At 69.9% G+C, this 55,360-nt stretch carries 54 protein-coding genes and 1 riboswitch (2 of these 55 running past the window's edge); of the genes, 30 read left to right on the plus strand and 24 right to left on the minus strand.

All coding sequences use genetic code 11. From position 1 onward, the window contains the following. From ABT304_RS06955 to ABT304_RS06965, 3 genes are all read left to right on the plus strand, one after another. Positions 1–379, plus strand: partial view of a DUF3375 domain-containing protein gene (locus ABT304_RS06955; protein WP_350713932.1) — the 3' portion only. The gene continues 1,133 nt to the left of window position 1, outside the view; 379 of the gene's 1,512 nt are visible here — the last part of the coding sequence; the start codon falls outside the window, past its left edge; the stop codon is at positions 377–379. 68 nt (positions 380–447) lie between these two features. Further along, the gene (locus ABT304_RS06960; protein ID WP_350713934.1) at positions 448–1,239 is read left to right on the plus strand and encodes a DUF4194 domain-containing protein; all 792 of its coding nucleotides are present in this window, start codon (positions 448–450) and stop codon (positions 1,237–1,239) included. Further along, complete coding sequence (locus ABT304_RS06965) at positions 1,236–4,601, plus strand: ATP-binding protein (RefSeq protein WP_350713935.1); 3,366 nt, start codon at positions 1,236–1,238, stop codon at positions 4,599–4,601. Before ABT304_RS06960 ends, ABT304_RS06965 begins: the two co-directional genes overlap by 4 nt. A gap of 4 nt (positions 4,602–4,605) precedes the next feature. On the opposite strand, the gene ABT304_RS06970 is transcribed toward ABT304_RS06965, so the two are convergent. Continuing rightward, positions 4,606–5,727 carry a calcium:cation antiporter gene (locus tag ABT304_RS06970; protein WP_350713937.1) on the minus strand — a complete coding sequence of 374 codons (1,122 nt, stop codon included), beginning with the start codon at positions 5,725–5,727 and terminating at the stop codon, positions 4,606–4,608. Between the two features lie 67 nt (positions 5,728–5,794). On the opposite strand from ABT304_RS06970, the gene ABT304_RS06975 reads away from it, so the two are divergent. The 3 genes from ABT304_RS06975 to ABT304_RS06985 all read left to right on the plus strand — a co-directional run bounded on the left by ABT304_RS06975 (position 5,795) and on the right by ABT304_RS06985 (position 9,729). Next, positions 5,795–7,585, plus strand: coding sequence for a gamma-glutamyltransferase family protein (locus tag ABT304_RS06975; protein ID WP_502890298.1), 1,791 nt, complete (start codon positions 5,795–5,797; stop codon positions 7,583–7,585). Positions 7,586–7,967: 382 nt separating this feature from the next. Continuing rightward, positions 7,968–9,266, plus strand: coding sequence for an HNH endonuclease (locus tag ABT304_RS06980; RefSeq protein WP_350713938.1), 1,299 nt, complete (start codon positions 7,968–7,970; stop codon positions 9,264–9,266). Positions 9,267–9,396: 130 nt separating this feature from the next. Further along, a complete protein-coding gene (locus ABT304_RS06985) occupies positions 9,397–9,729 on the plus strand; it encodes a DUF1048 domain-containing protein (RefSeq protein WP_350713940.1) in 333 nt (110 codons plus the stop codon). A gap of 164 nt (positions 9,730–9,893) precedes the next feature. Here ABT304_RS06985 and ABT304_RS06990 read toward each other — a convergent pair whose 3' ends face one another. Further along, a complete protein-coding gene (locus ABT304_RS06990; RefSeq protein WP_350714244.1) occupies positions 9,894–11,507 on the minus strand; it encodes a GMC oxidoreductase in 1,614 nt (537 codons plus the stop codon). A 288-nt stretch (positions 11,508–11,795) separates the two neighbouring features. Here ABT304_RS06990 and ABT304_RS06995 point away from each other — a divergent pair, with 288 nt between their 5' ends. From ABT304_RS06995 to ABT304_RS07040, 10 genes are all read left to right on the plus strand, one after another. Continuing rightward, positions 11,796–13,139 carry a hemolysin family protein gene (locus ABT304_RS06995; protein WP_350713941.1) on the plus strand — a complete coding sequence of 448 codons (1,344 nt, stop codon included), beginning with the start codon at positions 11,796–11,798 and terminating at the stop codon, positions 13,137–13,139. Beyond that, the gene (locus tag ABT304_RS07000; RefSeq protein WP_350713943.1) at positions 13,139–14,197 is read left to right on the plus strand and encodes a hemolysin family protein; all 1,059 of its coding nucleotides are present in this window, start codon (positions 13,139–13,141) and stop codon (positions 14,195–14,197) included. Before ABT304_RS06995 ends, ABT304_RS07000 begins: the two co-directional genes overlap by 1 nt. 90 nt (positions 14,198–14,287) lie before the next feature. After that, entirely contained in the window at positions 14,288–14,929 is a 642-nt protein-coding gene (locus tag ABT304_RS07005; protein WP_350713945.1) for a CDP-alcohol phosphatidyltransferase family protein, read from the plus strand. After that, a complete protein-coding gene (locus ABT304_RS07010) occupies positions 14,922–15,842 on the plus strand; it encodes a DUF881 domain-containing protein (RefSeq protein ID WP_350713947.1) in 921 nt (306 codons plus the stop codon). Before ABT304_RS07005 ends, ABT304_RS07010 begins: the two co-directional genes overlap by 8 nt. Then, complete coding sequence (locus ABT304_RS07015) at positions 15,839–16,171, plus strand: small basic family protein (RefSeq protein ID WP_008359542.1); 333 nt, start codon at positions 15,839–15,841, stop codon at positions 16,169–16,171. The genes ABT304_RS07010 and ABT304_RS07015 overlap by 4 nt, the downstream gene beginning before the upstream one ends. 19 nt (positions 16,172–16,190) lie before the next feature. Continuing rightward, positions 16,191–17,549 carry a DUF881 domain-containing protein gene (locus tag ABT304_RS07020; RefSeq protein WP_350713948.1) on the plus strand — a complete coding sequence of 453 codons (1,359 nt, stop codon included), beginning with the start codon at positions 16,191–16,193 and terminating at the stop codon, positions 17,547–17,549. A 92-nt stretch (positions 17,550–17,641) separates the two neighbouring features. Then, complete coding sequence (gene gcvH, locus ABT304_RS07025; RefSeq protein WP_350713950.1) at positions 17,642–18,028, plus strand: glycine cleavage system protein GcvH; 387 nt, start codon at positions 17,642–17,644, stop codon at positions 18,026–18,028. 126 nt (positions 18,029–18,154) lie between these two features. Next, the gene (locus ABT304_RS07030) at positions 18,155–18,637 is read left to right on the plus strand and encodes an FHA domain-containing protein (protein ID WP_160023650.1); all 483 of its coding nucleotides are present in this window, start codon (positions 18,155–18,157) and stop codon (positions 18,635–18,637) included. 3 nt (positions 18,638–18,640) lie between these two features. Then, complete coding sequence (ftsR, locus tag ABT304_RS07035) at positions 18,641–19,393, plus strand: transcriptional regulator FtsR (protein ID WP_350713951.1); 753 nt, start codon at positions 18,641–18,643, stop codon at positions 19,391–19,393. Between the two features lie 64 nt (positions 19,394–19,457). Then, positions 19,458–19,925: a bifunctional nuclease family protein gene (locus ABT304_RS07040; protein ID WP_091042032.1), complete on the plus strand. Its 468-nt coding sequence runs from the start codon at positions 19,458–19,460 to the stop codon at positions 19,923–19,925. Positions 19,926–19,937: 12 nt separating this feature from the next. Here the strand turns inward: ABT304_RS07040 and ABT304_RS07045 are convergent, their stop codons facing one another. After that, on the minus strand, positions 19,938–20,774 hold the full coding sequence (locus ABT304_RS07045; protein WP_350713952.1) for a helix-turn-helix transcriptional regulator: 837 nt from the start codon (positions 20,772–20,774) through the stop codon (positions 19,938–19,940). 142 nt (positions 20,775–20,916) lie between these two features. Between ABT304_RS07045 and ABT304_RS07050 the strand changes: the two genes are divergently transcribed. The 3 genes from ABT304_RS07050 (at position 20,917) to gcvP (ending at position 26,206) form a co-directional block, all read left to right on the plus strand. Beyond that, positions 20,917–22,323 (plus strand): MFS transporter, encoded by a 1,407-nt coding sequence (locus ABT304_RS07050; protein WP_350713954.1) that lies wholly within the window; start codon positions 20,917–20,919, stop codon positions 22,321–22,323. Between the two features lie 145 nt (positions 22,324–22,468). Continuing rightward, entirely contained in the window at positions 22,469–23,086 is a 618-nt protein-coding gene (locus ABT304_RS07055) for a MerR family transcriptional regulator (protein ID WP_201451022.1), read from the plus strand. Positions 23,087–23,167: 81 nt separating this feature from the next. Next, a riboswitch (glycine riboswitch) is annotated at positions 23,168–23,258 on the plus strand. Between the two features lie 59 nt (positions 23,259–23,317). Beyond that, entirely contained in the window at positions 23,318–26,206 is a 2,889-nt protein-coding gene (gene gcvP, locus ABT304_RS07060) for an aminomethyl-transferring glycine dehydrogenase (RefSeq protein ID WP_350713956.1), read from the plus strand. Positions 26,207–26,257: 51 nt separating this feature from the next. On the opposite strand, the gene ABT304_RS07065 is transcribed toward gcvP, so the two are convergent. The 4 genes from ABT304_RS07065 to pepN all read right to left on the minus strand — a co-directional run bounded on the left by ABT304_RS07065 (position 26,258) and on the right by pepN (position 34,237). Next, positions 26,258–27,481, minus strand: coding sequence for an SGNH/GDSL hydrolase family protein (locus ABT304_RS07065; RefSeq protein WP_350713958.1), 1,224 nt, complete (start codon positions 27,479–27,481; stop codon positions 26,258–26,260). A gap of 123 nt (positions 27,482–27,604) precedes the next feature. Continuing rightward, entirely contained in the window at positions 27,605–30,526 is a 2,922-nt protein-coding gene (locus tag ABT304_RS07070) for an AAA family ATPase (protein ID WP_350713959.1), read from the minus strand. Next, on the minus strand, positions 30,526–31,725 hold the full coding sequence (locus ABT304_RS07075; RefSeq protein WP_350713960.1) for an exonuclease SbcCD subunit D: 1,200 nt from the start codon (positions 31,723–31,725) through the stop codon (positions 30,526–30,528). The genes ABT304_RS07070 and ABT304_RS07075 overlap by 1 nt, the downstream gene beginning before the upstream one ends. Before the next feature lie 61 nt (positions 31,726–31,786). Next, a complete protein-coding gene (gene pepN / locus ABT304_RS07080; RefSeq protein WP_350713961.1) occupies positions 31,787–34,237 on the minus strand; it encodes an aminopeptidase N in 2,451 nt (816 codons plus the stop codon). Between the two features lie 37 nt (positions 34,238–34,274). On the opposite strand from pepN, the gene ABT304_RS07085 reads away from it, so the two are divergent. Then, on the plus strand, positions 34,275–34,712 hold the full coding sequence (locus ABT304_RS07085; RefSeq protein WP_350713963.1) for an OsmC family protein: 438 nt from the start codon (positions 34,275–34,277) through the stop codon (positions 34,710–34,712). A gap of 99 nt (positions 34,713–34,811) precedes the next feature. Here ABT304_RS07085 and ABT304_RS07090 read toward each other — a convergent pair whose 3' ends face one another. Both ABT304_RS07090 and ABT304_RS07095 read right to left on the minus strand, forming a co-directional pair. Then, positions 34,812–35,873, minus strand: coding sequence for an S-adenosylmethionine:tRNA ribosyltransferase-isomerase (locus tag ABT304_RS07090; RefSeq protein WP_350713964.1), 1,062 nt, complete (start codon positions 35,871–35,873; stop codon positions 34,812–34,814). Next, complete coding sequence (locus tag ABT304_RS07095) at positions 35,870–36,568, minus strand: SDR family NAD(P)-dependent oxidoreductase (RefSeq protein ID WP_350713966.1); 699 nt, start codon at positions 36,566–36,568, stop codon at positions 35,870–35,872. The genes ABT304_RS07090 and ABT304_RS07095 overlap by 4 nt, the downstream gene beginning before the upstream one ends. 61 nt (positions 36,569–36,629) lie before the next feature. On the opposite strand from ABT304_RS07095, the gene soxR reads away from it, so the two are divergent. Continuing rightward, a complete protein-coding gene (soxR, locus tag ABT304_RS07100; protein ID WP_350713968.1) occupies positions 36,630–37,103 on the plus strand; it encodes a redox-sensitive transcriptional activator SoxR in 474 nt (157 codons plus the stop codon). Positions 37,104–37,208: 105 nt separating this feature from the next. Here the strand turns inward: soxR and ABT304_RS07105 are convergent, their stop codons facing one another. Then, entirely contained in the window at positions 37,209–37,934 is a 726-nt protein-coding gene (locus ABT304_RS07105; protein WP_350713970.1) for a peptidylprolyl isomerase, read from the minus strand. Positions 37,935–38,119: 185 nt separating this feature from the next. On the opposite strand from ABT304_RS07105, the gene ABT304_RS07110 reads away from it, so the two are divergent. Then, complete coding sequence (locus ABT304_RS07110; protein WP_350713972.1) at positions 38,120–38,590, plus strand: GNAT family N-acetyltransferase; 471 nt, start codon at positions 38,120–38,122, stop codon at positions 38,588–38,590. Here ABT304_RS07110 and ABT304_RS07115 read toward each other — a convergent pair. From ABT304_RS07115 to ABT304_RS07145, 7 genes are all read right to left on the minus strand, one after another. After that, positions 38,545–39,072 carry a DoxX family protein gene (locus ABT304_RS07115; RefSeq protein ID WP_350713973.1) on the minus strand — a complete coding sequence of 176 codons (528 nt, stop codon included), beginning with the start codon at positions 39,070–39,072 and terminating at the stop codon, positions 38,545–38,547. The two genes, ABT304_RS07110 and ABT304_RS07115, sit on opposite strands and share 46 nt — an antisense overlap. Next, positions 39,069–39,260 carry a hypothetical protein gene (locus tag ABT304_RS07120; RefSeq protein WP_160023619.1) on the minus strand — a complete coding sequence of 64 codons (192 nt, stop codon included), beginning with the start codon at positions 39,258–39,260 and terminating at the stop codon, positions 39,069–39,071. Before ABT304_RS07120 ends, ABT304_RS07115 begins: the two co-directional genes overlap by 4 nt. Before the next feature lie 95 nt (positions 39,261–39,355). After that, entirely contained in the window at positions 39,356–40,636 is a 1,281-nt protein-coding gene (locus tag ABT304_RS07125; RefSeq protein WP_350713975.1) for a CehA/McbA family metallohydrolase, read from the minus strand. An 89-nt stretch (positions 40,637–40,725) separates the two neighbouring features. Then, the gene (locus ABT304_RS07130; RefSeq protein WP_350713977.1) at positions 40,726–41,850 is read right to left on the minus strand and encodes an endonuclease/exonuclease/phosphatase family protein; all 1,125 of its coding nucleotides are present in this window, start codon (positions 41,848–41,850) and stop codon (positions 40,726–40,728) included. 9 nt (positions 41,851–41,859) lie between these two features. Beyond that, positions 41,860–42,609, minus strand: coding sequence for a VOC family protein (locus ABT304_RS07135; protein ID WP_350713978.1), 750 nt, complete (start codon positions 42,607–42,609; stop codon positions 41,860–41,862). A gap of 96 nt (positions 42,610–42,705) precedes the next feature. Beyond that, complete coding sequence (locus tag ABT304_RS07140; RefSeq protein ID WP_160023611.1) at positions 42,706–42,981, minus strand: Fe-S cluster assembly protein HesB; 276 nt, start codon at positions 42,979–42,981, stop codon at positions 42,706–42,708. 84 nt (positions 42,982–43,065) lie between these two features. Then, positions 43,066–43,431, minus strand: a complete 366-nt coding sequence (locus ABT304_RS07145) for an MmcQ/YjbR family DNA-binding protein (protein WP_350713979.1) — start codon at positions 43,429–43,431, stop codon at positions 43,066–43,068. Positions 43,432–43,582: 151 nt separating this feature from the next. Between ABT304_RS07145 and ABT304_RS07150 the strand changes: the two genes are divergently transcribed. Next, on the plus strand, positions 43,583–44,002 hold the full coding sequence (locus ABT304_RS07150; protein ID WP_350713980.1) for an SPW repeat protein: 420 nt from the start codon (positions 43,583–43,585) through the stop codon (positions 44,000–44,002). Between the two features lie 64 nt (positions 44,003–44,066). Here ABT304_RS07150 and ABT304_RS07155 read toward each other — a convergent pair whose 3' ends face one another. Continuing rightward, positions 44,067–44,489, minus strand: coding sequence for a PPOX class F420-dependent oxidoreductase (locus ABT304_RS07155; protein ID WP_350713982.1), 423 nt, complete (start codon positions 44,487–44,489; stop codon positions 44,067–44,069). A gap of 117 nt (positions 44,490–44,606) precedes the next feature. Here ABT304_RS07155 and ABT304_RS07160 point away from each other — a divergent pair, with 117 nt between their 5' ends. From ABT304_RS07160 to ABT304_RS07170, 3 genes are all read left to right on the plus strand, one after another. After that, entirely contained in the window at positions 44,607–46,028 is a 1,422-nt protein-coding gene (locus ABT304_RS07160; protein ID WP_350713984.1) for a serine protease, read from the plus strand. Positions 46,029–46,108: 80 nt separating this feature from the next. Beyond that, on the plus strand, positions 46,109–46,987 hold the full coding sequence (locus tag ABT304_RS07165) for an LLM class F420-dependent oxidoreductase (RefSeq protein WP_350713986.1): 879 nt from the start codon (positions 46,109–46,111) through the stop codon (positions 46,985–46,987). Between the two features lie 96 nt (positions 46,988–47,083). After that, positions 47,084–47,587 (plus strand): DUF5994 family protein, encoded by a 504-nt coding sequence (locus ABT304_RS07170; protein ID WP_350713988.1) that lies wholly within the window; start codon positions 47,084–47,086, stop codon positions 47,585–47,587. Here ABT304_RS07170 and ABT304_RS07175 read toward each other — a convergent pair. After that, a complete protein-coding gene (locus tag ABT304_RS07175; protein ID WP_350713990.1) occupies positions 47,584–49,080 on the minus strand; it encodes an acyl-CoA carboxylase subunit beta in 1,497 nt (498 codons plus the stop codon). The genes ABT304_RS07170 and ABT304_RS07175 overlap by 4 nt on opposite strands. Before the next feature lie 139 nt (positions 49,081–49,219). On the opposite strand from ABT304_RS07175, the gene abmR reads away from it, so the two are divergent. Further along, the gene (gene abmR, locus ABT304_RS07180; RefSeq protein WP_350713992.1) at positions 49,220–49,732 is read left to right on the plus strand and encodes an ATP-binding transcription factor AbmR; all 513 of its coding nucleotides are present in this window, start codon (positions 49,220–49,222) and stop codon (positions 49,730–49,732) included. A gap of 21 nt (positions 49,733–49,753) precedes the next feature. Here the strand turns inward: abmR and ABT304_RS07185 are convergent, their stop codons facing one another. The 3 genes from ABT304_RS07185 to ABT304_RS07195 all read right to left on the minus strand — a co-directional run bounded on the left by ABT304_RS07185 (position 49,754) and on the right by ABT304_RS07195 (position 51,444). Next, entirely contained in the window at positions 49,754–50,257 is a 504-nt protein-coding gene (locus ABT304_RS07185; protein WP_350713994.1) for a hypothetical protein, read from the minus strand. Positions 50,258–50,427: 170 nt separating this feature from the next. Further along, on the minus strand, positions 50,428–50,877 hold the full coding sequence (locus ABT304_RS07190) for a DUF3592 domain-containing protein (RefSeq protein WP_350713996.1): 450 nt from the start codon (positions 50,875–50,877) through the stop codon (positions 50,428–50,430). A gap of 48 nt (positions 50,878–50,925) precedes the next feature. Beyond that, on the minus strand, positions 50,926–51,444 hold the full coding sequence (locus ABT304_RS07195; RefSeq protein WP_350713998.1) for a pyridoxamine 5'-phosphate oxidase family protein: 519 nt from the start codon (positions 51,442–51,444) through the stop codon (positions 50,926–50,928). A gap of 118 nt (positions 51,445–51,562) precedes the next feature. On the opposite strand from ABT304_RS07195, the gene ABT304_RS07200 reads away from it, so the two are divergent. After that, positions 51,563–51,934, plus strand: coding sequence for a hypothetical protein (locus tag ABT304_RS07200; RefSeq protein ID WP_350714000.1), 372 nt, complete (start codon positions 51,563–51,565; stop codon positions 51,932–51,934). Here the strand turns inward: ABT304_RS07200 and ABT304_RS07205 are convergent. Next, positions 51,857–52,903 (minus strand): GlxA family transcriptional regulator, encoded by a 1,047-nt coding sequence (locus ABT304_RS07205; protein ID WP_350714001.1) that lies wholly within the window; start codon positions 52,901–52,903, stop codon positions 51,857–51,859. The two genes, ABT304_RS07200 and ABT304_RS07205, sit on opposite strands and share 78 nt — an antisense overlap. Before the next feature lie 69 nt (positions 52,904–52,972). On the opposite strand from ABT304_RS07205, the gene ABT304_RS07210 reads away from it, so the two are divergent. Further along, positions 52,973–53,533: a TetR/AcrR family transcriptional regulator gene (locus tag ABT304_RS07210; protein ID WP_350714003.1), complete on the plus strand. Its 561-nt coding sequence runs from the start codon at positions 52,973–52,975 to the stop codon at positions 53,531–53,533. Positions 53,534–53,640: 107 nt separating this feature from the next. Then, entirely contained in the window at positions 53,641–54,462 is an 822-nt protein-coding gene (locus ABT304_RS07215; protein WP_350714005.1) for an alpha/beta fold hydrolase, read from the plus strand. Between the two features lie 76 nt (positions 54,463–54,538). Here ABT304_RS07215 and ABT304_RS07220 read toward each other — a convergent pair whose 3' ends face one another. Continuing rightward, on the minus strand, positions 54,539–55,360 hold the 3' portion of the coding sequence (locus ABT304_RS07220) for an FAD-binding oxidoreductase (RefSeq protein WP_350714007.1). 540 nt of this gene lie beyond the right edge of the window; only the last 822 of its 1,362 coding nucleotides appear in the window; the start codon falls outside the window, past its right edge; the stop codon is at positions 54,539–54,541.

Genomic DNA, 55,360 nt, shown 5'->3' on the forward strand with positions numbered 1-55,360 from the left:
CAGCGAGCTGCGACCGCCCGAGCCACCGGCGCCGCTCGCCGACTGGGGCGACGTGGAGAGCGCCGTCGAGGACACCAAGGCCTGGGGCGGGCCGGGCTACCGGGCGATCGAGGCCCACCTGGACGACTATCTCGCGGCCCACGGGGCGGACGAGCCGGTCGACCTGGCCGAGGTCTTCGCGGCCGCGCCGGAGGAGATCCGGCGCCCGGTCGACCTGCTCGGACTGCTCGAGATCGCGCATCGCCGCGGGATGGCCGAGACGGGGGAGATCTCCACGATCGAGGCGGTCCGGGCCGACGGGGTGCGGCGACGGTTCGCGTTCGGCGGAGTGAGGCTCAGCGCAGTGATGACGGCAGATGACGAAGGGGATGGGCGTTGAGCGAGACGGTGACACCGGCCGAGGCTGAGGCTAACCCTCAAGTTGAGGTTGAGGATGAGGCGGAGACCGTGGCCTACGGCAGCGAGCCGGAAGGCTTCATCGAGCCCGTCTCGATGGAGGACGACCCGACCGAGCTCTTCGTCGGCGACCGCGGTGTCCTCGACGCCGACATCCGCCGAGTGCTGGTCCAGCTGCTGCGCCGCCGGTTCATCACGGCCGAGAAGAACCCGCGGCAGTGGCGTACGTTGCTCGACCACCAGGCGGTGATCGAGTCCCGGCTCCACGACCTGTTCATCCGGCTCGTCGTCGACCACGACCGCGGCATCGCCTACAAGCGACAGGTGCGCTCCGAGGAGCTCGACGTGCCGGTGCTCCTCAAGGACGACGCCTACTCCCGGGCCGAGACGCTCGTGCTGGTCCATCTCCGCACCGTCTTCCAGCGCGAGCGGGGCGCGGGGGAGAACTCCGCGCGGGTGGACGCCGACGAGCTGGAGCAGACCGTGCTCACCTACTTCGACGTCGCCAGCGGCGACGCCGCCGCCCGCCGCGAGATCCGCCGGGCCGTCGACCGGCTCGCCCGCGAGGGGCTGATCGAGGAGGAGTCCGAGGACCGCTACCGGATCACCCCGCTCGTCGAGATCGTGCTGAGCGTCGAGAAGCTCGCCGAGCTCAAGGCGTGGCTGAAGGAGCAGCCCGCCGGTCGAGGGCCACTTCGTTCAGACCCTCGCGCCAGCGAGCGTGTCGAGACCAACACAGTCGAATCGAGCGCCGAGGAGGACCGTGTTGGTCTCGACACGCCTCCGCCTAGCGGCTCTGGCGGCTCGACCAGCGAGGATGACGACGAGGAGATCGAAGAATGAACATGATCGACAGCCTCTTCGGCCTCATCCCCGCCCGCTCGAACGGCCGGCAGTGGGTCGCGCGCGAGCTGCAGCTGGTCAACTGGGGCGGCTACGACGGCGCCCACCGGGTGCGCTTCTCACCGACCGCGACGCTGCTGTCCGGAGGATCCGGGTCGGGCAAGTCGACGCTGATGGACGCCTACATCGCGCTGATCATGCCCCACACCACGCCCTTCAACGGTGCCTCCAACGGTGGTGTGGTCGGCCGTCCGCGCGGGCAGGACCAGCGCAACATCCTCTCCTACGCGCGCGGCAAGATCGACGAGGCGAAGACCGCCGACGGCACCAAGATCCGGGTGCTTCGCGGCGACGGCCGCGACACCTGGTCGGCGATTGCGATGACCTGGGAGGACCAGACCGGGGCCCGCTTCACCGCGGTCCGTGCCTGGTACGTCCCCGCGTCCGCCAAGAACCTCGACGACGTGACTAAGCTCCGTGCCGTGGCCGAGGCGGGCTTCGACGTACGCGATCTGGAGCCGGTCGCGGCCCACCGGTTCACGCGCACCTCGGTCGCCGAGGTCGGGCTCACTCCGATCGACACCGACCGCGACTTCACCGCTCGGATCCACTCCGCGCTCGGGATCGGTGCCGCGGGCGACGGCGAGAAGGCCGTCAACCTGCTGGGAAGGATCCAGGCGGGGCAGCAGATCACCACGGTCGACGACCTCTACAAGAAGATGGTCCTCGAGGAGCCCGAGACCCTCGCGACCGCCGACGGCGTCGTCGCCCACTTCGACGAGCTCTCCGCGACCCGCGACCGGATGGTCACCGCGCAGCAGCAGGTGCGCGCGCTGACGCCGATCCGCGAGCACCGGGCGGCGATCGAGGACGCCGCCGCCAGGCTGGAGGTGATCGACGGGATCGGCGCCTTCGGTGACGAGACCACCCCCGCCGGGCTCTGGCGGGCCGGCAAGCGGGTCGACCTGCTCAGCGAGCTGGAGTCGGACCTGAGCTCCCGCAAGAGCGCCGCGGAGAAGACGGTCGCCGAGAAGCAGGCGCTGATCGACGCCGCCGAGTCCGAGCGCGACGGCCTCGCGGTCACCGTCGCCGCCTCCGGGGGCCGGCGCCTCGAGGAGGCCACCCGCGAGATCAGGTCCGCCGAGACCCGGGTCGACAACGTACGCCGCGCCCGCGAGACGCTCGACAAGGAGCTCGCCGTCCTCGGTGCCGTGGCCACGACTCCGGACGAGTTCGAGGCCCTCCAGGCGACCGCGCAGGAGGCGCTGGTCGACGACGATGCCCGCACCACCGCCCTCAACGCCTACGCCGCCGCCCGCTCGGCCGAGGCCGACGCGACCGGCCTGGTCGGTCGGCTCGAGAACGAGCTCGCCGATGCCGAGAAGACCAAGAGCAACATCCCCGAGCCGTTGCGCGCGGCCCGCGCGGTGCTCGCGGAGGCGGCCGGGCTGAGCCCGGCGGAGATGCCGTTCGTCGGTGAGCTCGTCGAGGTACGCACCGAGCACGAGGCCTGGCGCGAGGCGTTCAACCTGGCCCTGGGCGGGTTCGCCACCACGATGCTCGTCGACGCCGCTCATGTGGGCGCTTTCCGGGCCGCGATCGAGTCCGTACGGCAGCGCACCCGGATCCGCTACGAGGCCGTCCGCACCGGCATGAAGGACGGCGTGCACCCTCTCGACGAGGGCACTCTTCCGGGACGCCTCGACTACCGCCGGGGTGTGTTCACCGGCTGGCTCAAGCAGCGGCTGACGGAGCGACACGGCTACGTCTGCGTGCAGACGCCCGCGCTGCTCGGTCAGCACCGGATGGCGCTGACGGTGACCGGCCAGGTCTCACAGGGGACCCGCGGGGCCCACGGTGGTCACGGGGCCGGCAACGTGCTCGGCTTCACCAACACCCGGCGCGTCACCGAGCTCACTGAGCTCCTCGAGACGGCGCGCAAGGACGCGGAGACGGCGAGCATGGCGGTCGCCGAGGCCGAGCGAGCCATCAAGGACCTCGACCTGCGGCGTACGTCCTTCAAGGCGGTCACCGCGCTCACCTGGGACCAGGTCGAAACCGCCGGGGCCGAGGCCGAGCGGGACCGGTGGGCCGCGGTGATCGAGGAGGTCACCGCCGACAACCCGGAGATCGCCACGCTGCAGGCGCGGCTGAAGAGCGCCCGCGCCAAGGTCGACTCGCTGCGCGAGGGGATCGGGGCCGCCAAGAGCACCGTCAAGGAGCTCGACGTGCGGTGGAGCGACGTCGTCGAGCAGGTCGACCGGGCCAAGGACGCGCTGGAGGACGCGGCCGCCTCGGGCACCGATGTCGCGCCGGCCCAAGCCGACTATCTCGAGCAGCTCTTCAAGGCGGCCGGCGGCGAGGAGGCCGGCCGGCGCGAGGACGCGCTCGCCGAGCTCGATGCCGTCTTCGCCCGGGCGGGCGAGAGCCTCGAGACCGACCGCGCCGCCGCACAGGAGACGATCGGGGCCGCCCGCGTCCAGCTGCGGCAGACGTTCGAGGCGTTCCTCGAGCGTTGGCCCAACCCCAACCTCCACACCGACCCCGATGCCTCCTACGCCGACTTCGACCGTCTCCTCGACGAGCTGCAGACCAGTGGCCTGCACGAGCTCGAGGTCGAGTGGCGCGACTCGCTGCTCAAGCTGTCGGGCAACGACCTGACCAACCTCGACTCGACGCTGTCGCGGGCCGTGCGTGAGATCCGGGACCGGATCGACCCGATCAACCAGATCCTCGCCGAGCTGCCCTTCAACGACGACGGCCACCGCCTCCGGATCGACACCCAGGAGGGCCAGTCGGCGGTGCGTGGCCGCTTCCGCAAGGAGCTCCGCGCCGTGCGCGACCTGATCGAGAAGGCGTCGTCCAACGAGACCCGGGAGCAGGCCTACACCCGGATGTCCCGGCTCATCGACCGCATGCGCCGCACGGCCCCCGACTTCGCCGACCTGATCGACGTACGCAACCACGTCCGGGTCAGCGCCGAGAAGGTCACCGCCGACACCGGTGAGCACGTCGCCCTCTACGACCACATCGGCGAGAAGTCCGGCGGCGAGTCGCAGGAGCTGGTCGCCTTCATCGTTGGCGCGGCGCTGCGCTACCAGCTCGGTGACGCCGGCGCGGAGCGCCCGCGCTACGCGCCGGTCTTCCTCGACGAGGCGCTGATCAAGGCCGACGCCCGCTTCACCGGCCGCGCCATCGGCGCCTGGCGAGGTCTCGGTTTCCAGCTCATCATCGGCGCCCCCAACGACAAGCACAGCGCCATCGAGCCGCACGTCGAGGTGCAGTACACCGTGCTCAAGGACGCCGAGGGCCACTCGTTCCCGAAGCTGGAGGTCGGCCTCGACGAGGTTCCGGCGCGATGACCGGCTAGGGCTGCATCGAGAGGAACAGGAACGCGGCCAGCAGCACCAGGTGGACGAAACCCTGCAGGGCGTAGACGCGGCCCTGGACCACGGTGAGCCCGGTGACGAAGACCGAGATGACCAGCAGCACGATCTGGGTCGGCTCGAGGCCGAGCTCGAGGGGACCGGTGAGCCAGATCATCGCGACGGCGAGGGCGGGGATGGTGAGTCCGATCGACGCCATCGCTGAGCCGTAGGCGAGGTTGAGGCTCGTCTGGACCCGGTCCCGAGAGGCGTTGCGGACCGCGGCGATCGACTCGGGAGCGAGGACGAGGAGGGCGATCACGACGCCCACGACCGCGTAAGGGAACCCGAGGCTCTTGACGGTGCTCTCGATCGTGGGGGAGAGGACCTTCGCCAGGCCGACCACGGTGATGAGGGAGACCAGGAGGAGGGCCAGGCTGAGGGCGGCCTCGCCCGCCGAGGGCGGGTCGGCGTGGCCGTCCTTGTCGAGGTCGACCAGGCCGGTCATCCGGCCGTGCTCGTCGCTGGTGACGGGGAGGAAGAAGTCGCGGTGGCGGACCGTCTGGGTGAAGAGGAAGGCGACGTAGAGCGCCAGCGAGGCGATGGCGGCGAAGACGAGCTGCGACGTCGAGTACTGCGGGCCCTGCGCCGACGTCGTGAACCTCGGCAGCACCAGGGTGAGACCGGCCAGGGCGATGACGGTGGCGACCGCCGACCCGGTGCCGGCGGCGTTGAAGCTGACCAGCCCGTGCTTGAGGGCGCCGACCATGAGCGAGAGCCCGACGATGCCGTTGAGGGTGATCATCACCGCGGCGAAGACGGTGTCACGGGCGTATGTGCTGGTGCTGTCGCCGCCGCTGGTCATCAGCATCACGATCAGGCCGACCTCGATCACGGTCACCGCGATCGCGAGGATCAGCGAGCCGAACGGCTCCCCGACCTTGTGGGCGACCACCTCGGCGTGGTGGACCGCGCTCAGCACTGCGCCGATCAGCACCGCCGCGACCACGGCCAGGATCGTCCAGTGGTCGTGACGGAGCCACGCGAAGATCAGCACCACCAGAGCGAGGATCGGCACGACCAATGACCATTGCAGGCGGCCCCGGACCGCTGGCGCACTCATGGGGCGACCCTATCCCGGCTCTGGGCCGCCGACGGGATGCGCGACGCGCGCTCGTAGCCTGAGGGGCGTGCCTTCCTCCTACACTCCTCCGGCCGCGTTCAAGACCCGTCCCGACCTGCTGGGGAGGTTCGGCATGGTCGGCTCGACCCACTGGCTGGCCAGCGGTGCCGCCCAGGCGGTGCTCGAGCGCGGCGGCAACGCCTTCGACGCGGTGGTCGCGGGTGGGTTCGTCCTCCACGTGGTCGAACCCCACCTCAACGGGCCGGGCGGCGACCTGGTCGGGATCTTCGCTGCTGCCGACGGCGCGCCGACGGTCCTGATGGGCCAGGGGCCGGCGCCGGCGGGGGCTTCGGTGGAGCACATGCGGGCCGAGGGGCTCGAGCTGGTCCCGGGCTCGGGCGCGCTGGCCGCCGCCGTTCCGGGCGCGGTCGAGGCGTGGCTGATGCTGCTGCGCGACCACGGCACCTGGGAGCTGGGCGAGGTGCTCGCCTACGCCATCGACTACGCCCGCAACGGCCACCCGATCCTCGGTCGGGCGGTCTCCACGATCGCCGCCGTGGCCGACCTGTTCCGCGATCACTGGCCCACCTCGGCCGTCCACTGGCTCGTCGACGGCGAGCTGCCGGAGCCGGACACGATGGTCCGCAACGAGGCCTACGCCGCCGTGCTCGACCGTCTCGTAGCCGCCGGTGACGGCGCCGCGACCCGCGAGGAGCGCATCGACGCGGCGCGTGCCGCCTGGGGGAGCGGCTTCGTCGCCGAGGCGATCGAACGGTTCGTACGCACCCCGCACCGCCACTCCTCCGGAACCGATCATTCCGGTGTGATCACGGCGGCCGACATGGCCGGGTTCTCGGCTGCGTACGAGACACCGGTGACGACGGAGTTCCGGGGCCACACCATCGCGAAGGCCGGGCCGTGGACGCAGGGGCCGGTGCTGCTGCAGACCCTCAACCTGCTCGAGCCGCTCGACGATGCGCTGCTCGACCCCAGCAACCCCGACGGCGCGCACACGATCCTGGAGGCGACCAAGCTCGCCTTCGCCGACCGCGACGCCCACTATGGCGACGGCTCCGATCCGGCCGTGATCGAGACCCTCCTCTCCCAGGAGTACGCAGCGACCCGCCGGCCCCTCATCACCGATGTCGCCTCGGCCGAGGTCAGGCCCGGGCTCGGCGCGAAGGCCTTCCCGCCGCTGCGCGAGACCTACGACCCCGCCGTTGCCGCTTCCGGGGTCGGGGAGCCGACCGTCTCGCGCGATGGCGAGACCCGCGGCGACACCTGCCACATCGACGTCGCCGACCGCTGGGGCAACATGATCGCGGTCACCCCCTCGGGCGGGTGGCTGCAGTCCTCGCCCACGATCCCCGAGCTCGGCTTCTGTCTCGGCACCCGGCTGCAGATGACCTGGCTCGAGCCGGGCCTGCCGTCCACGCTCACCCCGGGCCGCCGGCCGCGCACGACTCTCACTCCGACTCTCGTCCTCCGCGAGGGGCGGGCCGTCACCGCTGTCGGCTCACCTGGCGGTGACCAGCAGGATCAGTGGCAGCTGCTCTATCTGCTGCGCACTCTCGTCGGCGGCTATTCGCCTCAGGAGGCCATCGACGCCCCCGCCCTCCACTCGACATCGTTTCCTGGTTCCTTCTGGCCGCGTACGTGGACTCCTGCGGGTGCGGTCCTCGAGGACCGGCTCGGGGCTTCGGTCATCGAGGGGCTGCGGGCCCGGGGGCACGCTGTTGAGCTGAGTGGCGACTGGTCTCTCGGGCGGCTTTCTGCGGTTACTCGGGATCCGGAGAGCGGGACGCTTTCTGCTGCTGCTAATGCTCGGGGTGCGCAGGGGTACGCCGTCGGGCGCTGAAGTTTCGGCCGCTGGTCGAGCCGGCTTGCTCCGCTGGTCGAGCCGCCGGAGCCGCTAGGCGGAGGCGTGTCGAGACCAACACGGTTCTTCCGCGGGAGAGCTCGCTTATGGGACTGTGTTTCGTTTCAGGGGTTCGCCGCCGACCCTTGCTTTGAGTGTTTCTCGATCGTGCGCCGCGTCAAGGACGCCCTTCGGGCGCCGGCTTCGCCGGCCGCTTCGCGGTCCTTGACTCGGCACCCGATCGAGAAGGATTTCGCCTATAACGGGGCGGCGGCGAGAGAGTGGCGCGGAGTTCACGGTCCTTGTTCGCTGACCGCGTAACACCGGTCTGACCTGCTTAAATAAGTCGCACCATGGTGCTCGCGCGCATATAATGAGGCCTATGTACGAGACCATCGACCGCCTCCTCGCTGGGCCGCCTGCGGGTGCGTCCGAGGCTGAGCTGGTCGACTGGATCGCGCGTCTCGAAGAGATTAAGTGCGCCGCCGAGGCCGTCCAAGCCGAAGCGGCGGTACGCCTGGATGAAGCGGTCCGGGCACGCCAGGCCGCGGCCGGGGTGCCCGCCCGCAAACTCGGTGAGGGTGTCGCTTCGCAGGTTGCGTTGGCGCGGCGGGTCTCGCCCGAGAAGGGCGCCAAGCTGCTGGGGCTGGCCAAGGTTCTGACTGCGGAGATGCCGCACACGTTCGCGTTGATGAAGGCGGGTCGGTTCTCGCAATGGCAGGCCACCATCCTGGCCCGCGAAACCGCCTGCCTCTCCCTCGAGGACCGCAAGGTCATCGACCAGGAACTGTGCGCCACTGGCCCTGGCGGGGGACCTGCCAAGGCTGCGGTGATGGGGTTGCGGCAGCTCGAGAACGCCGCCAAGAAGCTCGCCATCACCCTCGACCAGGCCTCCGTCGTCGCCCGGGCCGCCAACGCCGCCAAAGACCGCCGCGTCAGCCTGCGGCCGGCACCGGACACGATGACCTGGCTCGGCGCCCTGCTCCCGGTCAAGGACGGCGTCGCCGTCTTCGCCGCACTCGACGAAGCGGCCAAGGCTGCTGCGGCCTCAGGTGATGAGCGCACTAGGGGTCAGGTCATGGCCGACACCCTGGTCGACCGGATCACCGGCCGCGCCGAGATTGGCGGCAAGCCGCGGATCGAGGTCAAGATCGTGATGACCGCCGACTCCCTCACCGGCGACGCCGACCAGCCGGCCATGGTCGAGGGCTACGGGCCCGTCCCGGCCGCCTGGGCCCGCGAGACACTCGCCGACGCCGAGGTGTTCGTGCGCCGGTTGTTCACCGACCCCGCCGGGCAGTTGGTGGCGATGGAGTCCCGCTCACGCAAAGCCCCCGACGGGCTGGCCGAGTTCATCACGACCCGTGATGGTGGGATCTGCCGCACCAACGGGTGCGATGCCCCGATCCGGAACATCGACCACGTCGAACGCCATGCCGACGGCGGCGAAACGAGATCCGAGAACCTGCAAGGGCTGTGCGAGAGGTGCAACCAGGCCAAGGAAGCCCTCGGCTGGCTGGCCAGACCAGGACCCGACGGCAGCATCATCACCACCACACCCACCGGGCACACCTACATCAGCCCACCACCCGACACCTGGGCACCAGACCCACCACCGCGACTGTCGCCAGCAGAACACAGGCTGCGTGACCTGGTTCGCGACCACACGCTTGCGGCCTGAGGCTCGTGGGCCTCCGAGAACTTTCTTCGGATCGGTGCTTGACCTTGACGCTACGTCAGGGCTGCACGCTTCTTCCACGGCCCCAAACAGGGCCTGAACCACACCGAACCGACCCAAAGGGAGCACCACCATGAACAACATCCTCAGCCGCCTCGTAGGTGACAAGAAGGACTGGAAGCGGATGGAAGCCCGCGCCGCCGCACTGCCCGCGGACTACCGCACCGTCTATGGCGAGATGAAGAGCTACATGTGGCGCTTCACCGCCGGCGACGGCATGGACATCGTCGAGATCCTGCGCGAGATCCTCGACCTGTTCGAGACCGAGGCCGCCGCCGGACGTCCGGTCCTCGAGGTCACCGGACCCGACCTGGCCGCCTTCTGCGACGCACGCCTGCCGGAGAATGACCTCTACAGCGTCAGGCTCCGGGCCACCCTCGACGAGGTCGTGCGGAAGCTGGCGTGACGTCGGGCGAAAACGTAAGAGCCCCGCTGGCGTCTCGGGTCACCAGCGGGGCAAGAACAATGTTGCCGCATCACCTAAGGGGTTGTCACCCCCTTTCGGCAAAATCTGCAGAATTTTGCATTGCAAGATCCTGGTGGGCCCGAAATGGCTCCAGGCGTCACCCGTCAGATGACCGTCCCGACGTCCTTGGTGACGATGTTGTCCATCGCTCGCTCGGCGACGGCGGCGATGGTCATCGACGGGTTGCACGCTCCCGTGGTGCCGGGGACGAGCGCTCCGTCGAGGACGTAGAGGCCGTCCTGGCCCTGTACCCGGCCGTCGAGATCGCAGACGGTGCCCATGTTGGCGCCGCCGAGCGGGTGCCAGGTGCTGTTGACGATGGTGTTGGTGTCGATCAGGGCACCGAGGCCGCCGCTGATCTTCGAGACCCGCTCGTGGATGGCGCGATAGCTCGCCGAGTCGCCGCCGAAGGGGAAGCGGAGGGTCACCGAGTCGGTCAGCGAGCTGTAGCGGAAGCTGCCGCGATCGGCGCTGACGCCGAAGCCGACCAACATCGTGGCGCCCAGGTCGAGGCCGAGGGGGAGCGGTGGCAACGATGCCTGGATGACGGTGTTGGCCGTGGTCGGGTCGGACCAGTCCTGGCTCTGGTAGACGACGGGACCACCCTGCGTACCGGTGAGGTTCTCGTCGAAGGGGCGCCACATGTAGATCCGGTCGCCGTTGGTGCCCCAGCCCCGGCCGAGCTTCTCGGGAAGGTCCGGGATGGTGTCGGTCGCCGCGGCGCGGACCAGGAGCTTGCTGGTGTTGAGCGAGCCGGCCGCCATCACCAGTGCGCGGGTGGTCAGGATCTTCTGCTCCACGACGTCGCCGGCGTCGTTGGTGCGGTCGACATGGACCTCCCAGCGACCGTCGGTGGCACGGGCCACGCTCGTCACGTTGTGGCGAGTGGCGACGTGCACCAGGCCGGTGGCCTCGGCCTGCTCGATGTAGGTGACGTCGACGGAGTGCTTGCCGCCGTTGTTGACACCGAGGGCGCAGTCTCCGTTGGTGTAGGAGGGAGCCATCTCGCCGCGCAGTTCCGCGAGCGCGTAGGACCAGTCGATCGGCATCGGGATCTTCTGCAGGTCATAGCCGGCGGCCTCGACCCGCTCGCCGAACGTACGCGAGACCCGGTAGTTGTCCGAGGCGATCAGCTCGTCGGGCGCGGTTGCGGCGCCGAGCATCTTGGCCACGCGTGGGTAGTGCACCCGGTCCATCAGCTCGTAGTCGAGCTCGTTCGGGAACCAGGTGTTGAAGACCTCTGCGGACGGCTGCAGCGTCATGCCCTGGTAGACCAGCGAGCCACCGCCGACACCGGCCGCGCACATGGCCAGCATGTTCTGGCCGAGGACGGGCTCGAGCAGACCGACGTACGGCCCGAAGTTCAGGGGAGTGCCGAGCAGCTTCTGGAGTGGCTTGAGCGCCTCGGGGGCGGTGGTGTGGAACAGCACCCGCTTGTCGAGCGAGCGCACCGTCGGGAAGGTCTGCGCGTCGGGCCCGGTCGGCCAGCGACGGCCGCGCTCGAGCACCGTCACCGGTACGCCGGCCTCGGCCAGCCGCAGCGCGGCCACGCCACCACCGAACCCGGACCCGATGACGACCGCCCGGTGCTCCTCCCGCACCAGTCGTACGCGGCGGGGCGAGGTGGCTGCGGCCGGACCGCCGAGCAGACCGGACGCCGCGGCACCGGCGGCGCCGGCAGCACCGGCCAGGAAAGTACGTCGTGAGGCTGAGGACATGGTCAAGGGGACTCCCTCGGCTCGTGAATCGTCGGCTAATTCCGCGTAAGAGTTGACGAACGGGCGAGGTGTGTCAAGGTTCACAGCCCCGTTCTGGACAACTGTGTCCGGAACGCGACACGTCCCGGAGAGCCCGGTACAGCAACGCAGAAGGCGCAACCACAGCCATGTAGGCTGACCGCACTTCCAACAGCTAAGGACGATCTGAACCCCGATGGACGGACCGCAACCCGGCCAATATCCATGCCCGCTGAGTGATTCGCGGCCGCACCCGTCGAGGTTGGCGTGATGACCGAGGTTCTGTTCATCTTCCTGGCGCTGCTGCTGGTTGCCGCCTGTGGTGTCTTCGTGGCCGCCGAGTTCTCCCTGGTCACGGTCGACCACGCCCAGGTGGAGATGGCCGCCGAGCAGGGCGACAAGGGCGCCCAGGGCGTGCTACGCGCGATGAAGGAGCTCTCCAGCAACCTCTCCGGCGCTCAGGTCGGCATCACCGTGACCAACCTCGGCATCGGCTGGATGTCGGAGCCGGCGATCGCCGAGCTGATCGACGCGCCGCTGCTCGCCACCGGCCTGCCCGAGGGTGCGGTGGCCGGGATCGCGGTGGCCATCGCGCTGATCCTCTCCACGATCGTGACGATGCTCTTCGGTGAGCTGGTCCCCAAGAACCTCGCGCTGGCCCTGCCCCTGGAGACGGCGCGGGTCACCCAGGGACCGATGCGGGCCTTCACCCGGCTCATGCGCGGTCCGATCAAGGTGCTCAACGGCACCGCCAACGCCATCGTGCGTCGCCTGGGCATGGAGCCGCAGGAGGAGCTGCGTTCGGCGCGAAGCTCGGCCGAGCTCTCCTCGCTGATCCAGCGCAGCGCACACGAGGGCACCCTCGACGCCGACACCGCAGAGCTGATGGAGCGCTCGGTCGAGTTCGGCACCCGCACGGCGGGGGAGATCATGACCCCGCGCGTACGCGTCCACAGCCTCGACCACAACGACCGCGCCGAGGCGCTGATCGAGCTCACCCGGCGTACGGGCAACTCCCGCTTCCCGGTGCTCGACGACAACGAGGCCGTGGTCGGCACGGTGCACGTCAAGGCTGCCGTCGCGCTGCCGGTGCACGAGCGGCCCACGGCGAAGGTCAAGCACCTGATGGTGCCGCCGGTGGTCGTGCCCGACTCGCTGCGCCTGGACCCGCTGATGGCGCTGCTGCGCGCCGAAGGGTTCCAGCTGGCCGTGGTGCTCGACGAGTACGGCGACCAGGCCGGCATCGTCACCCTCGAGGACGTGATCGAGGAGATCGTGGGCGATATCGCAGACGAGCACGACCCGCTCAGCGCCCGCGCCCGGCTGCGCCGGGACGGCGGCTGGTCGCTGTCGGGCCTGCTGCGTCCCGACGAGGTCGAGGACATCACCGGAGTCGCGCTGCCCGAGAGCGAGGACTACGACACCGTCGCCGGTCTGATGCTGAGCCTGCTGGGCCGCATCCCCGAGCCCGGTGCCAGCGCCGAGCTGACCGTGCCCGGAAACCCGCCGCCCGACTCCGACGATGAGGACGTCTACGCGAGGTACGTGAAGTTGACCGTGGAGGTCATGGACGGGCGCAGGATCGACCGGATCTCGATGCAGGTGATCGGCTGATGAGCACAACCATGGGGCTCGTGCTCGGCCTGGTGCTGCTGCTCGCCAACGCCTTCTTCGTCGGCTCGGAGTTCGCCCTGGTCTCGGCGCGGCGCAGCCAGATCGAGCCCGCCGCCCAGGCCGGCTCGCAGATGGCCAGGATCACCCTGCGGGCGATGGAGAACATCAGCCTGATGATGGCCGGTGCCCAGCTGGGCATCACGGTCTGCTCGGTGCTGCTGCTGGCGATCACCGAGCCGGCGCTGGCCCACCTGCTCGAGCCCGGGTTCGACCTGATCGGTCTGCCCGAGGCGTTCCACCACCCGGTGGCGTTCGTGATCGCGATGCTCGTGGTCACCTACCTGCACGTGGTGGTCGGCGAGATGGTGCCGAAGAACATCGCACTCGCGGGCCCCGACAAGGCCGCTCTCGTCCTCGGCCCGGCGATCTACGCGGTCGTCTACGTGCTGCGCCCGATCATCGTCGCCTTCAACTACGCCGCCAACGTCTGCGTCCGCGCGCTCGGCATCGAGCCCAAGGACGAGGTGAGCTCCGCGTTCACCCGCGCGGAGGTGGCCGCCATGGTCGAGGAGTCCCGCGGCGAAGGGCTCCTGGAGGAGGACGAGTACGGCCGACTGGCCGGCGCGCTCGGCTTCACCGAGAAGACCGTCGCCAAGGTCACCATCCCGATCTCCGACTGGACGATCGTTCCGCGCGGTGCCTCGGGCGCCGACATCGAGGCGGTGTGCGCCTCGACCGGTTACAGCCGGTTCCCGGTCGCCGGCGAGAGCGGCGACCTGGTCGGCTACCTGCACATCAAGGACGTGCTCGAGCCCGATGACGTACGCCGCCGGCAGCCCGTCCAGAACAAGTGGATCCGCCCGTTCGCGACGGTGACTCCCGACGACGCGCTCCACGAGACGCTCGAGACGCTGCAGCGCCGCGGCGCCCACATGGCCCGGGTCGTCCGTGAGGACGGCGGCACCATCGGCCTGGCGACGCTGGAGGATGTCATCGAGGAGCTGGTCGGCGAGATCCGCGACGCCGCCCACGCCGACGACTCAACGGCTACCGACTAGGGTTGGCTCGTGCCGCGTCTGGTGACAGAGGAGAGCCCGCAGATGCCCAACCGTCGATCCGGTGATCCCCGCCTGCAACATGGCCGGGACATGCGGCGACCGCGGGGCACCGCCGACCGCAACCAGCCCGTGCTCGGCAAGCTGCTCAGCATCCTGCGGCTCGTCTACGCGCCGGTGGTGCTGTGGGCGGTGATGATCGCCGAGGACGACACGATCGCGCTGTCCGCGTTCGGTCTCGCGGTGGTCACCGACCTGCTCGACAGCTGGCTCAACCGCAAGCAGCTGGGCCGCCGCCGCTCGGGCGAACTCCTCGATGTGGTGGCCAACACCGTCTTCGTCCTGGCCGCGACGCTCGCGCTCTGGCAGATCGACGTCATCCCGTGGCCGATCGCGCTGCTGGTGCCGCTGCGGTTCGTCGGCCTGCTGGCGATGATCCCGGCGCTGCGCAGCCGTGGGGTGCGTACGCTGCCCGTCCATCTTCTCGGCAAGGTGGCCGCCTTCTGCATGCTGGCCTCCTTCCCGTTGCTCTACCTCAGCCACGACATCCCCGAGACCCTCGACCTCGGCCTGGAGCCGAGCCTGCCCATCCAGGTGGCGCAGGCCTTCGGCTGGGCCTTCGCGCTGTGGGGGATCCTGCTGCTGTGGTGGAGCCTGGTCCTCTACGCCCAGGAGGTGCGTCGCCTGATGGCCACCACGCCACCGCTGGAGAAGGGCGGGGCGACCCGTGCCTGACCAGATCCCCGGTTCCGAGGACCTGCGGGCCTACGTCACCAAGCCACTGCTCGACCGCATCACCGACCAGGCGATCGACTCTGACTACATGGCCGCCGCCGAGCGGCGCGAGCCCACGGGGGAGGAGCCGACGCGGCGTCGCCGGCCCGGCCTGTGGGCGATGGTGGTCGTCGGGCTCTTCGCGCTGCTGGCCACGACCGCCGCAGTGCAGACCTCGCGCAACGAGGACATCCGACAGACCAGCAGGCAGGTGCTGGTCGACCGCATCGAGCAGCGTCAGGACCGGATCGCTGATCTTCACCGTCAGATCTCCGCCCTCCGGGAGGACAACCAGCGGAGCGAAGCGGCGCTCAACTCGCTCGGGCTGCGGGCCGAGTCGGCGTCCTCGTCCGCCGCGTCGACCGCGGAGGAGACCGGTTTCGCTCCGGTGACCGGTTCGGGGATCAGGATCACCATCGACAACGCCGCCGACGGCAGCGAGGGCGGCACCGTCCGCGACTACGATCTCGCCGTGATCGTCAACGGACTGTGGCAGGCGGGCGCGACGGCCGTCGCCGTCGACGGCCAGCGGGTCACCCCGCGCAGCGGCGTGATCACCTCCGGCGCCACCCTTCGGATGAACGACGTCTCGCTCTCGCCGCCCTATGAGGTGTCGGCCATCGGCGACACGCGTACGCTGGCCGCACGCTTCGCCGAGACGGTCTCCGGCGCGATGATCCACACCACGACGCAGGACTACGGGATGCCCTACGACGTCGAGAACATCGACCGACTGACCCTTCCCGCGGCGCCGGCTGATCTGCTGGAGTTGACCCACCTCGGGGCCAAGTCCAAGGACAAGGGCACCCAGAAGCCCACCGACAACACCGACGAAGACTCTGAAGAGAACAGCGAAGGGGACCGCGAAGAATGATCGCCGTCATCGGCCTAGTGATCGGCATCGTGCTGGGACTGTTCTTCCAGCCCGAGGTGCCTGTCGGCCTGGCGCCTTACCTGCCGATCGCCGTCGTCGCCGCACTGGACGCCGTGTTCGGTGCGCTGCGCGCGTTCATGGACGGCATCTTCGACGACAAGGTCTTCGTCGTCTCCTTCATCAGCAACGTCGTGATCGCCGCCGGCATCGTCTACCTCGGTGACCGTCTCGGCGTCGGTGGCCAGCTGTCGACCGGCGTCATCGTCGTCCTCGGCATCCGCATCTTCACCAACGTCGCAGCCATCCGGAGGCACATCTTCCATGCCTGACCGGAAGAGGAGGCCACCGGTGAAGCGGACCGCGGCCAAGCGGACCCCGGCGAAGAAGGCGCCGGCGAAGAAGCCCGCCACGCCTCCGGAGGAGACCGTCGCCGAGCCTGTGACCGACGACGGCGCCACGCCTGAGGCCTCGGACGAAGGTACGCCGCCTGCTGAGCAGGCGCCCGCGGAGTCCGTCGAGACGACCGACGCCGCCGAGGTCGAGGAGCCGTCGGAGAGGGAGGCTCCCGCCGAGGCTGAGTCCGCTGAATCTTCGTCCGATGATTCAACGTCCGACGAGACTGTCGACAAGCCTGCGGAGCCGGTGGCCGAAGAGCCGGTGGCCGAGGAGCCGGTGGCCGAGGAGCCGGTGGCCGAGGAGCCGGTGGCCGAGGAGGCGGACGACGTCGAGCCGGTCGAGCCCGTCGACTTCGTCGAGCTTGACGAGCCCGCTGAGCCAGTCGAGTCGGCTGCGGCCGAGGAGTCGGCCGCCGAGGACGCCGAGAAGAGCGACGAGCCCGCTGAGGTCACCGAGCCCGACGAGGTCGAGGACACGGCGGTCGACGAGCCGGCCGAACAGACCGATGGGCCCGATGAGGCCGTGGTGCCGCCGAACACGGAGAAGGCCGACGAGCCTGATGAGGCGGATGAGTCTGAAGAGCCCGAGAAGGAGCCGGCGCCGCTGGTCGGACGGGCGCGGCTCTTCGACGCGCTCACCCACTTCCGGCGCGGCCAGGTGGCCGTGGCGGCCCTGCTCTGCGTACTCGGCTATGCCGCCGTGGTGCAGGTCCAGACGAACACCGAGGACTCGACGTACGCCGGTCTGCGCGAGCAGGAGCTGATCGACATCCTCTCCGGCCTGGCCGGCACGACGCAGAAGGCCCAGGAGCAGATCGAGGAGCTCGAGGCGACCCGCGACGAGCTGGAGGACCAGACCCTCCAGCAGCAGACCGCGCTGCAGCGCGCCGAGGAGCAGGTCGACACGCTCCGGGTGATCGCCGGGACGGTGCCGGTCAGCGGTCCGGGCATCACGATCGAGATCGACCCGGGCGCCGACCCGCTGCGGCTGACCGCGCTTCTCGACCTGATCGAGGAGCTGCGTACGAGCGGTGCCGAGGCGATGGAGATCGAGGGGGCCGACGGCGAGGCCGTACGCCTGGTCGCGTCATCCTCGATCGAGGTCAGCCAGCCCGGCGCGGGTCTCAACGTGGGCGGCGAGCTGATCAGCCCGCCCTACCGCCTCCAGGTGATCGGCCCGCCCGACACGCTGGCCGGCGCGATCGACTTCTACCAGGGCCCGCAGGACCAGCTCGAGGAGCAGGGCGCGGAGGTCAAGGTGGAGTCGGAGGAGAAGATCGACATCGAGTCGATTCACACCGTGTCCCGCTGACCGTTTCGTCGGTGGCTCGCAGTAGGGTTTCGACAACAGCTCGCGGGACGATCTTCCGCAGCCAGACCAGTACGCCTGATGAGGAGATGGCCGTGTACCCCGAGGACCTGAAGTACACCAGCGAGCACGAGTGGCTGCGCAACCCTGGCGAGACCGAGGGCTCCGTACGGATCGGCATCACCAACTACGCCCAGGACGCCCTCGGCGACATCGTCTACGTGTCGATGCCGGCCGTCGGCGACACGATCAAGTCGGGCGAGAGCTGCGGCGAGCTCGAGTCGACCAAGTCGGTCAGCGACATCTACGCGCCGATCTCCGGCGAGGTCGTCGCGATCAACGGATCGCTCGACGCCACGCCCGAGCTGGTCAACGACGACCCCTACGGCGGGGGCTGGCTGTTCGAGGTCACTCCGTCCGATCCTGCCGAGCTGGAGAGCCTCCTCGACGCCGCGGCGTACGAGGCATCGCTCGACGCCTAAGGCCGTGCGCTAAGAATTGGCGCAGCCCAACCGAACACCTGGGCCGACCTGATAGGTTGCGGATACCATCCCTCAACGTTCACTTGAGGGTAGGTGCCCGGCCCTCGATGAACCTGGAGCTCAAAAATGTCCGTGTGCCCCGCTTGCGGCAGCCAGAACCCCGACGAAGCGCGGTTCTGCTCGCAGTGTGGCGTAAGCCTGACCGGGACCGACCAGACCTCGACGATTCAGCTCGGGGCTGACGCCGACACCTCTGACCGGGTGTTGAGCCCGGTCGAGGCGGCCACCGTCGAGGCCCTGCCGCGGGGCAACGGCATGCTCGTCGTGCAGCGTGGTCCCGGTGCCGGAAGCCGCTTCCTGCTCGACCAGGACACCGTGGTCGCGGGTCGTCACCCGGACAGCGACATCTTCCTCGACGACGTCACCGTCTCGCGTCGCCACGCGGAGTTCGCGCGCACCGGCGACACCTTCGAGGTCTCCGACGTCGGCAGCCTCAACGGCACCTACGTCAACCGCGACCGGATCGAGAAGGTCGTCCTCAAGGACGGCGACGAGGTCCAGGTCGGCAAGTTCCGGCTCGTCTTCTACGCCGGGCACGAAGGGGCGTAGCCGATGGCCGCCGCCGCGATGCCTGACCCTCAACGGCCGGCTAGCGACTCGGGGGAGCGGCTCAACATCGGGCAGGTCCTGGATCAGCTGCGTCCGGACTTTCCCACGGTGACGATCCCCAAGATCCGCTTTCTCGAGGACAAGGGACTGATCAAGCCGGAGCGCACGCCCGCGGGCTACCGCAAGTTCTCCCGCCGCGATGTCGAGCGGCTGCGCTACGTCCTGAGGATGCAGCGCGACCACTACCTGCCGCTCAAGGTCATCGGTGAGCACCTGGATGCGATCGACCGGGGCCTCGAGCCGCCGGCGATCGAGCCGACCGTGCCCACGGTCCCGACGGTGGCCCTGACGCCGAGCGGCGCGCCGGGCGCGGAGTCGTTCCGGCGTACGGACAACATGCGGATCTCGCGACGCGAGCTCCTCAAGGTGGCCGAGGTCGACGACGCGCTGCTGACCGAGCTGGAGAAGATGGCGCTGGTGGTGCCGCTGCGCAGCGGTCACTACGACACCGATGCCCTCGCGATCGCGCGCACCGCCAAGGAGCTGGCCGAGTTCGGCATCGAGCCTCGTCACCTGCGCGGTATGAAGGCCGCCGCCGACCGCGAGGTCGGTCTCATCGAGCAGATCGTGGCCCCGCTGCGGCGCCCCGGGAACGCCGGAGCGCAGGGCCGGGCCGAGGAGATCGGCAGCGAGATCGCCTCCCTGGCAGTCCGTCTGCACGCCACCTTGGTGAAGTCTGGACTCCGCGACCGCTGACTCGGTGGATGTCGGCGGTCAACCGGGCTGCTGTCGCGACCCGGAGACGGGTAGGGTGGATGACATGCGCGAGGTCGATGTGCTCGGAGTCCGAGTGGAGATGCCCTCCAACCAGCCGATCGTGCTGTTGCGCGAGGTGGCGGGTGAGCGATACCTGCCCATCTGGATCGGCGCGGTGGAGGCGACCGCGATCGCCTTCGCCCAGCAGGGCGTGGTCCCGCCGCGGCCGCTGACCCACGACCTGCTCAAGGACGTGCTGGAGGCGACCGGCAACGAGCTCACCGAGGTGCAGATCACCTCGGTCACCGACCGCGTCTTCTACGCCAACCTGGTCTTCGCCTCGGGCGTCGAGGTGAGCGCGCGACCGTCGGACTCGATCGCGCTGGCGCTGCGTACGGGGACCAAGATCGTGGTCTCCGACGAGGTCCTCGACGAGGCGGGGCTCGCCGTCCCGGCGGAGCAGGAGGACGAGATCGAGAAGTTCCGCGAGTTCCTCGACGAGATCACCCCCGAGGACTTCGAGTCCCACTGACGCTCGGCACGATCACTCGCTGAGCGCGAGCATCGCCTTCTCGTCGACCGTGTCGGCCTCTGCCTGGTAGACGATCATGCGCTGACCGCCGGTGCGAGCCAGCTGCATCACCTCGTAGGTGAGCGTCATCCGGCCCACCCGCGGATGCTCGAAGGTCTTCGTGCCGCCGCTGCGCTCACACACGTCGTAGAGCTCCCAGATCGCGGCGAACTCCGGCGACTTGAGCAGCAGCTCGCCCACCAGTGCCGCGAGCCGGGGTGAGTCGACGTCGGTGCCGCCGACGGCCCGCAGGTTGGCCACCGAGCTGGTGACCGTCTGGTGCCACGGGTCGAGCAGGTGCCGCCCGATCGGGTCGAGGAAGAGGTAGCGGGTCAGGTTCCGGTGCTCCCGCGGCCCGTCCCACAGACCCGGGTAGAGCCGCCGGGCCGGCCGGTTGGCGGCCAGGATGTCGTTGTGCCTGCTGAACACGAAGGCCGGCAGCGGCCCGAGCTGCTCGAGCATGACGAGCACCGAGGGACGTACGGTGGTGTCGGTCGTCGCCTGGGGCACGCTGACGCGCCCCGAGGCGACCTCGGCGAGCTCGTGCAGGCGCTGATGGGCGTCGCCGGTCAAGCGCAGGGTACGAGCCAGCGAGTCCAGGACGGCCGCTGACGGGTTGGTCTCCCGCCCGCGCTCGAGCCGGGTGTAGTAGTCCACCGAGACGCCGGCGAGCGCCGCAAGCTCCTCGCGCCGCAGCCCAGGCGTACGCCGCACGCCGGTGCCGGCGGGCAGGCCCGCCTCCTCCGGGGTCACCCGTGTCCGGCGGGCACGCAGGTAGCGCCCCAGCTCGGTCGCAGCCATGTCACTCATCCCCACCAGTGTGCCGCAGGTCCGGCTCGCGTGAGGGGCCGTGTCACACCCACCCCTGGTGACACCCCGGCATCGCGCGGTCTGCCTCTGCGCGCGCGACGCAACCAGACTTTCGGGGACAACGACCTGGAGGAGGAGCACGATGACCGCAGTAGCCCAAGAGGTGCCGAGCAGAGGTCCGGCAGCCGCGCCCGCCGGAAGCGTTCGAGCTCTGCTCGCCGCGCTCCTGGGCTTCACGGTGATCACCGTCGACGTCTCCGCGGTCAACATCGCGCTGCCCTACCTGCACCGGGACCTGGGTGGCGGGATGGCTGGTCTGCAGTGGGTCGTGGATGCGTACACGCTGATGTTCGCCGCCCTGATGCTCTCGGCGGGCGCGGTGACCGACCGGGTCGGACCGGTCCGGGCCTACGCCCTGGGGGTGGTGCTGTTCACCGTCGCCTCCGTGGCCTGCGCGGCCGCTCCGGTGATGCCGGCGCTCATCGCGGCCCGGGTGCTGCAGGGTGCTGCCGCCGCGCTGGTCATGCCGGCGTCGCTGGCGCTGGTCCGGGTGGCGTACGACGACGCGCGGGCCCGAGGGCAGGCCATCGCCGTGTGGACGATCGGCGGATCGGCGGCGATGGCGCTGGGGCCGGTGGCCGGAGGCCTGCTGAGCGAGTACGCCGGCTGGCGCTGGGTGTTCCTGGTCAACGTCCCGGTCGGGATCCTCATCGTCGCCCTGCTCGCCGGTCTGCGGATCCGGGCGGTACGGCGGCGGGCACCGCTCGACCTCCCTGGCCAGGCGCTCGCCGTGCTCGCGCTGTCGGCGCTGACGTACGCCGTCATCGAGGCCGGTCACACCGGCTGGCACCCGCCCGCCCTGCTCGCGGCAGCGGTAGCCGTCTCGGCGGCCGTTGCCTTCGTCGTGGTGGAGCGTCGCTCGGCGGCGCCGGTGCTGCCGCTCGGGCTGGTGGGTCGGGGGAGGGTCGCGGTCGCGCTCGTCTCCGGGTTCGGGATCAACTTCGGGTTCTACGGCGGGATCTTCCTGCTCGGCCTCTACTACCAGCAGGTGCGGGGCTGGAGCGGTGCCGAGGCGGGGCTGATGTTCGTCATCCCGGCGGCCATGACCACGTGCGCCAACGTCGTGGCGCCGCGCCTGGCGTACGTCGTGGGCCGGCGCCCGCTCATCGTCGGCGGCCAGCTGATCCTCGCGGTCGGAATGCTCGCCCTGCTCCCGCTGACGACGACGACGCCGGTCTGGCTGGTCCTGGTGCTGCTCGTCCCGCTCGCCACCGGCGGTGCGCTGGCGATCACCCTCGTCACCGCCGACCTGATCGACGCGGTCGAGCCCGCCCGCGTGGGTGTCGCGACCGGCGCGCTGAGCACGTTCCGGCAGACGGGCGGCGCGATCGCGGTCGCCGTCTTCGGTGGTCTGGGGGCCGGTGCGTCCGGGATCCTCACCCTTCCCGGGATGCAGGCATCTCTCCTCGCCGGGGCCGGCGTCCTGGTGCTGACCGCCCTCGTGGCGACCGTCAGGTGCCGAAAGCCTCAGGCTCTACTTGAGGGTTAGCCCGGACGACACGCCGGAGGGGGTTCTTTGACCAGGGCCCTTGCGGCGCTTACCTTGTAGTTGTCTCTGTTGTAACTCCAACGATGTGGTCCCCCCGCCGCAGCCGTTCATTCCCCGAGTGGAGTTACGCACAACGGAGTAGACGATGGAGGACATCGTGTTCGACCACGAGCAGAAGCCCGGCCACGGCGCCGACGACGCGCAACGCGCGGCGGAGCAGGCTGACGAGCAGGGCCTTCTCTTCACCGACGATGTCTCGCCCCTGCCGAGCGACACCGGTTACCGCGGGCCGACGGCCTGCAACGCTGCGGGGATCAGCTACCGCCAGCTCGACTACTGGGCACGCACCGGACTCGTCGAGCCGAGTGTGCGCGGCGCCACCGGCTCCGGCACTCAGCGGCTCTACTCCTTCCGCGACATCCTGATCCTCAAGGTCATCAAGCGGCTCCTCGACGCCGGCATCTCGCTGCAGCAGATCCGCGCTGCCGTGCAGCACCTGCGTGAGCGGGGCACCGACGACCTGACCCGCGTCACCCTGATGAGCGACGGCGCCTCGGTCTACGAGTGCACCAGCAACGACGAGGTCATCGACCTGCTCCAGGGCGGGCAGGGCGTCTTCGGCATCGCCATCGGCGGTGTCTGGCGCGAGATCGAGGGCACGCTCTCCGAGCTCCCCAGCGAGCGTACGACCGACGACGGCGAGCAGGTCGCCTCGATGTCCGACGAGCTCTCCGCCCGCCGCGCGGCGCGCAACGCAGGGTAGTAAACGTCACGTAACACTAGACCCCGAGGTCCCCGCAGAGGCGGGGCCTCGGGGTCTAGTCGTTTATGCTGGAGTTGCTGACCATCCCGCACGGGAGAGCTCCTCTCGAAGGGGCGCCGAAGGGGCAATTCCTCCCCGGAAACTCTCAGGCATCCACGACTGTGCGGACCAGGCAACTCTGAAGCGGCGCAGGTGCGGTGACAGAGGGGGAGGGCGTACGAGTTGTCTTAGATGCCCTCAGGAGCCACTGTGTCCGACACGCCCACTCTGTCCGAGCTCGACGCCGCCTCCCCGTTCGTGGCGCGCCACGTCGGACTCTCGGCCGCCGACGAGGCGACCATGCTCGCGCGGCTCGGGTACGACTCGGTAGCAGCGATGATGGACGCCGCCGTCCCGGCCGGGATCCGCTCGGTGGAGTCGCTGGACCTGCCGGCCGCGCTGAGCGAGGCGCAGGTGGCCTCGCTGGCGCGGGAGATCGCAGCCTCCAACAAGCCCGGCGAGGCGATGATCGGGCTCGGCTACCACGCCACCGTGACGCCGCCGGTGATCCGTCGCAACGTGCTCGAGGACCCGAGCTGGTACACCGCCTACACGCCCTACCAGCCCGAGATCTCCCAGGGCCGCCTCGAGGCGCTCATCAACTTCCAGACCATGGTCGGCGACCTGACCGGCCTGCCGGTGGCCAACTCCTCGCTCCTGGACGAGGGCACCGCGGCCGCCGAGGCGTTGGCGCTGGTGCACCGAGCCAACCGCAAAGGCTCCGGTCCGTTCGTCATCGACGCCGACGCCCTGCCGCAGTCGATCGAGGTCGTGAAGGTGCGCGCCGAGGCGATGGGCCTCGAGGTCGTCGTGGCCGACCTCTCGCAGGGTCTGCCCGAGGGCGACGTGATCGGCGTGCTGGTGCAGTACCCCGGCGCCTCCGGTGGCGTCCCCGACCTCAAGCCGGTCATCGATGCCGCCCATGAGCGGGGTGCGCTGGCCGTCGTCGCCGCCGACCTGCTCGCGCTCACCGTCCTGGAGGCGCCCGGCACCCTCGGCGCCGACGTCGTCGTCGGCTCGACGCAGCGCTTCGGCATCCCGCTCTTCTACGGCGGCCCGCACGCCGGCTACATGGCCGTCCACGAGGGGATCGAGCGGCACCTGCCGGGTCGTCTCGTCGGCGTCTCCGTCGATGCCGAGGGGCGGCCCGCGTACCGTCTCGCACTGCAGACCCGCGAGCAGCACATCCGCCGCGAGAAGGCGACCTCCAACATCTGCACCGCGCAGGTGCTGCTGGCCGTCGGCGCTTCGATGTACGCCGTCTACCACGGCCCCGACGGGCTGCGGACGATCGCGACCCGGACCCACCGCTACGCCGCCGTCCTGGCCGCCGCGCTCAAGTCGGCCGGGCTCCCCCTGGTCTCGGAGACGTTCTTCGACACGCTGGGTGTCACCGTCCCCGGCCGGGCGGCAGATGTCGTGGCCGCGGCGCGCCGTTTCGGCGTACATCTTCGTCTCGTGGACGCCGACACCGTCGGCATCTCGACCTCGGAGGCGACCACTCGCTCGACCCTGTCGGCCGTGCTCAACGCCTTCGGCGTCGCGGGTGCGGACCTGGACGAGATCGACCGCACCACGGCCAGCGCGCTGCCTGACGGCCTGCTGCGCACCACCGACTACCTCACCCACGAGGTCTTCAACGCGCACCACAGCGAGACCCAGATGCTGCGCTACCTGCACAAGCTGGCGGCGCGCGACTACGCGCTGGACAAGGGCATGATCCCGCTCGGCTCGTGCACCATGAAGCTCAACGCGACCACCGAGATGGAGCCGATCTCGCTGCCCGGCTTCGCCGACCTGCACCCGTTCGTGCCCGCCGAGGACGCCGCCGGCTACACGCGTCTGGTCGGTGAGCTGGAGGGCTGGCTGGCAGAGGTCACCGGCTACGACGAGGTCTCCATCCAGCCGAACGCCGGCTCGCAGGGTGAGTTCGCCGGCCTGATGGCGATCCGCGGCTACCTGGACGCGCAGGGCCAGGGTCACCGCAAGATCTGCCTGATGCCGTCCTCCGCGCACGGCACCAACGCCGCCTCGGCCGTGATGGCCGGGATGAAGGTGGAGGTCGTGAAGTCGTCCGAGGACGGCACCGTCGACCTCGACGATCTGCGGGCGAAGCTGGACGCCCACGGCGAGAACGTCGCCGCGATCATGGTGACGTACCCCTCGACCCACGGGGTCTACGAGGAGGGCATCACCGAGGTGTGCTCGCTGGTGCACGAGGCCGGCGGTCAGGTCTACATCGACGGCGCCAACTTCAACGCGCTCCTGGGCTACGCCAAGCCCGGCGAGTTCGGTGGCGACGTCTCCCACCTGAACCTGCACAAGACCTTCTGCATCCCGCACGGCGGTGGCGGTCCGGGCGTCGGCCCGGTCGCGGTCCGCTCCCACCTGGCGCCCTACCTGCCCTCGCACTCCCTGCACCCGGACACCTCGAAGCGCTCGGGCATCGGCGCGATCTCGGCGGCTCCGTACGGCTCGGCCGGCATCCTGCCGATCTCGTGGGCGTACGTCCGGCTCATGGGCGCCGAGGGTCTGACCCGGGCGACGTCGGCCGCGGTGCTGTCGGCCAACTACGTGGCCTCGCGCCTCAACGAGCACTTCCCGGTGCTCTACCGCGGCGAGACCGGCCTGGTCGCTCACGAGTGCATCCTCGACCTGCGGCCGATCACCAAGGAGACCGGTGTCACCGTCGACGACGTCGCCAAGCGGCTCATCGACTACGGCTTCCACGCCCCGACGATGTCCTTCCCGGTCGCCGGCACGCTCATGGTCGAGCCCACCGAGTCCGAGGACCTCGGCGAGCTGGACCGGTTCATCGACGCGATGATCGCGATCAAGGGCGAGATCGACCGGGTCGCCTCGGGTGAGTGGACCGCTGAGACCTCGGTCCTGCGCGGTGCCCCGCACACCTCTCGTGCCCTCGTCGGCGACTGGGACCGGGCGTACTCCCGCGAGGAGGCCGTCTTCCCGCGCGGCATCGACCCGGACAAGTACTGGCCGCCGGTGGCCCGCATCGACAACACCTACGGCGACCGCAACCTGGTCTGCTCCTGCCCGCCGGTGGAGTCCTTCGCCGAGTGACGTTATCGCCGAGTCGGCGCGTCATGACGCGCCGACTCGGCGAGGTCTTGGTCAGCTCAGGGTCATGATCGGCTCGCCGTTGGCGTTGAGCCCGGTGCCGTGGGTGCACGTGCCGGACCTCGGCGCGCCGCCGTTGTAGGCCTGGCGTAGGCAGTTGCGCAGGGCGAGCTGTCCCCAGTAGTTGGGGTGCAGGCTCTCCTGGATGTAGTAGTTGCCGCTCGCGGTGGAGACGGTACGGATCTGGTTGACCCACTCGGTGCGGTCGACCGCACCAGAGGCCCGCCAGCTCGACAGCCCCTTCTCCTCGAGAAGGCCCACGGTGTTCTCGCACAGCCGGCGGCCCGCGAAGGCGCCGGTGACGTCGATCTTCTTGATGTTGGTCAGCCCGGAGTCGCTCGCCGCACCCGAGATCGCGTTGTTGATCGTCGGCAGGATCGTGTTGTACGCGTAGTCGGCATCCGCGTTCCAGAAGCCGCAGCCGCCGGTGTTCTGACGGGTGTAGCCGGACTCGCTGTAGCGGTAGACCGAGGAGGTCGCGAGCGGCGAGGGCACGTTCTGGACGATCAGGGTCCAGGCGCCGTCCGCGTAGCCCGCGTTGCGCATGGCGGTGCGCACGTTCTGGAACGCGGTGGCGATCCTGGCGCGTACCGCGGCGACGTTGCCGGCCGCCATGGCGCTGGTGACGACCGCGTCGTCCTTGCAGTAGTCCTTGGCCCAGGAGGGCGAGAGCAGGAAGTTCTGTACGCACTGGGTGACGATGGCGGCGAAGTTGAAGTCGTTGCCGCCGATGCCGATCGTCACCGCCTTGACGTTGTGGCTCGCCGCGAAGCTCTGCAGCATGAGGGCCTGGCCCTGGTTGCTGCCGTTGGAGTAGAAGTCGATGCCGGGCTTGAAGTAGCCCTCGCTGGTCGTGGTCGTGGCGACCTTCGCGCCCGAGCAGGCCAGGTTGAGCCCGTTCACGCCACCGCCGACGTACGCCTCGGCGGCCGTGCTGCGGTGGCAGCGGTTGATCGTCTCGGCGGTGTGGCCGGCGTTGTCGAAGTAGGTCGCGCTGCCGCCCGCATCGACGAGCGACTCGCCGGAGTTGCTGTTGCCGGCCCAGCGGCCGGCCTCGCCGGAGACGTAGCTGTCACCCACGGTGACGATCCACGGTGCGCCGCTTCCGGGGCCGTCGGCGTGGGCTGGAGAGGCCAACAAGGTCGTCGCGGAAAGCAGGGACGCGGGTAGGAGAAGGGTCGCGGCGACCTGGGCGACACGGGTGCTGAGACGTGGCACGGAAACCTCCGGGTGGTCTGGGACGGCTTCCGCGGTGCGGAGCCGCCTCAGGCTAGTGACGTACGTCACTCCCGGGGAACTACTGGCGGGTAATAACTCTCGTCCTGAGGGTAAATTCTTCGCTCAGACGCCGACGACGTGGAGGGTGGAGCCGTCGCGGCCCTTGGCCACGGCCAGCTGGGTGGGGATCCGCTCGCGCATCTCGGTGACGTGGCTGACCACGCCGATGATCCGACCGCCCTCGCGGAGGGTGTCGAGGACGTCGAGTACGTCATCGAGGGTGTCGGCGTCGAGGGAGCCGAAGCCCTCGTCGACGAACAGGGTGTCGAGCATCTGGCCGCCGGCCTCGTTCATGATCACGTCGGCCAGGCCCAGGGCCAGGGCGAGCGAGACCACGAAGGTCTCGCCGCCGGACAGGGTGGCGGGGTCTCGCGACTCGCCGGACCAGTCGTCGCGGACCATCAGCGCCAGACCGCCGCGGCGGTCGCCGGCGCCCTTGGCCGCGGAGTGCTCCAGGGCGTAGCGCTGGTCGCTCATCTTCGCCAGCCGCTCGTTGGCGGCGGCGACGACCTGGGTGAGGCGGTAGGCGACGACATAGGCCGACAGACTCATCTGGAGCTGGTTGTCACTGCTCTTGCCCTCCGCGAAGGAGGCGATCCGGGCAGCGACCTCGAGGTCGGAGCGTACGGGCGCCCAGGCAGAGAGCGCGCCGGTCAGGTCGCGCTGCAGGGAGTCGAGGCGGGCGGCCCGGTTGGCGGCGGTGTCGGCCGCCGAACGGGCTGAGTCGGCGGCGTCGGCGGCCTTGCGGTGGGCGGTGGCGAGCGCCGGCAGGTCCGGCTCCTCGTTGGCCAGGATCTCGGCGGCGCCGGGGGAGTCGAGGGTCGCCCGGGCGGCCGCCAGGCTGTCGGCGTACGTCTTGATCTGGCTGTTCAGCGCCGCGACCCGCTCCGGTGGTAGCGCCGCGGCGAGGGCGCTCTCGGGGGTGTCGAAGCCGGCCCGGACCGCGGTGGCGGTGAGGGTGCGCTCGGCCCCGGCGAGCGCCTCGGCGGCGCGGGTGGCGGCTTCCAGGCGCTCGAGGCTCGTGGTCGCCGCGCGGTGGTCGCGTTCGAGAGCGGTGAGCAGGGCGTCGAGATCCGGGTGGTCGCCGCGGACGTCGGTCAGCTGCTCCTCGAGGCGCTCGCGTTCCTCGGTGAGGTGACGCAGGGTGGTGTCGAGCTCGGCGGCGCGGGTCTCGAGCTCGGCGCGGAGCGTCGCCGAGCGGGCCCGGGCCTCTTCGACGGCGGTGAGCTCGGCGCGCAGGCTCGGCTCGCGGGCAGCGGTGCGCTCCAGACCGGCCAGGCGCTCGGCCATCGACGCGGCCGGCTCGTCGGTCTCCCCAGCAGCCTCCTGGGCGAGCTGCAGACGGGTGGTGAGGTCGCGCACGTGCTGGTCGCGGGCGTGCTCCTCGGCGCTGGCGTTGTCGTAGGTCGACTGAGCGGCCTTCTCGGCAGCCGCGTCGGGGGCGCCGTCGGCGGGGGAGGCCTTGTGGGGGTGCTCGTGGGAGCCGCACACCGGGCAGTCCGCGCCGACCGCGAGCGCCCCGGCGAGCTCGGCCGCGATGCCGTCCAGCCGGGCCTGGCGTACGTCGAGATAGCGGGTGCGCGCCTCCATGGCGGCCGTCCTGGCCGCCTCGTGCCTGGCGCGGGCGTCGACGAGCTCCCTGGTCAGCCGGCCGACCTCGGTGACCGCCGCGACCTGTGCACGCAGCACCGGGATCGCCGCAGCGGCCTCGGTGGCCGCTGCCAGGTCCGCGGTGAGGGCCTCGGCCTGCTGCGGAAGCTCCTCGGCGAGCCGGGCCTGCTCGCGGGTCTGGGTGAGGAGCCGGTCCTGCTGGGTGCCGGTGGCCGCGAGCTCGCGGGTGACCTCGCTCAGGCGTTGCTGGACCGGCACCAGGGCACGGGCCTGGGCGAGACGGGCCGAGATCCGGTCCACCGCCGCCTTGGCATCGGTCAGGGTCAGGTCGCTCGGGGCGAGCGAGGTCGCTCGGGCGTGCTCGCGCCGCGCCTGGTCGGCGAGCTCGCTGACCCCGGCCACTGCCTCGGCCCGCTGGGCGGCCTCGACGCGGCGTACGCGCTCCTCCTGCTCCTCGGCCGCGGCGACGAGACGGCTCTCGGCGGCGGCCGCTGCCCGGAGGCCGCGCTGCTTCTCGGCCATCGCCCGGGCGGCGTCGAGCGCTGCGAGGGTCTCCGACTCCGCAGCCAGGGCCTCCATGGCGGCGCCGGAGGTGACGGCCTGTGACTCGGTGGCCTCCTCGGCCAGCGCACGGGCCCAGGTGGCGATCGCGCCGTCGCCGGCGGGGAGGCCGAGGTCGTGGACGTCCCAGTCGTCGGGGAGCGTGACGGCCGCGGTCTCGCTGATCCGGCTGACCACCTCGGCCACGCCGGCGTTGAGCTCCTCGGAGCGCCGCCGGAGCTCGACGCGGCGCTCCCGCAGCCAGCGCTCGACATCGGCGAAACGCTCGGTGCGGAAGAGCCGCTCGAGCAGCCGTTTGCGCTCCTCGGCGCTGGAGCGGAGGAAGGCCTGGAAGCGGCCCTGAGGAAGCATCGCGACCTGCACGAACTGGGTCAGCGTCATGCCGAGGAGGTCCGAGACCAGGTGGCCGGCCTCGTCGAGGCGGGTGGTGAGGGTGTGCCACTCCTCGCCGACCTGCTCCATGAGCACGACGGAAGCCTGCTGGGTCGTCGTGCCGGCGCCGCGCCGCTTGGGCCGCTCCCACGACGGGGAGCGAGTGATCCGGAAGCGTCGCTGGGCGAGCGTCGCCTCCAGGACGACCCGCGTGGCGACCTCGGCCGGGGCCCGGTCGCTGCGCAGCCGCTTCGCGACCGAACGGTCACCGGGGACGTCGCCGTAGAGCGCGAAGCAGACCGCGTCCAGGACGCTGGTCTTCCCGGCGCCGGTGGCGCCGGAGAGCAGGAAGAGCCCCGCCTCGGAGAGCTGGTCGAAGTCGACGCTCACCGTGCCCGTGAACGGGCCGAACGCGGCGACCTCCAGGTGGTGAAGGCGCATCAGAAGAGCACCTCGAGCCACTCCTCTTCCTCGGCGACGCCGGAGCGCGAGTCGAGCGAGTCGACCTCGGGGTCCTCGCAACAGGCGTCCACGGCGGTCTGCAGCAGAGCCAGCTCGGCCTTGGCCGCCGGCTCGCCGCGGAGCTCGGCCACGAACTCGGTGACCAGGTCGATGTCGCGCCGCGGCCGGGACGGGTCGGGCTGCGAGAGCGCACCCAGGACAGGCGCGGTCGACTCGAAGCCCAGCACGAGGGTGTGCGGGAACCGTCTCCGCAGCCGCTCCATGGCCTGGGCCGGGCGGATCCGGTCGGTCAGGGTGACCTGCAGCCACGACTGCTCGTGGACCTCGTGGCGGGGGTCGCTCAGCAGCTCCTCGAGCGTGCCTCGCAGCCTGGCCAGCTTGCGCGGGACCGGCGCCTCCACGAACTCGCTGGCGACGAAACCGGACTCGTCGAGATCGATGAGCCAGGACCCCTTGAGATGGTTGGCCTCGGAGAACGAGTAGGCCAGCGGGGAGCCGCTGTAGCGCACCGTGTCGGTGATCGTGTGGCGGCCGTGGAGGTGGCCGAGGGCGGCGTAGGAGATGTCCTCGAAGAGGCTGGCGGGCACCATCGACACGCCACCGACGGAGATGTCGCGTTCGGAGTCGGATGGCTCCGCGCCGGTGACGAAAGCGTGGGCCATCACCACGCTGCGACCACCCCGGCGGTCGAGGTCGGCACGGACCCGCTTCATCGCCTCGCCGAGCGCCGCCTGGTGGGAGCGCGACTCCAGCCCCCACGACGCCCTGGCGGCGTCGGGATCGAGGTAGGGGAGACCGTAGAAGGCCACCTCGCCGTGCTCGTCGGGGAGCATCACCGGGCGGCCGACTCCGGCCAGGTCGGTGCGGATGAAGATGCCGGCGGCGTCGATCAGCTCGGAGCCGAAGCCGAGCCGCTGCGCCGAGTCGTGGTTGCCACTCGTGATAACGACCTTCGCCCGCGAGGCCGCGAGCCGGGAGAGCGCCTCCGAGGCCAGCCGCACCGCATCGACCTGCGGAAGCGCCCGGTCGTAGACATCGCCGGATACGCACACCACGTCGACGGATCCCTGCTCCACCACGGAGAGGAGATGGTCGACGTACGCCGCCTGGTGCCCGAGCATGCCCTCCCGGTGGAAGGACCGGCCCAGGTGCCAGTCGGAGGTGTGCAGGATCCGCATGAAACGAAAACTATCGGTGAGCACGGACAGTCTTGCCCCCGACTCACCGCCGGAGCCTCGGCTACGCGGGATAGGTCACCTTGATCGCCAGCTGCCGCTGCAGGTTGTCGGCCGCGTCGGACACGCGGCGGCGTACGCCCGGGTCGAGATCCAGCTCGATGACCGCCCGCGCGGCAGCGAGGGTCTCCTCGGTCACCGAGCCGCTCGGGAAGAACGCCTCGGCGGCCTCGGCCAGGCTCCAGCCAGAGCGCTTCTCGGCGGTGGCGGGAAGCTCGGCGAAGTAGCGGTCGACGCAGCCCGCGGTGAGCTCGGCCGGCCCGGTCCAGAACGCCCGTCCGGCGGCCAGGATGTCGTAGTTGGGCAGGTCGGTCTCGCCGGTGAACACCGACCAGCCGTACGCCTTCGCCTCCGCGTCGGGGATGCTGACCAGAGCGCCGTTGAGATGGATGCGGGCCTCGTTGGCGGGCTCGGCGTCATAGGCGGCGTGCAGCTCCTCACGAGAGGCGAAGCCCTGCTCGGCGAGCTTGGCGAGGATGCGCCAGCGCAGGTCGAGGTCGGTCTCGATCCCGGCCGGGGGAGTGGCGAGCCATTCCCGCAGCAGCGACTCGGACGACGCCGAGCGGATCGCCGCGCGGTAGGACGACAGCTGCAGCTCGGAGCCGGGAGCGACCTCGGCGAGCTTGCGGAGGGCGGCCTCGTGGAGCCGCTCGCGCGCCCCGGCGGGCGCCAGCGGCACCACCGAGCCGAAGAGCCACGGCATGGTGCGCCTCGGGGTGTCCTCGACGTCCTCGACCGGCAGCGACGCCTCCGCGATGTCGATGACGTCGGCCGGGTCGACCGCGGCGTTGAACCAGGCGCTGCGCAGGTTGTTCCACACGCCCGCGCGCAGACCGTCGTCGGTGACCTCCGGGAGGGCCGCCTTGAGCGCCTGCACCGTCTCCCAGTCGGGGATGGCCGCGGCCCAGGTGTCGTCGTAGGGATCGAGCACGACCGCGTTGGCGGCCACCTGGAGCGGCGTCTGGTCACCGCTCACCGTGATCTCCTCGGTGGTCCACTGGGTGCCGTTGAGGATCGCCGCGCGGAAGGTGTGGGAGCGATCGGCGGGGTGCAGCGACGGAGCGCTGCGGTTGACGACCATCTTGGCCGGGTCCCACGAGAGCGTGTCCGGGCCGGCCTTGAGCAGCCACTGTGAGGTGAAGGTGTCGAGGTCGAACTCGACCCCCGCCTCGGCCGCGGCGGCATCCCAGGAGCCGAACAGGTCGTGCATCGTCGCGTTGCCGAACCGGTGCCGGTTGAAGTGGTCGATCGCACCTGCGAAGAAGACGTCGTCGCCCAGGGACGCGGCGAGCTGGCGCAGGATCGCGGAGCCCTTGGAGTAGGAGATCCCGTCGAAGTTCTGCAGCGCGGAGACGGCGTCCTCGGCACCGTTGCCGGCGACCGAGTGCGTCGAGCCGCGCTGGTCGGCGGTCAGGCCCCATTGGCGGCGGGCGTAGGACATGTCGGCCCAGGCGTCGGCGTACTCCGTCACCTCGGCGGTGACCCGGTTGCCCATGTATTCGGCGAAGGACTCGTTGAGCCACAGGTCGTCCCACCATTGCGGCGTGACCAGGTCGCCGAACCACTGGTGGGCCATCTCGTGGGCGACCGTGGTGGCGCGCTGGATCCGCATGCCGCGGGTGACCCGCGAGGTGAAGACGAGCGGGTCGCGGAAGGTCACGCAGCCCGGGTTCTCCATCGCGCCGGCGTTGAACTCCGGCACGAACGCCTGGTGGTAGTTGCCGAACGGGTAGCGGATGCCGAAGAGCCGGTGGAACTCGTCGAAGCACTGCTTGGTGATCGTGAAGAGCTCCTCGGCGTCCTTGTCGAGGTCGGCGGCGATGCTCTGCCGCGAGCTCAGCGACAGCGGGATCCCGTCGTGCTCGTCGTGGATCATGTGCCACGGGCCGGCGACGAGCGTGACGAAGTACGTCGAGAGCGGCTGGCTCCGCTCGAACTCCCAGATCCCGGGCTCGGTCTGGGTGCCCGGAGCGTTGCCGATCACCGTCCAGTCGCGCGGCGCCGTCACGTGGAAGGTGTAGGGCGCCTTCAGGTCGGGCTGGTCGAAGCAGGCGAAGATCGTCGGGGCGGCGTCCATGAAGCACATCCCGTAGACGTAGGCCCGTCCGTCGGCCGGGTCGACGCTGCGGTGCAGCCCCTCGCCGTCGTTGCGGAACGGCATGGTGGCCTCGACGACGAGCTCGTTCAGGCCCTCGTCGGTGTTGATCGGGAGACGCCCCTTGGCGAGCGTGGCCGGGTCGACAGCGGCCCCGTTGAGGCTGATCCGCTCGACCGAGACCGGCTTCAGGTCGACGAACGTCGGCCCGCCCTTCGAGGTGAACCGGATCGTCGTCACCGAGTGGAAGGTCTCCTCGTGGGAGGCCAGGTCGAGACGTACGTCGTAGTCCTCGATGTTCAGCAGACCGGCACGGGCGGTGGCCTCGTCTCGGCGCAGGGGCAGGCTCTGGGTGCTCACGTCGCACAGGCTAACGGGCAGATGGCACTCTTACCCCATGACTTCTGATGCGGCAGACCAGCGCTCGGTATCTCTGGAGAAGATCGGCGAGCACCGCTTCCGTGCGACCAACGCGCGCGGCGGCACCGTGGTGATCGGCCACGGCGACGACCCCGACTTCACCCCGGTCGAGCTGCTCCTCGCTGCCTTGGCAGGCTGCAGTGCCCTGGACGTCGACTTCATCACCGCCAAGCGGTCCCCGATGGAGACCTTCGAGGCGCTCGCCGCGGGCACCAAGATCCGTGACGAGCAGGGCAACCGCCTCGTCGACCTCTCGGTCACCTTCGACATCACCTTCCCCGAGGGTGAGGCCGGCGATGCCGCCCGCAAGGTCCTCCCGGACGCGATCAAGAAGTCCGAGACCCGCCTGTGCACCGTCGGCCGTACCGTCGCCGTCGGCACCCCGGTGACCTACGGCGAGGGCGCCCTGTCCTAACCCGCCGAGACGTCACTCGCGTCGGCCGAGATGGCACCGAGGTGCCCTCTCGGCCGACGGGGTTGACGCTTCGGCCGACGTACGTGACGCCTCGGCGTCTCAGGGGAGCAGGAGCGCGGAGTCGCCGAACTCGTGCCACAGGTAGCCCTCGGCGACGGCGGCGTCGTAGGCCGCCTGGGTGAGCTCGGGGCCGGCGACGGCCTCGACCAGCAGCAGATGGCTGGCCTGCGGGTCGTGCCAGCCGGTGATGAGCCCGTTGACGACGTACGGCGGGTTGGCCGGTGTGATGACCCGGTCGGTCCAGCCGCTCGCCGCCCGGACCGCGCCCGTCGCGGGGATGACCGCCGACTCGAGGGCTCGGGTGACGGTGGTGCCGGCCGCGATGACGCGGCCACCGGCGTACCTGGTCTGTTCCACCAGCCGGGCGGTGGTCTCGGAGACCTCGAACCACTCCGCCCCGGGGGCCTCGCCGGCCTCCTGGGAGGAGACGCCGGTGTGCAGGGTGATGGGCGCGATCTGGATGCCGCGGGTAACCAGGTCGGTGACCAGCGGGTGGGTGAACGGTCGCGCCGCCGAGGGCATCTCCGCGCTTCCGGGGCGGTGCCCGAAGACGGTCTGGTAGGCGGAGAGCGGGTAGCGCCGGTCGAGATAGCCGTACGCGATCGGGCGGCCCGCCCGCTCGAGCTCGGCGGTCACGTCCCCGGTGACCCGGGCACGCCACAGCCGGTTGCCCTCGCCGGTGGGGGAGGAGGCTCGGCCGTCGGGGTAGGGCTCGCGCAGGGTGACCCGGAGACCGGCGGTCACGATCACGTCGCCCTCGGCGGCGTCCAGCACGGACCGGGAGGCGTCCGGGGCGGAGCGGATCTCCACGGCCCAGCCGGTGTCGAGACGCTGCGCGAGGTGGAGTACGACCCGGCCGCGCCCGATCATGTCGGCGTCGAGCTGGCGCGCCTCGGTCACCGAGTCGTTGACCACGACCAGGTCGCCGGGGGAGAGGTGATCGGCAAGGTTGCGGAACCGGGAATGTCGTACGCCGCCCGGCGACGCCACGAGCAGGCGCACCCCGTCGCGTTCCATGCCGCGCCACTCCGCGGGCGCGGGGGCGGTGGTCTCGTCGGGAAAGGGGAACGTGGTGGTCGGTCGTTCGGCGAGCATGGTCATCGGGTTGCTCCTACAGATGCGAGTTCGGTGGCGCGGTAGCGCCCGGACGGCTGGTCGCCGGAGAGCAGCGCGAGCAGGTGCGGAACGACCGATTCCGGCAGCGGTCGGTCGGAGATGTCCTCGCCGGGGAAGGCGGCCTGGTGCATCGCGGTGCGCATGTCACCGGGGTCGACGGCGTACGCACGGATGCCGTTCTCCTCGCCGAGGGTGAGGACCAGGTGGTCGAGCGCGGCCTTGCTCGCTGCGTACGTTCCCCAGGTCGGGTAGTGCTCGACCGCCGCGTCGCTGGAGATGCCCACGAGGGTGCCGCGTGAGGCGATCAGATAGGGGAGGAGCCGCTGGGTCAGGGTGAGCGGGGCGAGCAGGTTGGTCTCGAGCACGCGGGAGAAGAGGCTCTCCGGGACCTCGGCCAGGGGAAGCATCGGGCCGAGCTCGCTCGCGTTGTGCACGAGCAGGTCGAGGCGTCCGTGCCGGGCGACCGCGGCGGCGATCGCGTCCTGATGGTCGAGATCGCGTACGTCGCCGCTCAGCGGCGTCACCCGAGCGCCGTCCGGCAGGGCGGCATGGAGGCGGTCGGCGTTCCGGGCGTCGGTGACGACGCTCCAGCCCTTGTCGATGAGGGAGGTCGCGAGGGCGAGTCCCAGCCCCGCGGAGCCGCCGGTGATGACGGCTACTTCGTTGTCTGATCGGTTCATGCCCCCTAGGATTCAACCTAAAGTGAACTTGAGATCAAGGGCTGCGGCAGAAAAGAGTGAGATGAACACCCACGACCTGCTCACGATGGGCGAGGTGACCCGGCGCAGCGGCTATGCCGCCTCCGCGGTGCGCTACTACGAGAGCCAGGGCCTGATCCGGGCCGAGCGATCGGCCGGGGGACAGCGTACGTTCGAGCGCAGCGTCCTGCGTCGCCTCGCCTTCATCCGGGCCGCCGCCAACGTCGGGCTCTCCCTGGACGAGATCAAGGCAGAGCTCGACTGCCTGCCGGGGGACCGGACCCCCACGAAGGCCGACTGGGCGCGGATGTCCAGGCACTGGCGCCGCCGCCTCGAGGAGCAGATCCACGCCCTCGAGCGGCTCCGCGACAACCTCGACTCCTGCATCGGCTGCGGCTGCCTCTCCCTGCAGCGCTGCGGCATCTCCAACCCCAACGATGCCGCCGCGGCCCAGAGTGCCGGCGCCGCGTACCTCCCCAAGGTCCTGCGCCGCGACCCGCCTCGCCGCCGCGCCTGACCAGCCGAGGCGTCAGCGGCGTCGGTCGAGGCGTCACTGAGGTCGGCCGAGGTGTCAGGTATGTGCCATCTCGGCCGACGTGCGTGACGCTTCGGCAGGGCTGGATCAGCCGACGGTGATCGTCTCGAACTCGACAGGCGTCTTGGGAGCGCCGGTGCCGTCGGGGCCGGCCTCGCCCACGCCGGCCTCGCCGACCTTCTGGAGGGTCTTGATGGCGGCGTCGTCGAGGGTGCCGAAGACGGTGTAGGCGGGCGGGAGCTGGGTGTCGCCGAAGACCATGAAGAACTGGCTGCCGCCGGAGTTGGGCTGGCCGGTGTTGGCCATCGCGAGGGTGCCGGCGGGGAAGGTGTCGCTGTCCTTGAACTCGTCGGGGATCGTGTAGCCCGGGCCGCCGGTGCCCTGACCGGTCGGGTCGCCGCACTGCAGCAGCTCGAAGCCCGGGTTGGCGCCGAGGCGGTGGCAGCTGGTGCCGTCGTAGTAGTCCTGCGAGGCCAGCGAGAGGAACGAGTTGACCGTGCAGGGCGCCTTGTCGGCGTCGAGGGTGATCGCGAGCGGGCCGACCGAGGTGTTGATGGTGGCGGCGACCTTGCCGGTGTACTGGGCGGTCTTCTCCGGCTGGTCCACCTCCTTGGAGGCGCCCATCGGGTCCTCCACGTAGTCGCAGTCTGTCGAACCGGGCTTCACGATCGACTTCCAGTCGCTGGACTCGCTCGACTTCGGGCCCTTGCTCTCCGCGGCGGGGTCCGAAGCGGACCCGTCGTCGGAACCACAGGCGGAGAGCGTCAGGAGCAGGGCAGCGGCGGCAACGGCCGGGAGCGCACGAGAAGGCATGCCCAGATGCTAGGGGAGCAGCCTGAAGGTTCCCTCGACGGACCCCGCATGGCGATGCCGCCAGCATCGTCCGCCAGCGTTGGGGCTGCGCACTATCGCACACCTTGGTCGTCGGCCGCGATACTGCACCAGCCCCGTCGCACCCGAAAGCCACGACGAGGCAGGGGCTCGGCTACCCTCCAGCCGTGCCTGTGCTTTCCCTGCGTTTCGAGCTCGACGACCTGACCCGGCCCGAGGTGATCCGGCTCCTGGAGGACCACCTCGAGGACATGTACGCCGTGACACCGGCCGAGTCGGTGCACGCGCTCGACCTCGAGGCACTGAAGGTGCCCGAGATCGCGTTCTGGTCGGCCTGGGAGGGCGACGAGCTCGTCGGCTGCGGCGCGCTGAAGTCGCTCGGCGAAGGTGACTACGAGCTCAAGTCGATGCGCACCGCGTCCGCCGCCCGTGGCCGCGGCGTCGCGACCGCGATGCTGCGCCACCTCGTCGAGCAGGCCCGGTCACAGGGAGGGACGCGCGTTCTCCTGGAGACCGGCACCGAAGCCTTCTACGAGCCCGCCCGGCGCCTCTACGCGGGCAACGGCTTCGCCGAGCGCCCGCCGTTCGGCAGCTACGTGCTCGATCCCAACTCGGTCTTCTTCGAGCTCTCGCTGTAGTCGTCGACCGGCGGGGTGTCCCGCCGGAACAGCAGGTCGTCGAGGGCGAGCTTGGTGCGGCGTACGACGATCAGATAGACCGCGATCGCGAGCCAGCCCAGGTCGCGGAGGGTGTCAGCGAGATAGGCGGGATCCGCCGAGGCGCCGCCGCCACCGAAGCAGCCGCAGTCGATGTTGAGCCCGCGCGCCCAGGCCGAGGTGATCCCGATGAGGAACGAGCACAGGCCGAGCGCCGTCGCCACCGCCGCAGTCCGGGTGAACAGCCCGAGGATCAGCAGCGCACCGAGGACGATCTCAGCGATCGGCATCGCGATCGCGTACGCAGGAGCCAGCTGCCACGGCAGCAGCTGGTAGCCGCGCACGGCCTGCTCGGTGATCGCCGGCTCGGGCAGCTTGGCCAGGCCGGCGGCGAGGAACACGAAGCCGAGGTAGAGGCGGCCGGCGAGGCCGATCCAGCCCAACAGATCAGCGCGAGTCCTCATGAGAGCACCACCCAGGAGGTGCGCAGGACGCCGAAGACGACGAACGCCGCCACGACCGCGTAGCCGGCCCACAGCAACGGCGCCGGCGAGACCTCGTCCCTGATCTCACGCCGCACGAACCACACCCCGAGCGCCAGCACGGCCACGGAGACCGCGACCAGCCCGACGACGTACCACACCTCGTTCACATCGCCAGCGTGCCACAGCCGAGGCCTGCAACCACCGCCCGGACGCCCGCCTTCAGCGCATCTTCAGGCTGCGGGCCGGCTTCTCAGGAAACACGTCAGGGTTGCAGCCACCACGGGCTGGTGTAGGCGATGCCCAGGTCATTGCAGGGGTGGCCCTCCGGTCCCGGCGTCGCGTTGGCCTGCGTCGGGTCACTGACCCGCAGCAGCACCCAGTCGCCGTCGTCGAAGGAGACCGGCACCGTGACCGAGACCGGGTCGCCGACGCGGAACGCCACGACGTCGGCCACGACGGGCACCGACGGACCCGGACGCAGCACCTGCAGATGGAGCTCCCGGCCGACCCACTCCTCGTCGCGAGCCAGGTCGAGCGTGAACCGCATGTCGCCGCCACGGCCGGGAACCACCGAGCCCATCCGGTGCTCGACGCCGTCCAGAGCCGCCACGGCGTCGACCCGTAGTCCCGAGGTGCGAGTGGCGAAGAACCGCCGCGCCCGCATCGCCTCGAAGACGCCGGCGCGGTCGTGGGAGCCGACCCACAGCCCGGTACGTCCCTTGCCCTCCGGGTGTCCCCAGTCGGTGCCGTGCTCGTCGGTGACCCCGCTGATCCCGGTGCGCCAGCCGGCGTTGAGGCACTGGCACAGGGGAGAGGTCTTCCCGTCGGCAAAGCCTTCGAACAGATAGTCGTCGCCCCGGTTGAACATCTCCAGCGACACCATCCGCTCCCGCGCCCGCGCGTCGTAGCGGAACTCCTGGAACCGGAACGGCTCGCGCCCGGGATGGTTGAACCCGGCGATCCCGTCGGATCCGCCGTCGATCAGCGGCGTGGAGGGGGAGCGCATCAGCCAGTCGAAGAACGGCCGCATCGCGCCGACGTCGACGATGTCGGTGAAGTGCTCGCTTCCCCACACGTTGATATGACCCAACAACGGCTCGGACCACTCGAAGCCACGGATCGCGGTGAAGGTCCCGTCGGCGTTGGCCGCATCGGCCAGCTCGCGGGTCCGGGACCAGTCCGAGCGGGTGATGCCGCCGAGCTGCTTGTACGCCGCCGGCAGCAGCCCCGCGAGCGCATCACCGAGGATGTGGTCGGAGACCGTGGCATGGTCGGTGAGCGCCGCGACGTCGAGCCCGGCGCTCCGCATCGAGTCGAAGGCGAGGTCAGGGTCGCCGTCGCCGTCCGACATCAGCGTGTGGTTGTGAAGGTCGGCATGGACCAGCGTCGTCCCGGACGAGAGCCGCGACAGCCGGCTCGCCCCGACGCCGGCCCGAGCGGTCGCCGAGGCCGCCGCACCCGTGAACGACGAGGACATCGACGCCAGCAGGAGCCCCGCTCCCGCAGCGCCCAGCGCCGTGCGCCGCGTGAGCGGCCTGCTCATCGACCGAAGAGTCCCGTGCTGCTGTCCGTGTCCGAGGCACATGGCCCCTATTTCACGCAGATCCCAGCGGCGTACGGGAGGCTTTCAGATCACAGGTCGGTGAAGTCGGCGTAGAGACAGGCGTGGTCTGAGGCCGCGTGCTGCTCCGCGGTCAGCGTCGGGAACAGGTCCCAGGGATCCTTGGTCCGCGGCCCGTGCCACACGCCCTTGCGGAAGACGCCGCCCCCGGTCTGCTTCGCGCGCAGCGCGGGGGAGAGGAGCAGGTAGTCGATCTTGGCGTCCTCGTTGCCGGAACCGTACGTTCCGCGCCGGTGATTCCAGTCCCAGTTCGCGTGCTCGCTGGCATCCACGAGCCCAGAGACGGACAACAGTGGCTCCAACGATCCGCCGGCGGGGGAGTCGTTGAGGTCGCCGGCGACACAGACGTGCTCGATCCCCTCCTCGAGCAGTCCCCGATAGATCTCCGCGACCCGCTTCGCCTGCCGGCCGCGCCGCTTGGCGCCGAGCGGGTCGCCCTTCTCCGAGTAGCCCTTGGACTTGAAGTGGTTGGCGAGGACCACGATCCGTGCGCCGCTGGGAGCGTCGAGGTGATACTCGCAGCAGTCGCGGGAGAAGATCACACCCTCCTCGTCGCGGTCGAAGATGTGGGTACGCAGCTGCGCCAGGCGATAGCCGTCGCCGACCATCACGCCGACGTCGATGCCGCGCTCGTCGTTGCCCTCCACGACCATCACCTGCTCGTACGCCTCGGCGCCGACCTCGGGCAACAGCGTCTGGGAGAACATGTGCAGCCCCGGCCGGTCGTCGGCCTCGACGACCACCGCGACCTCGGCCCGCAGCTCGGCGAAGACGCGCGCGGTGTTCTCGGTCGCGACCTCGTCGACGGCGATGGTCTTGAGCTCGACGAACCCAACCCAGTCGTTGCGTCCCTTCGCGACCAGCTCCACCGGCCCCGAGCGCGGGCGTTTGAGCAGTTTGCCGCGCATCTTCCGCAGCCGCGCGAACTCGCCCTCGTCGCTCTTCAGAAGCCCCAGTTTCTCGAGGTTGTCCAGGATCTCCTGCTCATCGCCCTGATAGCTGGGCTGGGCGAGAAGCGTGGAGACGCGGGCGTGAGCGGTCAGGACCGCTCGCCGCGTCGTGGCATCGGCCTCGTCGGCGTCCATCGCCTTCGGCCGGGCGAAGAGGTTCTCGACGTTGAACGATGCGAGCCGCATCTCCCCAGGTTAGGCCACTCGACCGGTCACCGGGTCGCGATCTGTGAGGCAGTAGATCTGCCCGTACGGCGCGCGCATCACCGTCCACCACTCGAAGACGCCGAGGGTGTCGGCGCCGAGCGCCTCGTGACGGCAGGTCTCCGAGGCACGGTTGGCGACCGCGACGTCGGGGTGCGCCCCGACCTCACCGTCCTCGTCGTCGAGCCGCTGCAGGAGGATCCGGAGCCCGCCATGCGGATCGGGGTCGGCGAGGCGTACGAACTCGGGGGCCTTGGCCGGCTCGGGAGTCCGCCCGGTGACCGCGGCCCAGAAAGCGACCTCCTCGTCCCAGCGGGAGCGAGGGATGTCGATGCACACCTGGTCGAGCACCCGCTCCGGCTCCGAGCGCGCGAAGCGCGGCTGGGACTCCTCGCCGAGCGAGTGGCAGAAGAGCATGCCGCCGGGGGAGCGCATCACCGGAACCCCGTCGTACGTCCAGGCCGGAGTCGCGCCGTGCGACACCGACCGCTCCACCGCTGCCTCACGGTCGGCGGCATCGAGGTCGACGTGGATCCGTGGTTCGCCGTCGTCGAGGGCCTGCATCTTCAGCCAGGAATCGCCCGTCTGCGGTACGAGCGTGACGAACTGACCGTCCTCGCCCCTCGGCGGCGAGATCGCCCATCCGGTCGCCGCGGACCAGAATCCGAGCGCCTCCTCCCATCGTTCCCGTGGGACGTCGAGGAAGAGGTGGAACCAGGCAGGTGCGCCAGTGGAGCTCATGCCCGCGACCCTACGCGTGCGATAAGGCGGATGTGGTCGAAAACGACGTACGCCGGGGTGCACCGCGGCTGCGGCACACCCCGGCGTAGCGCGGGATCAGCCTTGCTGGGAGATCCCGAACTGGACGTTGCCGGAGGCATCCATCCCGGCGTCGAGGATCTTGTCGTCGAGCTCGGCGGCAGCGCCCTGGTCGAGGAAGACCCGCGCACCCTCCTGCTCGATGACCTGGTCCTCCGCCTCGGCGGTCGGGACGAGAGCGGCGCTCAATGCGCCGTCCGGTTCTGTGTTGGAGGCGAGCCGGAGGCCGGCGCCCTGGGCCTGCTCGGAGATCGAGCGGACGATGGTGGTGGCGTTCTCGGTCAGCTGAAGCATGTCGAGATCTTCCATGGTTGGGTACGGAGTACCCGCTCCACCATTCCTCACAGATCGGCCCCGTTCAAGCCCGGCATGCCGCGCTCAGGCGTCCCAGCCCTCCGGACGGAGCTTCTTCGGGAGCTTCGAGACGACCGTGGCGTACGACTCGTCGACCGCCTCCAGGATCTCCTCGTCCGGGATCGCGCCACCCCAGGCGAGGTCGTTCCAGCCCGAGCGGCCGACGTAGCCGGTGACGGTCACATCGTCGGGATAGCGCAGCAGCCACTCGTCCGCGATCTCCCGGGACGGCCCGCACTTCAGCCCCACTCTCGCGTCGCCGAGGAAGGCGAAGATCTTGCCGCGCTCACCCGGCCCGACCTTGATCACCGGGTGCTCGTGATCCCACGGGTTGTCCGGCCAGGCACCTGGTTTGGTGAGGCAGTAGGCCTGCAGCGACGTCACGTCCATGGCGACCATGGTGCCACCGCTGGAGGCTGCCCGGGGCCGCGATTTCGGGTGGGTCAATTGCCGCTTGGCGGGCATAGAATTGATCGCGAGGACAGTCGTTCTTCCTTTGGCATGGGGCTGAGGAGGTGAAAAACAAATGTCGTCTGAACACATGTCCATTCAGGAACATCCCGACATCGCGGCGCTCCGAGACCGGTTCGATCTGACCGGCTCCTCCGCCACCGCTCAGGTGGTCGACGGTGTCACGATGATGGCCGGTCTCTATCTGGCCATATCTCCGTGGGTCGTGGGCTTCAACACCACGGCATCACCACTGATGGTCAGCAACCTGATCATCGGCCTCGCTGTCGCTCTGCTGGCGCTCGGGTTCGCGTCGGCGTTCGGCCGCACACACGGTCTGGCCTGGACCGTCCCGCTCATGGGTGCATGGGCGATCGTCTCGCCGTGGCTCATGAACGGCGTCGACACCACCGCTGGAATGATCGCCTCCAACGTGATCGTCGGAGCCGTCATCATGCTGTGCGGACTCGGTGCGTCCGGGTTCGGCACGTTGTTCAATCCGCGTAGGTAGGCCCCGCGGAACCGTCACCGACCGGCCGAGCGAGCAGCGCTCGGCCGGCCCTCCGTCGGCCGGATCAGCCGATGTCGGCGCCGTAGACCTTCGTCACGGCGATGGTGATGAGCACCCGGCGGTCCGTGACCATCACGTGGCGATACTCGTCCCAGTCGGGGTGCTCGCCGGCCCCACGCCGGTAGTAGTCGACGAGCGCGTCGACCTCCGGGCTGCCGGGGGAGGCGCCGGGCCCGGTCAGCCTGACCGTGCCCTCGGCCGTCGCCCAGGACCGCCCTCCGGGACCGTCGACCTCGATCGCCGCCCGCGGGTCGCGGCGGAGGTTCTTGGTCTTCACCAGCCCCTCCCGAGTGGAGATCAGGATCTCGCTGCGCTCGCGGTCGTAGAACTGCCATACCGGCGAGAGCTGTGGCAGCCCGTTGGACTTGATCGTGGCCAGGATCCCGTGGCGGGTCGTGGCGAGAAGCTCGTGCGCGTCGAACGTCATGTCGAGCCGAACGCACCGCGGTGCGACTTCCTTCCCCGAGAACGCCTCCGGAATTCGGAGGTGCCCGGCGCGGAGACCGGCTAGGTTGCCGAGGACCCGCACCGAAGGAGACCCCACATGCGTGCATTGATCGGCCGGATTCTGGTGGCGATGGGGCTGGCATCCCTGCTCCTCGTCACACCCGCCAACCCCGTCGCAGCCGCCGAGGACGACATCCTCGACCGCCTGCTCGCCATCGAAGGCGTCAGCCTGATCCAGGAGAAGCCCGTCCAGGGCTACCGCTACTTCGTCCTGAACTTCACCCAGCCGGTCGACCACCGCCGGCCCGACGGTGACACCTTCCAGCAGCGGTTCACCGTGCTGCACAAGGACACCGCCCGCCCCACGGTGTTCCAGACCAGCGGCTACAACGTCTCGACCAACCCCGGCCGCAGCGAGCCCACCCGCATCATCGACGGCAACCAGGTCTCGATGGAATACCGGTTCTTCACCCCGTCGCGGCCCGACCCGGCCGACTGGGACGACCTCGACATCTGGCAGGCCGCCAGCGACCAGCACGCCATCTTCAAGGCGCTGAAGCCGATCTACTCCGCCAACTGGCTCGCCACCGGCGGCTCCAAGGGCGGCATGACCGCGACCTACTTCGAGCGGTTCTATCCCCGTGACATGGACGGCATCGTCGCCTACGTCGCGCCGAACGACGTGGTCAACCGCGAGGACTCCGCCTACGACGAGTTCTTCGCCTCCGTCGGCACCGAGGACTGCCGCGACCGGCTCAACGGCGTCCAGCGCGAGGCGCTCGTCCGCCGCGAGGCGCTCAAGGCGAAGTACGCCGAGCTGGCAGCAGCCGAGGGCTACACCTTCGACACCGTGGGCAGCCTGGACGCTGCGTACGAGATGGTCGTGCTCGACTACGTCTGGGCCTTCTGGCAGTACGCCGGCACCACCCAGTGCGCGAGCATCCCCGCCGACGCCGCGACCGCCAGCGACCAGGCCATCTGGGACTCGATCGACTACTACTCGGGCTTCGGCTTCTACACCGACCAGGGCCTGAGCCCCTACACGCCCTACTACTACCAGGCCGGCACCGAGCTCGGTGCGCCGACGATCGGCTTCCCGCACATCGAGGACGAGCTGATCCGATACGGCTACCAGCCGCCGCGCAGCTTCGTCCCGCGCGAGATCGACATGCGGTTCGACCCGTCCGCGATGCGTGACGTCGACTCCTGGGTGCGCAAGCACGCCAACCAGATGCTCTTCGTCTACGGCGAGGCCGACCCGTGGGGTGCCGAGCGCTTCCGCCCGGGCATCTTCGCCAAGGACTCCTACGTCTTCACGGCGCCGGGGATGAACCACGGTGCCAATGTGGCCGGCCTGGTCGCCGACGAGCGCGAGCTCGCCACCGCCCGGATCCTGGAGTGGGCCGGCGTGGCGACCGCCGCGGTCGAGGCCGACGCGTCGAAGGCGAAGCCGCTGGCCACCTACGACGCCAAGCTCGACAAGCATGACCTGCGTCAGGAGCGGCGCATGCGGCCGTAGGTGAACAACGGGCCAGAAGGAGTGGTTTGAACGAAATCGCCCTTGTCTTCGAGCGCGCTCGAAGACATAGCGTCTGAGGTATGGATCTTGGACTCCACTACTTCACGTTCACCCACCCCGAGTGGGAGACCACGCTCGCCGACAAGCTGACCGAGACGGCCCGGATCGCAGACGAGGGCGGCGTCGACCTGCTCACCGTCATGGACCACTGGTTCCAGATGGAGCAGGCCGGCGGCCCCTTCGAGCCGATGCTCGAGGGCTACACCACGCTGGGCTACCTGGCCGGGATCACCGACAACGTACGTCTCAGCCTGCTCGTCACCGGCGTGACCTACCGCCACCCCGGACAGCTGGCCAAGATCGTCACCACGCTCGACCGGCTCTCCGGCGGCCGTGCGCTGCTGGGCATCGGGGCGGCGTGGTACGAGCGTGAGCACCAGGGGCTCGGCGTGCCGTACCCGTCGACGGCCGAGCGGTTCGAGCGCCTGGAGGAGACCCTGGAGATCTGCCGCCAGATGTGGTCGGAGAACGACGGGGCCTACCAGGGCAAGCACTACCAGCTCGCCGAGACGATCTCGCTCCCGCAGCCGGTCAACGGAACGGTCCCGGTCCTGATCGGCGGCGGAGGCGAGAAGAAGACGCTGCGCCTGGTCGCGAAGTACGGACAGGGCACCAACCTCTTCGGCGGCCCCGGCCCCGAGGCGGTCGAGTCCGTCCGGCACAAGCTCGAGGTGCTCCGCGGCCACTGCGACAACCTCGGCACCGACTACGACGCGATCGAGAAGACGATCCTCTTCCAGGGCCCCTCGGTCGAGGACCCGGACGCCTTCTTGAAGTCGATGGAGGAGTACGCCGCCCTGGGCGTCACGCTGGTCGGGCTGATGCCGACGCCCTACGCCGACCCGGTGCCGTGGACCACCTCGCTCGTGGATCTGGTGCCGCGGCTGAAGGAGATCTAGGAAGCGAGGTCTCGTAGGCCGGCGCCGTACACTTGTTCTAACCACACTGCCGGCCGGACTCGTCGAGTCCGCAGGGCAGCACGAAAGGTGGGCGTCATGACGACGTCACCGACAGAAGAGCTTCCGACCGCCGTTCGTGTCGGACTCCGGCTCCGCCTCGACAACAGCTTCAGCTCCGGGCCGCTCGACGGGGCCTGGTGGCCGCAGTCTCGCGACCTGCAGGACGAGGCCGCCGACCTGATCGACCACTTCCCCCATCCCGTCGGCCGGATCTCGCGGCTGTTGTTCTCCCGGCCCGACTGGGACTCGGTCCCGGGAGAACCGAGCGTCCGCAAGATCCGTGCCGCCCGCGGGATCGTGAAGATCGGCTCGTTCCCCTCCGACGACACCCACCTCGTCGTGCTGTCGATGGCCACCGGCGACCGGCTGCGCCTGCTGGTGGTGCCTCACGACACCGCCCCCGAGCGCGCCGAGAAGATCATGGCTCAGGCGGCCGACGACCGGAACACCTACGGCCCTGCGCAGCTGCTCGGTCTCAATGGTCCCGACCAGAGCCAGATCGGCCAGCAGATCTGGGACAACGACGGCGGAGTCTCCTAGGCCCGGCGTAGCGTCGCGGCGATGACGCTGCGGGTCTCGGCGGGATCGATGACGTCGTCGATCTCGAACATCCGTGCGGCGTTGAGCGCGCTGGCCTGCTTGCGGTACTCCTCGGTGAGCGCGGCGACCCGCTGCTCACGCTCGTCCTCGGGCAGCTCAGCGAGCTCGGCGGCCATGGAGAGGCGCACCGCACCCTCCAGGCCCATCGGGCCGAGGTGGGCGTCGGGCCAGGCGACGGTGAGCAGCGGGCGGTGGGTGCTGCCGCCGAGCATCGCCTGCGCGCCGAGCCCGTAGCCGCGGCGCAGGATCACTCCGACCAGCGGGGTCGTCAGCTGTGCGCCGGCGACGACCATGCGGGACGCGTGCCGGACCAGGCCGCCGCGTTCGGCCTCCGGGCCGACCATGAACCCCGGGGTGTCGACCAGCGAGACCACCGGGAGGCCCCAGCGCTCGCACAGCGCGAGGAAGTCGGCGGCCTTGACCGACGCCTCGCTGGTGAGCGCTCCGGCAAGGTGGGTCGACTGGTTGGCGATCACGCCGACCGCGATCCCGTCGATCCGTGCCAGCGCGGTCACGAGCTCGGGTGAGAACCCCTCGCGGAGCCAGGTCACCGAGTCGATGTCGGCGAGGGCCTCGACGACCGGACGTACGTCGAAGGCCTCGCGGTCGTTGTGGGGGAGGAGCGTTCGCAGATCGGCCTGGTCGCCGGCCTCGCCGCCGTCGGCGGCCGGCTCGAGGTAGGAGAGGATGCTGCGTACCGCCTCGACTGCTGCCGCCTCGTCCTCGACGAGCAGATCGATGACGCCGTTGGCGGTCTGGTCCTCGACCGGTCCGATCTCCTTGGGCGCGAAGCTGCCGAGCCCGCCGCCGGCGACCATCGCCGGCCCGGCCATGCCGAGATTGGCGTCCGGGGTGGCGATGCGGACGTCGGCACAGCCGGCCAGGACCGCGTTGCCGGCGAAGCACCGTCCGGAGACGACGGCGATCCGCGGTACGACGCCCTCGAGCTCACCCCAGAGCGCGAACGAGCCGACGTCGAGCGCGGAGACCAGCGGGATGTCCGTGTCACCGGGGCGACCGCCGCCGCCCTCGGTGAAGAAGACCGCCGGCAGCCGCATCCGCCCGATGACCTCGATCAGCCGGTCGGACTTGCGATGCCCGCGCATCCCTTGCGTGCCGGCCATGACCAGGTAGTCGTAGGAGAGCACCGCGCACGGCTTCCCGGCGACAGTAGCGGTCCCGCCGACGATCCCGTCGGCGGGCGTCTCGACGACCAGCTCGGCCAGGTCACGGCGGCGTTCCTGGGCCGCGGTGATGAACCTCCCGTACTCGACGAACGAGCCCGGATCGACCAGATCGGCGATGTTCTCCCGAGCCGTGCGCCGCCCCTTGGCGTGCCACCGGGCGACCTTGTCGGATCGCGCCGCGTCCGTCGTCAGGAAGCGGCGGGCGTGGAGCTCGGTCAGTCCCGTGGCAGGCGTCTCGTCGGTCACGGGCACATGGTGCCATGCGCGTCAGTGACGACAGACGGCGTTCCGGTGACGATCGGGAAGGCATGGTGGGCGTCTCGAGCACCGTACGGCAGCTGCCGGCGCCCTTGAATTCTTCGGCCTCGCGAGTAAGCATGATTACATGCTTACAACTGAGTTGCGCGGGTGGTTCACCGGACGACTGCCCGATGGTGTGTACGACGAGATCGTCGATGTCGTGGTCGACCGCGAGGAGATCACCGTCGTCGGAAGGATCAAGGAGCCGAAGACAGCCGAGGGCGCTTCGGACGAGGAGAAGGCCGCCGCCTACGAAGGGCGGGCGAGCGAGTTTCGTGAGCGCACCCGTGAGGACCGGATGGCCGTCGCGCGGCAGGCCGAGCGTCGGTTCGACCGGAAGGTCTCCTGGGGCGTGGAGATCGGGGGAGAGCGGCACATGTTCACCACCGTCTCCGCGCCGGTGATGACCCGGCTGCGTCAGCCCGAGCGCGCGGTGCTAGACCTGCTCGTCTCCGGCGGCGTCGCCCGGAGTCGGAGCGATGCGCTCGGCTGGTGCGTGAAGCTCGTCCAGCAGCACTCGAGCGAGTGGCTCGAGGAGCTCCAGCAGTCGCTGGTCAACGTCGAGCGGGTGCGCGCGAACGGTCCCGACAAGGGCTGAGGCGAGCCGTGAACCGGATCGTCAGTCGACCGGTTGGCCGAAGGAGAACGTGCCCGGGACGGTGATGGTCGCCAGGGTGTCCTCGTCGGTGACCGAGATGTTCGACCACGTCGACACCGTGTGCACTGCCTTCTGTCCGTTGGGGCAGTCGAGAACCGTGCTGGGCGCGGGTGCGGTCACCGTCAGGGAGCCGGTCACGTTGCCGTTCCTGGCGGCCTTGAACTCTCCGGACTTCGAGTAGTCACCGCTGATCGCGGTCTTCTTCGGGTCGTCCGGGTTGTGGCCACCTCGGTTGACGCACTGATAGGTCGCGTCGAGGTGAGCGGTGACGGTGATCGTCTCGACCGCACCGCTCTCGAGGCCGGCCTCCTTGAAGGCGACGGTGACGGAGGTCAGATCCGCGTCGGTGACCTTGGTCAGGTGCTTGATGAAGTGCGGGCTGCCGCCCGCTAGGGCCGGTGCAGCGGCCAGGACCGTCGCAGAAGCGGCTGCGGCGATCGCGGTGAAGATGCTGTGGATGCGCATGCTCATGTCCCCCGTAGATGACGTGTCCCAGCGCAGTTGCCGGACGCTGTGGAGTGTTTCAGATCGAATCGACAGGCATCCATAGCCTGTTCAGGCTATTCGGGATGGATCGACATGGATAACACCCAAACGAGTCCAAACACACTCAATTGATCGATGTGACCTCGTCTTCAGACGACGGTGGCGCCCGTCAGCGCCCAGCCGATCATGGCGAAGACGCCACCAAACAGGGTGAAGGGGATCGCCATCGCGACCAGGCATCCGATGGGTGCGCCCTCGGATGCGACCATCGAGCGACTTGGGTCCAGTGGATCGATGACGATCGCCAGGGGGAGTGCTGAACCGTCGACCGCGAACCGCTGGTTGTCCAGGGCGCCCTCGCCTGCGTACTCCTCGCCGTTGGGGCCTCGGTACTCGTAATGCGCGATCAGCTTGGTTCGTGAGCCGCGCTGGCCGCTGCTCACCCTGCGGGTCTCGAACTCGCGGATCGTCGCCGTCGCCGGCGTCCAGGTCTGGAGCCGCTGCCGCTGGATCACGCCAAAGACGACGAAGGAGATCCCGAAAGCGGCAAAGACCAGGCCGAAGAGTAAGAACGCCCAACCGATCACCATGGTCGTCATGGAATCACGGACGACAAGCCAGCAGAGGGCAACGGCTCGCGGGAAGTCCTATCGGGATCGGGCGGCGTCGCGCTCGGCGCGCTCCTGCACCAGTTCCTCGACCTGAGTGGGAAGCGTGGTCTCGAAGTCGATCAGCTTCACCCAGGTCGGGGTGACGACGATCCGGACCATGCTGTCGTACAGCGAGCGGACCTCGGCCTCCCAGGCGACCCGCTGCTCGGGCGTCATCTCGTAGGAGCCGTTCATCTGGAGGTACTCCCAGGGGATTCCGTCGACGAGGTCGAGCTCGACCGTGCCACGGATGAGCAGGATCTTGGGCGGGTGCGCCTCGGTGTCGATGGTCAGCGCGACCACCGGGTTGTCGCGCAGCGAGATGAGCTTGGGGGAGTTGGGCGTGGTGCACATGACGACCTCTGAGCCGTTCCAGGTGAACCCGATCGGGACGTTCCTGGGGGTGCCGTCCTTGGCGACGTACGCCAGTCGGGTCAGGTCACGCGCCAGGAGCTCCTGGCTCAACGGACGACTGAGGACCTCGTCGATCTCGCCGGGCTGCATCGTGTTCGACATCTGCTTCTCCTCGGGTGTGGCGACCTCGGCTGGTCGCATTCACCCCATGAACGGAGACGTTCGCGTCGTCTCTACATCCTGCGCGAGAGATCACCAGTCGTCGGACAAGATGGTTCTCATGGATCATGAGAGTGCGCGGCGCTCGGCCGCCTTCGTAGGACTCGCCACGCTGCCGATCGGGGCAGCGATCCTCCTCGCGCCGGAGCGGGTGGGCCGGGCGCTGAAGCTCGGCGACCACCCCACCGCGCTGCGAGCGATCGGTGTCGCGGACCTGGCGCTCGTGCCCGGGTTGCTGGCGGGTCGCCGCAGACTGCCGTGGATGGCTGCTCGTGCCGGGCTGAACGTCGCGATCGCGGCGTACTGCGTGAGCCTCGCCCGCAGCGAGGGCACCATCGGGCCGAAGATCGCGGCGTCAGCGCTGGCGGTCGCCACGGCCGCCGACGCCCGCACGATCCTTGCCCTGCGCGAAGGTGAGAGTCGCCGGCCCTGACGTCGCGACATCGATCTGGGTGCGGGTGCCGCGGCGGTAGGCCGAGGGTGAGACGCCCAGGCGGGCGACGAAGGTGCGGCGGAGGGCCTCGGCGCTCGAGAACCCGGCATCGGACGCCGCCTGCGCCACCGAGCGGCCCGCCTCCAGCCAGCTCCGCGCCAGATCGAAACGTACGCTCGCTGCGTACTCGGCAGGGCTCATCCCGACCTCGTCCTGGAAGAGGCGCGTGAGGTGGCGCGGGCTGATGTTGACGTGGCGTGCCAGTGAGATGACGCTGTGCCGGTACGACGGGTCCTGGGCGATGAGCTCGGTGATGACGCGCACCGGGCTTTCGGGCACCGCGACAGCGCGCAGGGGAGCGGAGAACTGCGTCTGTCCGCCCGAGCGCCGCAGGTAGACGAGGAGCCCCTGCGCGGCCCGCCGGGCGGTTGCCACGCCGAGGTCGTCCTCGACCAGGGCCAGCGCAAGGTCGATGCCGGCGGCGACGCCGGCGGAGGTCGCGACGTGGCGGTCACGTACGAAGATGCGGTCCGGCTGCACGTCGACGAGGGGGAACCGGCGTGCCAGGTCGTCGGTGAACTTCCAGTGAGTGGTCGCGCTGCGCCCGTCCAGCAGGCCGAGCTCGGCGAGGACGAACGCCCCGCTGCAGATCGACACGACGCGTCTGGCTCGGACGGCCAGGGTCTGCGCAGCGGTGAGCAGCTCGTCGGTCACGAAGACTGATGGCGCACGCTCGCTGCCCGGAACGATGAGCGTGTCGAGCGGTGGCGCGTCGGCTGCGGCAGCACTCACGGCGATACCGCCGCCGATCGACGAGGTCACCGCGGCGCCCGAAGGCGAGAGCAGGACGACCTCGTAGGCCTCCGTCGCCTGGTTGGCCTCCACGAAGACCTCGGCGGGACCGACATAGTCCAGCGCCTTCACGCCGTCGAACAGGAGGAACCCGATCCGTCGCCTCGTACCAGCCATCGACATCCTCTCGTAGTTGTGGATTGAGTATTCCATAACGGTGGTCACGAAGACCGGTACATTCGGGGGATGGCCAGACCTCGGGAGATCTCAGTCACGGCAGTACGTGACGCAGCGCTCGACGTGTTCCGTGAGCATGGCTACGAGCGAACCTCCATGCACGACCTCGCCGAGCACACCGGCGCGGGCAACGGCAGCATCTACGCGGCGTTCGGGAGCAAGCGCGGCCTCTTCCTCGCAGCCCTCGAGGCGTACTGCGGCGGCCGGATCACCCTGACGACCGACGCCCTGGCGGGGGAGGGCGGTGCCCGTGAGGCCGTACGCCGCTACCTGCTGCGCATCGCGGACGACTGCACCGCAGATCCGCGGCGGCTCGGCTGCCTCATGGTGCGGTCGCTGGCAGAGCTCGCCGACCGCGATCCCGAGGTGGTCGGCATCTGCAGGCGGACCCTCGACGCGATGGAGGAGCGGATCGCGGCCCGCATCGGGACCGGCACCGGAGCGGGCACGCTCGCGCACGAGATCCTGCTCTTCTCGCAGGCTCTGATCCAGGCCGGGGCCACGGCGACGTCGCGGCGAGAGCTGCGCGAGTCGGCGAACGCCTACGTCGACCGACTCGCCCTGGCCTGACGCGCGTCCGATTCCGAGGGATTCGCGGCCGATCCGGCAGGCGACCCGGGGCGGTGAGGACGGCGACGATGGTGAAGTCCTCGCTGAACCGATCCAACAGGAGCACCATGCCCTTCTTCACCACGTCCGACGGCACCGACATCCACTACTCAGACTGGGGGACCGGTCAGCCGATCGTGTTCAGCCACGGCTGGCCCCTCAGCTCGGACGCCTGGTCGCTTGAGCGCAAGACGCTGGCCGACGCCGGCTACCGGGTGATCGCCCACGACCGCCGCGGCCACGGGAAGTCCGGCCAGCCCTGGCAGGGCAACGACATGGACACCTACGCGCGCGACCTCGCCGAGCTCGTCGAGCACCTCGACCTGCACGACGCGGTCCTCGTCGGCCACTCGACCGGCGGGGGAGAGGTCGTCCGCTGCGCGGCTCAGCACGGGAACGGACGCGTCGCCAAGGTCGTCACGATCGGTGCGGTCCCGCCGATCATGCTCCAGACTGAGGCGTACCCCGACGGGCTCCCGATCGAGGTCTTCGACGGCATCCGGGCCGGCGTGCTCGCCGACCGCTCGAACTTCTACCGTGAGCTGGCGCCGTCGTTCTTCGGCTTCAACCGTGACGGCGTCGAGACGTCGCAGGGCGCGATCGACGACTTCTGGCGCCAGGGGATGCTCGCCGGGATCCAGGCGGCGTACGAGTGTGTCGCGGCCTTCTCGGCGACCGACTTCACCGAGGACCTGAAGGCCCTCGACGTGCCGATCTTCATCGCGCACGGCGACGACGACCAGATCGTGCCGATCGGCAACGCGGCGCTGAAGTCGATCGAGCTGGTCAAGGACGGCACGCTCAAGGTCTACCCGGGCGCTCCGCACGGGATCTTCGGCGCGTACCAGCAGGAGCTGATCCAGGACATCCTCGACTTCATCAAGAAGTGAGCGCGTAGCGACTCCGTGGCGCGGTACCGCCTCGCGTGGTCCCGCGCCACGCCCTGGCGCCGGCGAACCGGCGTCGTCAGGGCGTGATGTTCTGGTTGTGGCTGAACAGGTTCTCGGGGTCGTAGGCCTGCTTGACTTTCCTGAGTCGCGCGTAGTTGTCGCCATAGGTGTCGGTGACGCGGCCCTGGTCGTCGTCGGACATGAAGTTCACGTACCCGCCCGCCTCGGAGTGCGGCGTGAGCGCGGCGGCGTAGTCGCGGACCCACGCGATGTTGGCATCGTCGTCGGAGGCGTCCGGCCAGGCGGAGACGATGACCGTCGAGAACGTCGCGTGGCGGTAGGAGAACGCGGTGTCCGTCGCGCCGACACGGGAGGCTGCGCCGTTGATCGGGTACAGGTGCATCGTCGAGCTCGCGTTCGGCGCCTTCGGGCCGTGGGCCAGGTGCGCCTCGATCGCTTCGTCGGTCAGCTCGGTGACGTAGTTGCCCTTCCAGTAGCTGCGTACGCCACGGGGGAACAGGTCGTCGAACGCGCTGTTGAGCCACGGATACGGCATGGGAGACACCATCTCGCCGACGCGCGGCGCGAGGTCGCGGAACGGCTGCATCGCCGCCTCGCCCTCCTCGACCGGACCGCTCCAGTGGACGACGGCCGCGCAGAATGTGTCGCCGTGGCGGTCCTCCGGAAGGAACGGCAGGGGAGGAGCCACCTGGAATGCCGGGAAGGCGCCGAAGCGCTCGTCGGCGTCGGTGATCCAGCTGCGGAAGAAGCGCAGCAGGTCCCCGGCGTGCTCCAGCTCGTAGAAGAAGAGTCCGACGACGACCTCGTCCACCGGATGCAGGTCGAACTCGAAGCTCGTGACCACCCCGAAGTTGCCGCTGCCTCCACGGAGCGCCCA

The organism is Nocardioides sp. NPDC000445, assembly GCF_040300245.1.
Lineage (GTDB): Bacteria > Actinomycetota > Actinomycetes > Propionibacteriales > Nocardioidaceae > Nocardioides.

What these genes read in the sequence shown, in the direction of transcription:
- ABT304_RS07005 (WP_350713945.1), top strand. Translation starts at nt 14,288, where the DNA reads ATGCGGCGACCGCGGGGCACCGCCGACCGCAACCAGCCCGTGCTCGGC.
- ABT304_RS07095 (WP_350713966.1), bottom strand. Translation starts at nt 36,568, where the DNA reads ATGAACCGATCAGACAACGAAGTAGCCGTCATCACCGGCGGCTCCGCG.
- ABT304_RS07105 (WP_350713970.1), bottom strand. Translation starts at nt 37,934, where the DNA reads ATGCCTTCTCGTGCGCTCCCGGCCGTTGCCGCCGCTGCCCTGCTCCTG.
- ABT304_RS07145 (WP_350713979.1), bottom strand. Translation starts at nt 43,431, where the DNA reads ATGGACGTGACGTCGCTGCAGGCCTACTGCCTCACCAAACCAGGTGCC.
- ABT304_RS07070 (WP_350713959.1), bottom strand. Translation starts at nt 30,526, where the DNA reads ATGCGCCTTCACCACCTGGAGGTCGCCGCGTTCGGCCCGTTCACGGGC.
- ABT304_RS07125 (WP_350713975.1), bottom strand. Translation starts at nt 40,636, where the DNA reads ATGAGCAGGCCGCTCACGCGGCGCACGGCGCTGGGCGCTGCGGGAGCG.
- ABT304_RS07000 (WP_350713943.1), top strand. Translation starts at nt 13,139, where the DNA reads ATGAGCACAACCATGGGGCTCGTGCTCGGCCTGGTGCTGCTGCTCGCC.
- ABT304_RS07185 (WP_350713994.1), bottom strand. Translation starts at nt 50,257, where the DNA reads ATGCGCATCCACAGCATCTTCACCGCGATCGCCGCAGCCGCTTCTGCG.
- ABT304_RS07135 (WP_350713978.1), bottom strand. Translation starts at nt 42,609, where the DNA reads ATGAGCTCCACTGGCGCACCTGCCTGGTTCCACCTCTTCCTCGACGTC.
- ABT304_RS07030 (WP_160023650.1), top strand. Translation starts at nt 18,155, where the DNA reads ATGTCCGTGTGCCCCGCTTGCGGCAGCCAGAACCCCGACGAAGCGCGG.
- ABT304_RS07140 (WP_160023611.1), bottom strand. Translation starts at nt 42,981, where the DNA reads ATGCTTCAGCTGACCGAGAACGCCACCACCATCGTCCGCTCGATCTCC.
- ABT304_RS06990 (WP_350714244.1), bottom strand. Translation starts at nt 11,507, where the DNA reads ATGTCCTCAGCCTCACGACGTACTTTCCTGGCCGGTGCTGCCGGCGCC.
- ABT304_RS06995 (WP_350713941.1), top strand. Translation starts at nt 11,796, where the DNA reads ATGACCGAGGTTCTGTTCATCTTCCTGGCGCTGCTGCTGGTTGCCGCC.
- ABT304_RS07150 (WP_350713980.1), top strand. Translation starts at nt 43,583, where the DNA reads ATGTCCATTCAGGAACATCCCGACATCGCGGCGCTCCGAGACCGGTTC.
- ABT304_RS06980 (WP_350713938.1), top strand. Translation starts at nt 7,968, where the DNA reads ATGTACGAGACCATCGACCGCCTCCTCGCTGGGCCGCCTGCGGGTGCG.
- ABT304_RS07040 (WP_091042032.1), top strand. Translation starts at nt 19,458, where the DNA reads ATGCGCGAGGTCGATGTGCTCGGAGTCCGAGTGGAGATGCCCTCCAAC.
- ABT304_RS07165 (WP_350713986.1), top strand. Translation starts at nt 46,109, where the DNA reads ATGGATCTTGGACTCCACTACTTCACGTTCACCCACCCCGAGTGGGAG.
- ABT304_RS07200 (WP_350714000.1), top strand. Translation starts at nt 51,563, where the DNA reads ATGGATCATGAGAGTGCGCGGCGCTCGGCCGCCTTCGTAGGACTCGCC.
- ABT304_RS07015 (WP_008359542.1), top strand. Translation starts at nt 15,839, where the DNA reads ATGATCGCCGTCATCGGCCTAGTGATCGGCATCGTGCTGGGACTGTTC.
- ABT304_RS07155 (WP_350713982.1), bottom strand. Translation starts at nt 44,489, where the DNA reads ATGACGTTCGACGCGCACGAGCTTCTCGCCACGACCCGCCACGGGATC.
- ABT304_RS07210 (WP_350714003.1), top strand. Translation starts at nt 52,973, where the DNA reads ATGGCCAGACCTCGGGAGATCTCAGTCACGGCAGTACGTGACGCAGCG.
- ABT304_RS07215 (WP_350714005.1), top strand. Translation starts at nt 53,641, where the DNA reads ATGCCCTTCTTCACCACGTCCGACGGCACCGACATCCACTACTCAGAC.
- ABT304_RS07190 (WP_350713996.1), bottom strand. Translation starts at nt 50,877, where the DNA reads ATGACGACCATGGTGATCGGTTGGGCGTTCTTACTCTTCGGCCTGGTC.
- ABT304_RS06970 (WP_350713937.1), bottom strand. Translation starts at nt 5,727, where the DNA reads ATGAGTGCGCCAGCGGTCCGGGGCCGCCTGCAATGGTCATTGGTCGTG.
- ABT304_RS07205 (WP_350714001.1), bottom strand. Translation starts at nt 52,903, where the DNA reads ATGGCTGGTACGAGGCGACGGATCGGGTTCCTCCTGTTCGACGGCGTG.
- ABT304_RS07075 (WP_350713960.1), bottom strand. Translation starts at nt 31,725, where the DNA reads ATGCGGATCCTGCACACCTCCGACTGGCACCTGGGCCGGTCCTTCCAC.
- ABT304_RS07055 (WP_201451022.1), top strand. Translation starts at nt 22,469, where the DNA reads ATGGAGGACATCGTGTTCGACCACGAGCAGAAGCCCGGCCACGGCGCC.
- ABT304_RS07045 (WP_350713952.1), bottom strand. Translation starts at nt 20,774, where the DNA reads ATGAGTGACATGGCTGCGACCGAGCTGGGGCGCTACCTGCGTGCCCGC.
- gcvP (WP_350713956.1), top strand. Translation starts at nt 23,318, where the DNA reads ATGCCCTCAGGAGCCACTGTGTCCGACACGCCCACTCTGTCCGAGCTC.
- soxR (WP_350713968.1), top strand. Translation starts at nt 36,630, where the DNA reads ATGAACACCCACGACCTGCTCACGATGGGCGAGGTGACCCGGCGCAGC.
- ABT304_RS07090 (WP_350713964.1), bottom strand. Translation starts at nt 35,873, where the DNA reads ATGACCATGCTCGCCGAACGACCGACCACCACGTTCCCCTTTCCCGAC.
- ABT304_RS07160 (WP_350713984.1), top strand. Translation starts at nt 44,607, where the DNA reads ATGCGTGCATTGATCGGCCGGATTCTGGTGGCGATGGGGCTGGCATCC.
- ABT304_RS07085 (WP_350713963.1), top strand. Translation starts at nt 34,275, where the DNA reads ATGACTTCTGATGCGGCAGACCAGCGCTCGGTATCTCTGGAGAAGATC.
- ABT304_RS07130 (WP_350713977.1), bottom strand. Translation starts at nt 41,850, where the DNA reads ATGCGGCTCGCATCGTTCAACGTCGAGAACCTCTTCGCCCGGCCGAAG.
- ABT304_RS07195 (WP_350713998.1), bottom strand. Translation starts at nt 51,444, where the DNA reads ATGTCGAACACGATGCAGCCCGGCGAGATCGACGAGGTCCTCAGTCGT.
- ABT304_RS07115 (WP_350713973.1), bottom strand. Translation starts at nt 39,072, where the DNA reads ATGAGGACTCGCGCTGATCTGTTGGGCTGGATCGGCCTCGCCGGCCGC.
- ABT304_RS06985 (WP_350713940.1), top strand. Translation starts at nt 9,397, where the DNA reads ATGAACAACATCCTCAGCCGCCTCGTAGGTGACAAGAAGGACTGGAAG.
- ABT304_RS07170 (WP_350713988.1), top strand. Translation starts at nt 47,084, where the DNA reads ATGACGACGTCACCGACAGAAGAGCTTCCGACCGCCGTTCGTGTCGGA.
- ftsR (WP_350713951.1), top strand. Translation starts at nt 18,641, where the DNA reads ATGGCCGCCGCCGCGATGCCTGACCCTCAACGGCCGGCTAGCGACTCG.
- ABT304_RS07050 (WP_350713954.1), top strand. Translation starts at nt 20,917, where the DNA reads ATGACCGCAGTAGCCCAAGAGGTGCCGAGCAGAGGTCCGGCAGCCGCG.
- abmR (WP_350713992.1), top strand. Translation starts at nt 49,220, where the DNA reads ATGCTTACAACTGAGTTGCGCGGGTGGTTCACCGGACGACTGCCCGAT.
- ABT304_RS06965 (WP_350713935.1), top strand. Translation starts at nt 1,236, where the DNA reads ATGAACATGATCGACAGCCTCTTCGGCCTCATCCCCGCCCGCTCGAAC.